Source organism: Streptomyces sp. NPDC046925, assembly GCF_040644915.1.
GTDB lineage: Bacteria > Actinomycetota > Actinomycetes > Streptomycetales > Streptomycetaceae > Streptomyces.
In genome coordinates, this window is the sequence record NZ_JBEYWZ010000004.1 from 553,330 (window position 1) to 608,362 (window position 55,033).

At 69.6% G+C, this 55,033-nt stretch carries 56 protein-coding genes, 2 pseudogenes and 1 riboswitch (2 of these 59 running past the window's edge); of the genes and pseudogenes, 40 read left to right on the forward strand and 18 right to left on the reverse strand.

Translation table 11 applies throughout. The annotated features are described in order from the left end of the window. The 3 genes from ABZ906_RS20990 to ABZ906_RS21000 form a co-directional block, all read left to right on the forward strand. Positions 1–235, forward strand: the 3' portion of a protein-coding gene (locus tag ABZ906_RS20990) for an ATP-binding protein (protein WP_361191871.1). 224 nt of this gene lie to the left of the window's left edge; the window shows 235 of its 459 coding nt (coding positions 225–459); its start codon lies off the left edge, out of view; its stop codon occupies positions 233–235. 202 nt (positions 236–437) lie between these two features. Beyond that, positions 438–818: a hypothetical protein gene (locus ABZ906_RS20995; RefSeq protein ID WP_361384585.1), complete on the forward strand. Its 381-nt coding sequence runs from the start codon at positions 438–440 to the stop codon at positions 816–818. Positions 819–1,715: 897 nt separating this feature from the next. Continuing rightward, complete coding sequence (locus tag ABZ906_RS21000; RefSeq protein WP_361191865.1) at positions 1,716–2,504, forward strand: hypothetical protein; 789 nt, start codon at positions 1,716–1,718, stop codon at positions 2,502–2,504. 85 nt (positions 2,505–2,589) lie between these two features. Here ABZ906_RS21000 and ABZ906_RS21005 read toward each other — a convergent pair whose 3' ends face one another. Next, positions 2,590–4,026 carry a hypothetical protein gene (locus ABZ906_RS21005; RefSeq protein ID WP_361384588.1) on the reverse strand — a complete coding sequence of 479 codons (1,437 nt, stop codon included), beginning with the start codon at positions 4,024–4,026 and terminating at the stop codon, positions 2,590–2,592. 153 nt (positions 4,027–4,179) lie between these two features. On the opposite strand from ABZ906_RS21005, the gene ABZ906_RS21010 reads away from it, so the two are divergent. Together ABZ906_RS21010 and ABZ906_RS21015 are read left to right on the forward strand one after the other, a co-directional pair. Continuing rightward, a complete protein-coding gene (locus tag ABZ906_RS21010) occupies positions 4,180–4,575 on the forward strand; it encodes a hypothetical protein (protein ID WP_361384591.1) in 396 nt (131 codons plus the stop codon). Positions 4,576–4,745: 170 nt separating this feature from the next. Beyond that, positions 4,746–5,330 (forward strand): hypothetical protein, encoded by a 585-nt coding sequence (locus tag ABZ906_RS21015; RefSeq protein WP_361384594.1) that lies wholly within the window; start codon positions 4,746–4,748, stop codon positions 5,328–5,330. Positions 5,331–5,351: 21 nt separating this feature from the next. Here ABZ906_RS21015 and ABZ906_RS21020 read toward each other — a convergent pair. Beyond that, a pseudogene (locus tag ABZ906_RS21020) lies at positions 5,352–5,477 on the reverse strand (IS5/IS1182 family transposase); the annotation flags it as partial. A gap of 137 nt (positions 5,478–5,614) precedes the next feature. Here ABZ906_RS21020 and ABZ906_RS21025 point away from each other — a divergent pair. The 5 genes from ABZ906_RS21025 (at position 5,615) to ABZ906_RS21045 (ending at position 8,895) form a co-directional block, all read left to right on the forward strand. Further along, a complete protein-coding gene (locus ABZ906_RS21025; RefSeq protein WP_361384597.1) occupies positions 5,615–6,256 on the forward strand; it encodes a hypothetical protein in 642 nt (213 codons plus the stop codon). A gap of 222 nt (positions 6,257–6,478) precedes the next feature. After that, complete coding sequence (locus ABZ906_RS21030; RefSeq protein ID WP_361384600.1) at positions 6,479–6,751, forward strand: hypothetical protein; 273 nt, start codon at positions 6,479–6,481, stop codon at positions 6,749–6,751. A 39-nt stretch (positions 6,752–6,790) separates the two neighbouring features. Continuing rightward, the gene (locus ABZ906_RS21035) at positions 6,791–7,306 is read left to right on the forward strand and encodes a sigma-70 family RNA polymerase sigma factor (RefSeq protein ID WP_361384603.1); all 516 of its coding nucleotides are present in this window, start codon (positions 6,791–6,793) and stop codon (positions 7,304–7,306) included. Beyond that, positions 7,303–8,082 (forward strand): IclR family transcriptional regulator C-terminal domain-containing protein, encoded by a 780-nt coding sequence (locus tag ABZ906_RS21040; protein WP_361384606.1) that lies wholly within the window; start codon positions 7,303–7,305, stop codon positions 8,080–8,082. The genes ABZ906_RS21035 and ABZ906_RS21040 overlap by 4 nt, the downstream gene beginning before the upstream one ends. A 351-nt stretch (positions 8,083–8,433) precedes the next feature. After that, on the forward strand, positions 8,434–8,895 hold the full coding sequence (locus ABZ906_RS21045) for a hypothetical protein (RefSeq protein ID WP_361191842.1): 462 nt from the start codon (positions 8,434–8,436) through the stop codon (positions 8,893–8,895). A gap of 106 nt (positions 8,896–9,001) precedes the next feature. On the opposite strand, the gene ABZ906_RS21050 is transcribed toward ABZ906_RS21045, so the two are convergent. Together ABZ906_RS21050 and ABZ906_RS21055 are read right to left on the reverse strand one after the other, a co-directional pair. Continuing rightward, the gene (locus ABZ906_RS21050) at positions 9,002–12,295 is read right to left on the reverse strand and encodes a WD40 repeat domain-containing protein (RefSeq protein WP_361384609.1); all 3,294 of its coding nucleotides are present in this window, start codon (positions 12,293–12,295) and stop codon (positions 9,002–9,004) included. A gap of 574 nt (positions 12,296–12,869) precedes the next feature. After that, positions 12,870–13,190: a VOC family protein gene (locus ABZ906_RS21055; RefSeq protein WP_361191840.1), complete on the reverse strand. Its 321-nt coding sequence runs from the start codon at positions 13,188–13,190 to the stop codon at positions 12,870–12,872. Positions 13,191–13,509: 319 nt separating this feature from the next. On the opposite strand from ABZ906_RS21055, the gene ABZ906_RS21060 reads away from it, so the two are divergent. Both ABZ906_RS21060 and ABZ906_RS21065 read left to right on the forward strand, forming a co-directional pair. Next, the gene (locus ABZ906_RS21060; RefSeq protein WP_361384612.1) at positions 13,510–14,115 is read left to right on the forward strand and encodes a dihydrofolate reductase family protein; all 606 of its coding nucleotides are present in this window, start codon (positions 13,510–13,512) and stop codon (positions 14,113–14,115) included. 399 nt (positions 14,116–14,514) lie between these two features. Then, the gene (locus ABZ906_RS21065; protein ID WP_361384615.1) at positions 14,515–14,727 is read left to right on the forward strand and encodes a hypothetical protein; all 213 of its coding nucleotides are present in this window, start codon (positions 14,515–14,517) and stop codon (positions 14,725–14,727) included. 224 nt (positions 14,728–14,951) lie between these two features. On the opposite strand, the gene ABZ906_RS21070 is transcribed toward ABZ906_RS21065, so the two are convergent. After that, the gene (locus tag ABZ906_RS21070; RefSeq protein ID WP_361384617.1) at positions 14,952–16,001 is read right to left on the reverse strand and encodes an amidohydrolase family protein; all 1,050 of its coding nucleotides are present in this window, start codon (positions 15,999–16,001) and stop codon (positions 14,952–14,954) included. Between the two features lie 408 nt (positions 16,002–16,409). Then, complete coding sequence (locus ABZ906_RS21075; protein ID WP_361384620.1) at positions 16,410–17,042, reverse strand: TetR/AcrR family transcriptional regulator; 633 nt, start codon at positions 17,040–17,042, stop codon at positions 16,410–16,412. A 135-nt stretch (positions 17,043–17,177) separates the two neighbouring features. Here ABZ906_RS21075 and ABZ906_RS21080 point away from each other — a divergent pair, with 135 nt between their 5' ends. Genes ABZ906_RS21080 through ABZ906_RS21090 form a run of 3 tightly spaced genes read left to right on the forward strand, consistent with a single transcriptional unit; the run spans position 17,178 to position 20,684 of the window. Continuing rightward, positions 17,178–18,785: a bifunctional 3-(3-hydroxy-phenyl)propionate/3-hydroxycinnamic acid hydroxylase gene (locus ABZ906_RS21080; RefSeq protein ID WP_361384623.1), complete on the forward strand. Its 1,608-nt coding sequence runs from the start codon at positions 17,178–17,180 to the stop codon at positions 18,783–18,785. A 13-nt stretch (positions 18,786–18,798) separates the two neighbouring features. Further along, positions 18,799–19,671, forward strand: a complete 873-nt coding sequence (locus ABZ906_RS21085; RefSeq protein WP_361384626.1) for an alpha/beta fold hydrolase — start codon at positions 18,799–18,801, stop codon at positions 19,669–19,671. After that, positions 19,668–20,684, forward strand: a complete 1,017-nt coding sequence (locus ABZ906_RS21090) for a VOC family protein (protein WP_361384629.1) — start codon at positions 19,668–19,670, stop codon at positions 20,682–20,684. Before ABZ906_RS21085 ends, ABZ906_RS21090 begins: the two co-directional genes overlap by 4 nt. An 80-nt stretch (positions 20,685–20,764) precedes the next feature. Here the strand turns inward: ABZ906_RS21090 and ABZ906_RS21095 are convergent, their stop codons facing one another. Further along, positions 20,765–21,928 (reverse strand): amidohydrolase family protein, encoded by a 1,164-nt coding sequence (locus ABZ906_RS21095; protein ID WP_361384632.1) that lies wholly within the window; start codon positions 21,926–21,928, stop codon positions 20,765–20,767. A 221-nt stretch (positions 21,929–22,149) separates the two neighbouring features. Further along, complete coding sequence (locus ABZ906_RS21100) at positions 22,150–22,896, reverse strand: IclR family transcriptional regulator (protein WP_361384877.1); 747 nt, start codon at positions 22,894–22,896, stop codon at positions 22,150–22,152. A gap of 183 nt (positions 22,897–23,079) precedes the next feature. Between ABZ906_RS21100 and mhpD the strand changes: the two genes are divergently transcribed. The 9 genes from mhpD to ABZ906_RS21145 all read left to right on the forward strand — a co-directional run bounded on the left by mhpD (position 23,080) and on the right by ABZ906_RS21145 (position 30,933). Next, positions 23,080–23,901 (forward strand): 2-keto-4-pentenoate hydratase, encoded by an 822-nt coding sequence (mhpD, locus tag ABZ906_RS21105; RefSeq protein ID WP_361384635.1) that lies wholly within the window; start codon positions 23,080–23,082, stop codon positions 23,899–23,901. Then, positions 23,898–24,845 (forward strand): acetaldehyde dehydrogenase (acetylating), encoded by a 948-nt coding sequence (locus ABZ906_RS21110; protein WP_361384638.1) that lies wholly within the window; start codon positions 23,898–23,900, stop codon positions 24,843–24,845. Before mhpD ends, ABZ906_RS21110 begins: the two co-directional genes overlap by 4 nt. Beyond that, complete coding sequence (gene dmpG / locus ABZ906_RS21115; protein ID WP_361384641.1) at positions 24,842–25,855, forward strand: 4-hydroxy-2-oxovalerate aldolase; 1,014 nt, start codon at positions 24,842–24,844, stop codon at positions 25,853–25,855. The genes ABZ906_RS21110 and dmpG overlap by 4 nt, the downstream gene beginning before the upstream one ends. A 320-nt stretch (positions 25,856–26,175) precedes the next feature. After that, positions 26,176–27,477: a hypothetical protein gene (locus tag ABZ906_RS21120; RefSeq protein ID WP_361384644.1), complete on the forward strand. Its 1,302-nt coding sequence runs from the start codon at positions 26,176–26,178 to the stop codon at positions 27,475–27,477. Continuing rightward, positions 27,474–28,292, forward strand: a complete 819-nt coding sequence (locus ABZ906_RS21125; protein WP_361384647.1) for an endonuclease/exonuclease/phosphatase family protein — start codon at positions 27,474–27,476, stop codon at positions 28,290–28,292. The genes ABZ906_RS21120 and ABZ906_RS21125 overlap by 4 nt, the downstream gene beginning before the upstream one ends. Positions 28,293–28,310: 18 nt before the next feature. After that, positions 28,311–29,084 (forward strand): hypothetical protein, encoded by a 774-nt coding sequence (locus tag ABZ906_RS21130; protein ID WP_361384650.1) that lies wholly within the window; start codon positions 28,311–28,313, stop codon positions 29,082–29,084. 278 nt (positions 29,085–29,362) lie between these two features. Beyond that, complete coding sequence (locus ABZ906_RS21135; protein WP_361384653.1) at positions 29,363–30,103, forward strand: class I SAM-dependent methyltransferase; 741 nt, start codon at positions 29,363–29,365, stop codon at positions 30,101–30,103. Between the two features lie 117 nt (positions 30,104–30,220). Then, positions 30,221–30,712, forward strand: a complete 492-nt coding sequence (locus ABZ906_RS21140; RefSeq protein WP_361191798.1) for a DUF2975 domain-containing protein — start codon at positions 30,221–30,223, stop codon at positions 30,710–30,712. Next, the gene (locus ABZ906_RS21145; RefSeq protein WP_361191795.1) at positions 30,712–30,933 is read left to right on the forward strand and encodes a helix-turn-helix transcriptional regulator; all 222 of its coding nucleotides are present in this window, start codon (positions 30,712–30,714) and stop codon (positions 30,931–30,933) included. The genes ABZ906_RS21140 and ABZ906_RS21145 overlap by 1 nt, the downstream gene beginning before the upstream one ends. 98 nt (positions 30,934–31,031) lie before the next feature. Here ABZ906_RS21145 and ABZ906_RS21150 read toward each other — a convergent pair whose 3' ends face one another. Then, on the reverse strand, positions 31,032–31,247 hold the full coding sequence (locus tag ABZ906_RS21150; RefSeq protein ID WP_361384656.1) for a hypothetical protein: 216 nt from the start codon (positions 31,245–31,247) through the stop codon (positions 31,032–31,034). A 418-nt stretch (positions 31,248–31,665) separates the two neighbouring features. Here ABZ906_RS21150 and ABZ906_RS21155 point away from each other — a divergent pair, with 418 nt between their 5' ends. From ABZ906_RS21155 to ABZ906_RS21165, 3 genes are all read left to right on the forward strand, one after another. Beyond that, positions 31,666–32,574 (forward strand): zinc-binding dehydrogenase, encoded by a 909-nt coding sequence (locus tag ABZ906_RS21155; RefSeq protein WP_361384659.1) that lies wholly within the window; start codon positions 31,666–31,668, stop codon positions 32,572–32,574. A 23-nt stretch (positions 32,575–32,597) separates the two neighbouring features. Beyond that, the gene (locus tag ABZ906_RS21160) at positions 32,598–33,575 is read left to right on the forward strand and encodes an AraC family transcriptional regulator (protein ID WP_361384662.1); all 978 of its coding nucleotides are present in this window, start codon (positions 32,598–32,600) and stop codon (positions 33,573–33,575) included. A 642-nt stretch (positions 33,576–34,217) separates the two neighbouring features. Further along, positions 34,218–34,598: an ASCH domain-containing protein gene (locus tag ABZ906_RS21165; protein WP_361384665.1), complete on the forward strand. Its 381-nt coding sequence runs from the start codon at positions 34,218–34,220 to the stop codon at positions 34,596–34,598. 450 nt (positions 34,599–35,048) lie between these two features. Here ABZ906_RS21165 and ABZ906_RS21170 read toward each other — a convergent pair whose 3' ends face one another. The 6 genes from ABZ906_RS21170 to ABZ906_RS21195 form a co-directional block, all read right to left on the reverse strand. Beyond that, on the reverse strand, positions 35,049–36,452 hold the full coding sequence (locus ABZ906_RS21170; protein ID WP_361384668.1) for a cytosine permease: 1,404 nt from the start codon (positions 36,450–36,452) through the stop codon (positions 35,049–35,051). Then, positions 36,449–37,138 (reverse strand): thiaminase II, encoded by a 690-nt coding sequence (tenA, locus tag ABZ906_RS21175; RefSeq protein WP_361384671.1) that lies wholly within the window; start codon positions 37,136–37,138, stop codon positions 36,449–36,451. Before tenA ends, ABZ906_RS21170 begins: the two co-directional genes overlap by 4 nt. Before the next feature lie 5 nt (positions 37,139–37,143). After that, positions 37,144–37,995, reverse strand: coding sequence for a bifunctional hydroxymethylpyrimidine kinase/phosphomethylpyrimidine kinase (gene thiD / locus ABZ906_RS21180; protein WP_361384674.1), 852 nt, complete (start codon positions 37,993–37,995; stop codon positions 37,144–37,146). Further along, positions 37,992–38,630, reverse strand: a complete 639-nt coding sequence (gene thiE / locus ABZ906_RS21185; protein WP_361384677.1) for a thiamine phosphate synthase — start codon at positions 38,628–38,630, stop codon at positions 37,992–37,994. Before thiE ends, thiD begins: the two co-directional genes overlap by 4 nt. 238 nt (positions 38,631–38,868) lie before the next feature. Then, positions 38,869–39,702 (reverse strand): hydroxyethylthiazole kinase, encoded by an 834-nt coding sequence (gene thiM / locus ABZ906_RS21190; RefSeq protein WP_361384680.1) that lies wholly within the window; start codon positions 39,700–39,702, stop codon positions 38,869–38,871. Continuing rightward, positions 39,696–39,821: riboswitch (TPP riboswitch) on the reverse strand. (Overlaps the previous gene by 7 nt.) 352 nt (positions 39,822–40,173) lie before the next feature. Beyond that, positions 40,174–40,647 (reverse strand): ArsI/CadI family heavy metal resistance metalloenzyme, encoded by a 474-nt coding sequence (locus ABZ906_RS21195; RefSeq protein ID WP_361384683.1) that lies wholly within the window; start codon positions 40,645–40,647, stop codon positions 40,174–40,176. A gap of 79 nt (positions 40,648–40,726) precedes the next feature. On the opposite strand from ABZ906_RS21195, the gene ABZ906_RS21200 reads away from it, so the two are divergent. The 8 genes and pseudogenes from ABZ906_RS21200 (at position 40,727) to ABZ906_RS21235 (ending at position 46,431) form a co-directional block, all read left to right on the forward strand. After that, positions 40,727–41,134 carry a metalloregulator ArsR/SmtB family transcription factor gene (locus tag ABZ906_RS21200; protein ID WP_361384686.1) on the forward strand — a complete coding sequence of 136 codons (408 nt, stop codon included), beginning with the start codon at positions 40,727–40,729 and terminating at the stop codon, positions 41,132–41,134. After that, positions 41,131–42,228: an ACR3 family arsenite efflux transporter gene (gene arsB, locus ABZ906_RS21205; protein ID WP_361384689.1), complete on the forward strand. Its 1,098-nt coding sequence runs from the start codon at positions 41,131–41,133 to the stop codon at positions 42,226–42,228. Before ABZ906_RS21200 ends, arsB begins: the two co-directional genes overlap by 4 nt. Beyond that, positions 42,221–42,643, forward strand: a complete 423-nt coding sequence (locus tag ABZ906_RS21210) for an arsenate reductase ArsC (protein WP_361384692.1) — start codon at positions 42,221–42,223, stop codon at positions 42,641–42,643. Before arsB ends, ABZ906_RS21210 begins: the two co-directional genes overlap by 8 nt. Positions 42,644–42,716: 73 nt before the next feature. Beyond that, positions 42,717–43,037: pseudogene (locus ABZ906_RS21215) on the forward strand (N-acetyltransferase family protein); the annotation flags it as partial. A 311-nt stretch (positions 43,038–43,348) separates the two neighbouring features. Beyond that, positions 43,349–43,711 (forward strand): MarR family transcriptional regulator, encoded by a 363-nt coding sequence (locus tag ABZ906_RS21220; protein ID WP_361192026.1) that lies wholly within the window; start codon positions 43,349–43,351, stop codon positions 43,709–43,711. Continuing rightward, the gene (locus ABZ906_RS21225; protein ID WP_361384695.1) at positions 43,708–45,141 is read left to right on the forward strand and encodes an MFS transporter; all 1,434 of its coding nucleotides are present in this window, start codon (positions 43,708–43,710) and stop codon (positions 45,139–45,141) included. The genes ABZ906_RS21220 and ABZ906_RS21225 overlap by 4 nt, the downstream gene beginning before the upstream one ends. Positions 45,142–45,173: 32 nt before the next feature. After that, positions 45,174–45,467, forward strand: coding sequence for a DUF1330 domain-containing protein (locus ABZ906_RS21230; RefSeq protein ID WP_361384698.1), 294 nt, complete (start codon positions 45,174–45,176; stop codon positions 45,465–45,467). A 238-nt stretch (positions 45,468–45,705) separates the two neighbouring features. Next, positions 45,706–46,431, forward strand: a complete 726-nt coding sequence (locus ABZ906_RS21235) for a dienelactone hydrolase family protein (protein ID WP_361384701.1) — start codon at positions 45,706–45,708, stop codon at positions 46,429–46,431. 200 nt (positions 46,432–46,631) lie between these two features. On the opposite strand, the gene ABZ906_RS21240 is transcribed toward ABZ906_RS21235, so the two are convergent. Further along, complete coding sequence (locus tag ABZ906_RS21240) at positions 46,632–47,522, reverse strand: glycoside hydrolase family 19 protein (RefSeq protein WP_361191747.1); 891 nt, start codon at positions 47,520–47,522, stop codon at positions 46,632–46,634. A gap of 329 nt (positions 47,523–47,851) precedes the next feature. On the opposite strand from ABZ906_RS21240, the gene ABZ906_RS21245 reads away from it, so the two are divergent. Then, positions 47,852–48,664: a polysaccharide deacetylase family protein gene (locus ABZ906_RS21245; protein ID WP_361384704.1), complete on the forward strand. Its 813-nt coding sequence runs from the start codon at positions 47,852–47,854 to the stop codon at positions 48,662–48,664. Between the two features lie 68 nt (positions 48,665–48,732). Here the strand turns inward: ABZ906_RS21245 and ABZ906_RS21250 are convergent, their stop codons facing one another. Continuing rightward, positions 48,733–49,404, reverse strand: a complete 672-nt coding sequence (locus ABZ906_RS21250) for a hypothetical protein (RefSeq protein WP_361384707.1) — start codon at positions 49,402–49,404, stop codon at positions 48,733–48,735. Between the two features lie 184 nt (positions 49,405–49,588). Here ABZ906_RS21250 and ABZ906_RS21255 point away from each other — a divergent pair, with 184 nt between their 5' ends. From ABZ906_RS21255 to ABZ906_RS21265, 3 genes are all read left to right on the forward strand, one after another. Next, positions 49,589–50,011 carry a DUF1622 domain-containing protein gene (locus ABZ906_RS21255; protein ID WP_361384710.1) on the forward strand — a complete coding sequence of 141 codons (423 nt, stop codon included), beginning with the start codon at positions 49,589–49,591 and terminating at the stop codon, positions 50,009–50,011. Positions 50,012–50,099: 88 nt separating this feature from the next. Then, positions 50,100–51,110 (forward strand): aldo/keto reductase, encoded by a 1,011-nt coding sequence (locus ABZ906_RS21260; protein ID WP_361384713.1) that lies wholly within the window; start codon positions 50,100–50,102, stop codon positions 51,108–51,110. Positions 51,111–51,924: 814 nt separating this feature from the next. Beyond that, a complete protein-coding gene (locus ABZ906_RS21265; RefSeq protein ID WP_361384716.1) occupies positions 51,925–53,199 on the forward strand; it encodes a protein kinase in 1,275 nt (424 codons plus the stop codon). Between the two features lie 184 nt (positions 53,200–53,383). Here ABZ906_RS21265 and ABZ906_RS21270 read toward each other — a convergent pair whose 3' ends face one another. Next, positions 53,384–54,613 carry a hypothetical protein gene (locus ABZ906_RS21270; RefSeq protein WP_361384719.1) on the reverse strand — a complete coding sequence of 410 codons (1,230 nt, stop codon included), beginning with the start codon at positions 54,611–54,613 and terminating at the stop codon, positions 53,384–53,386. Positions 54,614–54,950: 337 nt separating this feature from the next. Between ABZ906_RS21270 and ABZ906_RS21275 the strand changes: the two genes are divergently transcribed. After that, positions 54,951–55,033 carry the start of a hypothetical protein gene (locus ABZ906_RS21275; RefSeq protein WP_361384722.1) on the forward strand. Its footprint extends 442 nt past the window's final position, so only the first 83 of its 525 coding nucleotides appear in the window; the start codon lies at positions 54,951–54,953; its stop codon lies off the right edge, out of view.

The window sequence follows — 55,033 nt, forward strand, 5'->3', positions numbered from 1 at the left end:
CAGCGTCCACGTCCTGTGCGGCATCACGCTGACCGACAACCGGCAGCGTCTGCGCATCGAACTCCACGACGAGGGCAGCGCCCCGGCCGGCCTGCCCGTGCGGGTCGCCGGGGCCGACGAGGAGAGCGGGCGGGGTCTGCTTCTCGTCCAGCAACTCGCGGACCGGTGGGGCTCGGCACGCTCGACGCGGGGCGCAGGCAAGGTCGTCTGGGCAGAGATGACGGCCCGCCCCTGATGGTGCGGCATCGGCCGGGCGTCGACGGTGGCCCCCTCCGCAAGGAACAGCGGTTCTCTCTCGGCCGTTTGCGGCTGCCGTGGCGTACGGACCCGGTTTCTCGTCCGACCGGCGGAAGGCGCAGGCGGTACCGCCCAGTCCGCTACGTGCCCTTCGCAGGCCCGCGACTTTCTTCTTCTCGCTTGACCGACAGAAGGCGCCCATGAATCCCCAAGATCCACCTGCTTCTTCCGTGGTCTTGTACGTATGCGCCGACCGACCCCGGACAGAGCCCCGGGCTGCCACGCAGCGCGCGCAGACCGAAGGTCACGCCTTCGCCCGGGAGCGCGGACTGACGATCACCGAGGTCGTCACCGACACGTACGGCGAACCCGACCCGGCCCGGCGCGGAGGCTGGCGGCGGGTGAGGCAGCTGGTACAGACAGGGGGCGTCACCGCGGTACTCGTCCGCTGGCCCAGCGCCATCGCCCCGGAGTCCGCGGACGAACTCCGGCACCGCGAAATCGCCTGGCTCAACGACCACGGCGTGCATCTCCGTTACACCTGGGCACCTTTGATGTCGCTGAGCGGTGAAATGCGCTAGCGCCCGGCACCGCAGCCGGTAAGCAGTGGAACGTAGTACCCCGTGTATCAACCTTCGTAGTTCGGACTCAACAGGTCCGGGCACCCTGCGCACGGTGGGAACCTCTGGTTGCACATCGTGACTAGCAGGCGCCAGGGGCACACATGCAGGGATCTCGGATGGCGGCGGTCGGCGCTGCGCTCGTCTTGACGACGATGACGGGTCTGGGCATTACTGCGTGTCACGTCTCGGCGGAGCCGCCTGGCGGAGCCCCGACAGGCGCCGCCACAGTACAGGGGAGCGATGCACCGGGAGAGGCAACTCCCGTCCAGGGCGCTCGGGATGGCTTTCCTGGCGGGCAGCGCGAGCCAGGCGTGCCAGGTGCCGGCAGAGGTGAAGCGGGAAGCCCGTCAGGCAGACCGCGGGGCCACCCCTCCGACGGGCAGGAAGACGATGATGTCCAAACGCCTCTCGGGCCAACTGCTGACAACGACGGCAATGAGGGCAACGGCGAGAATGGTGATCACGGCATCCCGCCCCTGGAGCCGGAGCCGCAGGACCCCGGCTCCTTCGATACCACCGGCCCTGGTCTCGTCGGAGATCCGCCGTCGTCTGCGCCCCCCGACCCTTGCGGGCTGAAGCCGCCGCCCGGCGTCACATGTTCGGCACCGCCGGATGGCCGGCACCGCAACAGCCCCGATAGCTAGCAGAGTGGGCGCCCTCCGTAACGGCCGGCGGCTCGCCGGCTCTCCTGCCTCGTCGCATGAGCCGAACCGGCTGCTGCGGCACCGCCGGGCTGGTCGCTCCACGACGACCGAGGCTCGCATCCGATCTGCCCGCGTTCGCTCTGCGTCAGAGCCTGCTCCAGCAGAAGACAGCGGCCCCAACCTGGAACTCTTCAACTCCGCTGTCGGGACCGTGGCGTTCATCGGCGTGCTGATGTTGTACACGGGCTACATCTACACCAACGCATACTTCGGTTACTTTCATCTGGACAACTTCGCCATGGGATTCAGCCCCGACGAACTGGTGATCCGCAGCCTCCGACTCGCCACAATGCCTGTCTTCGAGATCCTGACGGTAGCGCTATTGCTGCCGGCCTTTCCGCGGCTCTTGCGTTATCTGCGGGTTCCCGGCCGATATGTGGACAAGGCGGCGGAGTTGGGGCGCATAGCGGCGAAATGTCATTATGCATTCGTTGCCGCCGGAGCGCTGTTGATGGTGCTGTGGCCTTGGATCCAGCCGTTCGCGTGGGTCGCCCCGCTACTCGTGGCGACCGGGGTTGTGCTGGGGCGCGTTCCCTCGGCGGTTCCTTCAGGACAACCGCGCGAACCGGTCTGGAGGTTCGCAGCGTCCCTCATGATCGCCGGCCTCTGCCTGGTCTGGGTAGCGGCCCTGGTGGCCGGGGACCTGGGTCGCGAGGACGCTCGCCGAGACACACAACAGTTGGTTCAGCGAGTCAGCGTGATTCTGCTGAGTGCTGAACAGTTGAGCTTTGCCCCGCCAGGGCCTCGTGTCACAGACCTGGGAAAAGGCACACACTTCCGCTATCGATACACCAATCTTCGCCTGCTGATCGAGCGCGACCACCGGTACTACCTGCTGCCTACCGGATGGGGGCGGGAGAGCTCGACGTATGTCATCAAGGACAGCGACGACGTACGTATTGAAATCAGGTCCGGAACCTCTTTCTCCGCGAATGGTTAGTGGCTTGCCATCGGAAGCATCGAACCAGCCAAACGCCGGCAGCCCCCCATCTGCGGGGGCGTACCCGGTCGAGAGGGTCGCCCGGCTATTGGGCGTAGAGGAAGTGCTGGCCGCCCTGGGTGGCCGGTTGCACGGTTACTCGCCCGGTGAGTCCGCCGCCGTTCAGGGACAGCGTGGTGCCGGCCAGCTGGGCGCCGTCCTTGCCGATGATGAGTGGGATGGCGAAGTAGCCTTTGCCGTCCTGCTCGAGCTCGCCGGTGGTGACGCCTTCGGCCCGTACGCGGCCGCTGTCCGTCTTGAACGTGACCTTGGCGTCGGGGGTGATGGTGATGGGGAGTTCCTTGGTGGTGTAGAAGCCCTTGCCGCCCATGGAACCGGACACGGAGTCGACGGGCAGCATCAGCACGCTGTGTCCGGGGTCTTGCACGCTTTTGACGAACGGGTCGATGGACTTCGACAGCTCCTGGTTGGTCGACTCCACGCTCTTGGTGATGCCGTCGCGCACCTGGTCCGGCGTGCGCTGGGGGCCGGCGGGTTTGACGCCCTTGAGCAGTTCGGCCAGGGGAGTCGTCGCTTCGGTGGTGAGCTTCTGCTTGAAGTCCTTGCCCTGCGCGTCCGCGTTCAGTAGGGCGACAGTGCCGATCGCGTAGGGCTCGACTCCCTTGGACGCGATCGTCATCGGCTTGAGCGTCTGCGCGAGGCGGGCTCGGACCTGTCCGGCGTCGGTGGGCTTGTCGACCTGTGTCATGGCCAGCGTGTACTGCTCGAAGTATTTGGCCGTGCCTTCCAGCAGATCGGTGGCTTCCTGCCCCTTGGCGTCGTCGGCGTGGTCGGTGCGCCACTTCGCGTCCCACCACGCGGCCTCGGAGAGGTGGCGAGCGACCTGGTCGGGATGCTGCAGTCCTTCGAGGAGCGTGTTGTAGACCATGGCGCGGTCGATGCGCGGACCGGCCTGCAAGGGATACAGCTCCGTGCGGTCTGCGTCCGTCTGCTTGTCGAGGGTCTGGAGAGACTTCCATTCCCGTGGCTTGTTCTGGACGTAGGGGTGGAACTGCTCATGGCTGGCCAGCGCGAATGTGTAGCCGGGCTGTGGGGCTGTCAGACCGGTGGGGTCCTTCTTCTGGCTCGCGCCCCGGTCCTTGGGTACGTGGATGATCAGCGACGGTTTGCCGTCGAAGGTGACCACGTCGAAGGCGTCCTCGGCCGGAATCTCGATCTTGGCTTGCGCCAGGTCCTCGGCCGGTACCTTCTTGCGGCCGGCGCGGTCCAGCACGTACGTGGTCGAGCCGTCGCTGAGCAGCAGGTTGTGGCCGGAAAAGTCGGCGCCTGGCCATACAGATCGGGTGTGCGGCCAGGCCACGGCCATGTCGTGCTGCACGCTCTGCATCATGTCGTCGAATGAGGCCGGCGTGTCCGAGGCCCTGTCGGTGCGCACGGCGGCCTCGGTCGCCGTACAGGCCGAGACCGTCACAGCAGTCAGCGCCAGAGCGAGGACGGGGCGTGTCCTGCGGGAGCAGTGCATGGCGGCGGGTCCCAACGTCGACGGCGATACCACTTCACGCTCGGACCAAGGCCACCGGCCTGCCTGCGCGGTCATCCCCACGAGCTATCGGATTGGCCCACCCGGCGGACCCTGCGCTCGTGGCATCGGCGCACCGCGTCCACGATGCAAGGTATGGCTACAGCACGCACCACCTCGAGGGGCACCGCGGCCTGCGCGATCACCGCCATCACCGCCGCCGTCGTGCTGGTCGGATGCGGATCCGAAGACCTGGTCGGCGGCAGCGTGGCCCGCACCGGCGCCTCCCAGGCCGGAAAACTTGCTTTCAGGGAGGCGGGGCACCCCATCAAGGGCAAGCTGACCTGCTCCAGTGACGACCAGTCCGACTCCAAAATGGTCATCACCTGCAAGGGCACCACCGAGAAAGGCAAGCCCGCAAAGATGACCGCTGACTTGGGGACGGACTCCAAAGTCGTCAGCGGCGACAAACCCCGGATCCGGGGCGCTTCCGTCACTGGGACCGTCGACGGCGAACAGGTCTTCAAGAAGGACTGCATCGGCCAGTGCTGAACACGGGTGCGCAGCACGTACATCACGCCAGCCAGTGCCACTCTGTTGGGAACGTGTATCCGGCCGGGGGGATGGCGCCGCTCGGAGCAGGCGGCAGAAGCTCTCAACTGGCTTGCCACGCACGTGAGTGTGGGTGGCCTTGAAGGAGGGTTCTGCCGCATGATCATGCCATGACGAGTTCCGCCACCTTCCGAGACCAGACCAACTGGTCCAATGGCTACTACGAGCTGGCCATAGAGGTTGGGTCGTGCGACGACGCCCGGATTCAGGCTGTTCTGAGTGCCCTGTGGTCCGCTGCAGACGTCCACGGGTGCTTCGGTCGGACGGACCGCGAACCTGACGAACAGGATGCCGTGCCGTGCACGGTTGGCTCACTGGCCGAGTTCGGCCATCTCCACGGTCAGGTCCGCCTGCCCACAGGTCAATTGGTCGTGTGTGGTTGCGTGGCGATCCGAGGCGGCGACGAAAGTAGCGACTGGCTGGACTTGTACGTGCCCGTCGGTGCGCTGGACAAGGCGGGTCTTGCCTACGGGGACGGTCAGCCGTTCTTCAGGTCTGACGTGATGGACGAATGGCTGGCTGCCGTCGGGACCGAAACCTTCAAGAGCGCCTCTTTCAGCCTGGGGGTCGTTGGATTCGAGGTCTCTGGTTGCACCGACGCTTCGACGTTGGCGGGGCAGTTGCCGCGGACGCGTGATATCGGATACCTGCTTCCACAAGGCGACGCCCTGCGCTATGGCGCCGCCAACACCTGAGCCCTGCTGCTCCCTTCACCAGGGAACGAGGGACTGGCTGTCGTGCAGGTTGGCCCCGGAAATCTTGACGGAGACGGCCAGACCCGACCGTTTCGCGACCGGGTGGATCTTCCAGCCGTGCTTGCCCCGGTCGACAGGATTCGGACCTTCAGGGCCCACCTTTTCAGGGCGCGCATGTTCACCGAGGCGATCGCGGTGGGCGAGGACGGGATCCGCCGAAATCGTCCCGTCAGGCTCCTTGCGGGAGGAGACTGCCGCTCACACTTGTGAGACCCAGGGGGGCCATGACCGACAGCCCGCAGCGCCCGCAGCGCCCGCCGCGCCCGGATCGACCGGATGAGGAACTCGCGCGCTTCCACAATGGCGACACCCTCGACAACATTCCGCTCGTCCGCTCTCCGTCCCCGCCGGAGCCTCCGCGGCAGGGGTGGCTCGTCCTGCTGGCGCTCGCCGTCGCGGCAGTAGGTGCGCTGGCCGGAGTGGGGATCGTCTCCCTCGCCGGCGGCGACGATCCAGCCGGGAAGGAGCAAGCAGCAGCGCCGCCCGCGAGGACCAGCGCGCCGCCGAGCACGTACTCTGCACCGAGCGACCCAGCACCATCGCCCACGGTGCAGACAGCTGGGGTGGAGCAGGTACGGATCATCCAGACGCCACAGACGGGCGGTGATCCCTCGTCGGACTACTGCCTCGTCTACACCGGATCATTTTCCGGCCCGGTACGGGAGGCGATCCTCCTCATGGGGGCACCGGCCTACCAGTGTTCGGAGCTGCTGCCCTTCGATCCCAGCGGGGAGACGTCGGCGTTCACGGTGGACGTGCCGGATTGTGTGGCACCTGCCCGGCCGGCGGTGGTGACGTTCGCGGAGCCCGGGGGCTGGGAGGGCGAGGTGCAGTACACATGTCTGACCGAACACAACGGCGCGTAGCTCGGCCGCCGGCTGGCAGACATGACGAAGGTGTCCGCCGTGCCGGCTGCGCGAAGAGGATGAGCACGCCCTCATCGATCAACCGTATTGGCGCGGGGCCGGACCCTTCTCGGAAATCTGCGCATCGCACTCAACACAACGGCCCCGGCGTCCCTTATGTCATGAGGATCGACAAGCCGCCTGCCGGCAGCGTGCCAGGAGGCAGGAAAGAGGGAGGACGCGTTGAGTGACACTGTTGCTGTCGCTGGGCCCATCGCCATCATGGGGCTCTCGGTGCTCATCCGGCTGGGGAGGGGGCGGGGACGGATCGGACCGTGGGAGGTGCTGCGGGAACTGGCCCGCGGGCGTTCAGCCGCCGCGGCGGAGCGTGAATGCCGGGCCACCGCCGTCGAGGTCCTCGACCGCTTGGCGGCAGGCGGCAGCCTGGACATGGTCGACGACCGCGGACACCGGCGCACTTTCCGTGTGTCCCCCCGCAGTGAGGTAAGTCCGTGACCTTGGCGCACCTGAACCGTTCGGCACAGTGAAGACCGCATGCCCCAAGGGCCGCCCGGATTCGAGGAGTTCTTCAAGTGCTACCACCCCACGGTCTGCCGATACCTGCTCTGGCGTGAGGCGGAGCAGAGCGTTCTGGAAGACGCTGCCCAGCTCACGATGCTCGCCGCCTACCGCTACTGGGAGCGCGTGGGCGGGATGAAAGATCCCCGGGGCTGGCTGTTCAAGGTTGCGGGGCAGCGCCTGGAGGACGCCCGGCAGGCACGCCGCCGTCAGGGGCTGCTTCTGGACGCCGCGACGTTACGGGACCGGATCGCCGCGCAGGACGAGGTCGCCGCCTGCGATCTGCGCCTTGACATCATCCACGCGGTCCGCAAACTCCCCGCACGCCAGCAGGAAGCTCTTGTCATGCGGCTGCAGTTCGGCATGGAGTACGAGGAAATCGCACAAGCGATGGAAGCGGCCCCTGTGACGGCCCGCTCTCATGTCCACGCGGGCAGAAAGACCCTCAGGGCGATACTGGGGGACGCCGACGGGGAAGGAGACCGTGGATGACTGTCGAAAGGCGTCTTCGGGCCGCTGTCGAGGCGGTCGACGAGCTGTGGTCAGGCGAGGACGAAACCGCAGAACGGTACCGGCGCTTCCACACGTCGCTGCAGCCCGGCCCACTGCCAGATGAGGTCAGCACGTCCATCCGCAGGCTGCTCGAGGGACTGCGCGAGGAGGTAGGGGCCTCGTTGTACTTCGCGGTCTACGAAGAGGGCGAGGTACGGGTGGTCGCCGAGGCGGATGGGCCGACCACTCCGCGCGTGGTCGAGTGGGTGGAGTTCGGCAAGTCGGCCCACGCCCACTCGTTTGGCAAGTGTCTGCTCGCCCAGCTTGACCAGGACACCCTTCGCCACCATCTGATGCGCCACAGAATGGCGCGGCTGACCTCGCGCACCCTCACCAGCGAGCGCGTCCTTCTCGACAAGCTGCGCACGCTTTACGCGCCGGGGTCGACTTTCCTGGACCTGCAGGAGTACGCCGTGGGTTGGGTTTCCGTCGCAGTGCCCGTCGGTGCCGCCGGTCGCAGGGGAGCTGTGGCCGCCTATCTGCCGGTGGAGATGGCCCACCGCGTCAGAACTGTGGGGGATTCCCTCCGCCGCCTGGCCTGCCCGGCACTCGACCTCGCTCTCACGGGAAGGGCCAACATCCTGCCGGAGGATTCTCCACCGGGAGCTCAACTGCCGCTGGCCGGCGACCGCACGGCCGCGGAGGTGCGTTCCCGGGTGGGCAGGGGTGATGACCGAGGGGCTCTGAGCGGGCCGATCCGCTCGAGGTGGCGGTGAGCGATAGCGTGCAGGGCGACGCGTTGGTGTCGCCGCGATGGCGGTGAGGACAAGGAAGTGTGTTCCGGCTTTCGCTCGTAGCGGCGTTGACGGCGGCGACAGCCGGACAGCCAGGACACTGGGTGGGCCGCCGCGGGATGTCCGCCGAAGGCGATTCCCTCTCCGCACGGCCTTCCGTCGAACCGGGCGTGACGGTTTCCGGTCGTCTGTGCAGGCAGCCGGCGGCCCCGCAAAAAGGAACCGAACTCGGACTTTGTCACAGCAGCGCAACCACCCCGCACGTGCGCGTAGTTGCTCTGAATCGCCGGATAAGGTTCCCCGGAATCACTGGCAGATCAAGAGGGGGATTTCATGGGGCTCAAGCGTGTGGGCCGATTGGCCACTACCGGCGCGTTGGTCGCTTCGGCGCTCGGTGCGTCGATCGTCTTCACTCCGTCCTCGGCATCCGCGGCAAGCGAATGGCAGTGCTACGGCACCCAGGTCAAGCGCTGCGCCACCGTCTGGTGGGACGAGGCCAAGGACACCTACAGGGCGCGGGCGAAGATCACCGACGTCGCCGGGGGCGGCAGCTACCAGGTCAAGGTCACCAACGTGAAGCTGCGCCGCTTCAACGGCGACAAGTGGGTGACGGTGCGCACCGCGGCGGACACCGACGGCTGGCACGGCACCGAGGACGTGGCCGCTACGAAAGCCATCGACCCGTGCGTGTCGAAGCAGAGTTTCGACGTCGTGGCGACGTTCAGCTGGAAGGGCAGGTCCTCCGGCGAGAAGACCTGGAGCCCCGACATGAGTTGGTCCCTTCTCTGCGCCTGACCCGCCGCACGCGTCCGTCCCGCACCCTCCGGTGCGGGACGACGTGTGACACCGGCCGATGGGGACCGGGATGTCCTGCCGGTAGTAGGACAGCGGCAGGGAGGATCTAGCGGGGGAGGGGTTGATCGAGGCGTTCAAGCCGGTCGAGGAGGCGGGAGTTGAGTGCGATGGCCATGATCCCGCGTGGTCCGGCGGCCAGGACCCGACGGCCGGGCAGGAAGCGGGTGTGCCACAGTACCGACCCGATCCGCAGGTGGTGCTCCTGATGGGTCTGTGGCGACCACAGGGCCACTGAGCAGGTGTGTCCTGCGGTGGCGACCAGTGGTTTCCCGGCGATCCGGGTCATGTGGACGTCGATCAGCTCCATCTGATGGCCGTGTTCGAGCTGAGCGTCGGACACCAGCGTTCCATCCTCGGTGTTCCAGATCAGCACATGGGAGTAGGACCCGACGGCGACGGCGACCGGGAGGTCTTGCGAGCGCCCGAACGCCACAGCCGTGATGTGCAGGAGGTGGTCGGCATCCGGATGCGGGGTGAGCGGCAGGTCCAGGTGGTGCGTCTCATCGGTGGTCACGTTCCACAGCCGTGCCTCGCGGGGCTGGTAGGTCCAGGTGATGAATCTGAGGGTGCCTTGCGGTGCTTCGGGCAGGGCGGCTACACGGAAGGCGTCGGCATGGCAGTCGAGCGGTGGCCGCAGCGGCTCACCGGTGGTGAGGTCGACGAAGTGCAGCCGGCCGCTTGACGTGGGGGCCAGCAGGATGGGCTGCGCGTGATGCGATACGGACACCTGGCGCAACTCGGTCAGTGCGGTGGGCAGTTCGCGTACTGGCCGGGCATCGGGAAACCGCCGCAGTGTGCAGTGACCCCGACTGTTCAGGGTGATGAAGGAGGACGGATCGCTCGGCAGCGCCAGGGTCCTGCGCCACTCCTCCTCGGTCGCAGGCAGCTCGGCGAGCACGTTGCCGTTGTCCGCATCAAAGATGACGGTGGCGCCGTCCGCTCTGACGGATGCGACACAATCGCGATGTGCGGCATCGACCCCTGTGGCGATGCTGCGGTAGCTGTGGGCGGGGCCTGCCGGGTCGGCTGTCCGGTGGTCCCAGACGCGTACGCAACCGTCGCGTCCCCCCGTGACGAGCACGGTGACACCGTTCAGTTCGCTCCGTGCGAGCGACTCGATTCCGCCGTCGTGAGCGGCCAGCTGCCGAATCTCTCCACGAACATCATGAGTGAAGAGGTTGCCGTTCCAGTCGCCCCAACTCCACGCATCACGACGCCGGCCGGGGGAGCCGGTGAAGAGCGTGACGAACACACCGGCGTCCCCGCGATGCGGTTCGCCCGCAATCTCTGCGCGGACCGGGTCCCAGGCGAGCACATGGCCTGTCTGGGCTCCGAGAAGAATCAGGGGCTCGCCCTCGCGTTCCGTGATCGACGCGGCCCAGACGCGCGCACCCGGCCCCCAGCCCGGCAACAGGAGGGCGGGACGCAGTGGCTCATTGAGCGGGGTGGCATCGTTGAGCCTCCATGTGGCCGTCTCGCCGTCCGGTCTGCTGACCACGGCAAGGCAGTGTCCGCCGGCGTTGTCCACCTGGAGGATGCGGTCTTCCTCGCCGATGACGACGCGCGGCCATGCGAAGCGGTGCCCGTCCTGCGCGGACAGGACCTCGATCGCGCGCCCGTGGCTGACCGTGGCCACGGCGGTCCGGTCCTCGGCACGGACCAACCAGATGCCGTAGGGCGCACGATCGCGGGCGAGGACCTGTTGTGGGTGCGTCGCGTCCGGTGTCGTGCGCAGCAGGCGTCCGTCCTCGTGGAGGGTCACGACGGCAATGCCGTCGCCCTGTCCGTAGGCAGCCATGCCGATGACGGGCGATTCCGGCTCGGGCACGCCTGCCGCCATCGGTTCGCCGTTCGCGAGGTACCAGGCCCGGACGCCCCACGCGCTCGCCGAGACCACCACGGCTCCGCGCGGGGTTTCGACGGTGGCCAAGGCGACGACGTAGTCCTCGTGGTGGCCGAGTGTGCGGCTCTCGGAGAGGGCGTCCCAGTGTGCCCAGAGCACCGACCAGGGACGGTCGGGAGCGGTGGCCGCCAGCGCTCCTGCCAGTTGCTCGTCGCCGGCCATCCGGGCCGCCATTTCGAGGTAGCAGATGCGCTCGTCCTCCGGTGCCACGAGCAGTTGCTGGCCCACCCGCTGGATGAGCCGTGCTGCTTGCCGGCCGGACTCGGTGCGTGCCGTGGGCAGGGCGGCGAGCAGGCGCGCCGGATCCGTGTGGGCCAGGAAGCCCGCATCGCCCAGGAGCCGGTCCAATACCTGTCCTTCGCCCGCGTGGTGAGGGAGGTGAAGGCGTGTATAGCTGTCGGCGTTCGCCCAGTCCGGGGCGTCGGTGGACGCGGACGACAGTTGAGCGAGAAGGACGGCCGTCAGCCCGCGCTGGATCGCGATCGGTGAACGCTGGCGAGCGCTGAGCTGACGCAGGTGTTCGCCAAGAGCCTCGTGGAAGAGCCGGAACGCGACGAGATCTCCTTGTTCCGACCGCTGGAGCAGATCGACGGCATTGGTGTCGAGGAGTAGCCGGGTGACGTCCTGTTCCGAGTATGCGGCGGTCCCCAGCGTGGTGGCCGCGGCTGCCCAGACGCGCGGGTTGTCGAACCCGTCGCCCCTGGACCAGGCCAGTGCCATCAGCAGGTCGCGCAACCAGGGGCCGCCCGGCTGCATGTCGCGAAGGTAGCGGTCCATCGCGGCACCGACCGTGGTGGGAAACGTCTGTGTCCACCCGGGGCTGCCGGTGTCGACGGGCTCGCTCGAAGCCATCAGGGACAGGGCCGTGAGCTGTGCCACCAGGAAGCTGGATCCGGCACGGGCGGCCACGGCGGCAGCGACCGTCGCCGCACGTCCGGGGTGAGTCCGGTAGGGCGTGCGGACCTGCGGGTCCGGCTCGGCAAGCAACGTGCGACGGACGTATTCGGCGAGGTCGTGCTGATCCCGGTAGCGCTCGGCGTCCAGGTCGAGCACGAGCGCCGCGGCCCCGAACAGGCGCAGCAGGCCGTCATCGCCGCCTCGGCGTGTGCCCACCAGCAGACGGATGCCCGTCCGTTCCGCCGCTGCCGCCAGCGGTTCGAGCAGATCGACGACGAGCCGGTAGGGGTCGGCGGCCTCGTCCACCCCGTCGACGACCACCACGGCGGACCGAGGCGGGCAAGCTTCGCGCAGATGCGCGAGGAGTCCGCCGGACGTCACCTCGTCGATGGCCAGCGCCTGAGAGATCGCGGCGGCCGCTTCGTCCACGGTACGGCCGCGCACGTGTACGGCGAAGCTGATGGCTCCGACGGGCGGCAGGGTGTCTTCCGGTGCGGTGGCCAGCAGCGCGGCGCGCAGCTCGGCGTCGGCCAGGCTCACCAGCCTCCCGAGAACCGCTGACTTGCCGGACCCCGGAGCGCCGGTCACGACACGAGACCGTGCAACGTCCGGGCCCTCGCCGCGGATCCAGCACACGAGTTCGCCCAGCACCTGAATGCGTCCGCTGAAATAGGAGCCGTCGCGCACGATCGACGGCAGAATGCCCCGTCCTCTGGGATGGAAGTGACTGCGCAGCTGCTCCGCTCGCCGTGCGTCCGCGGAATCAGACGCCCGGGCCCGCGATCGCTCATGCTGTGCCCGACTCGCTGCCCGGTCTCGTAGTTGGTCGACGGCCGGCGGGACCGCGAATCCGCACACGACGAGCAAGGACGTGAGAACGATCATGAGGGGAGTGACGTGATCAGAGGTGAGGACGCCCAGTAGCGCTCCGATCGATACGCCCAGGCCCGGCAGGATGTAGATCAGGAGTCGCTCGGTCAGTGGCCGTCGGCTGTCACTTCGGCGGTGTGGATCCACGGCTTCATTCGTATAGGCAGCCGTGTCCCGTTGTCGGCACAATCCGCGAAGTCATCGGCGAACGCGGCTCGCCGTCCCAGTGGCCGCCCCAGGGGGCTCACTGGGTGGGCGCCTCGGCCAGCGAGAGACTGTTCCCGTCGGGATCCAGCACGACGACGTGGCGTACGCCATTGCTGTAGGTCTCGACCGGTTCGTGGTCGATCCCGTGTGCGGCGAGTCGGGCCAGGATGTCGTCGAGGTCGTGCACGCCGAGCGTGATCATGGCTCCGCCCACTCGCTCGGCGCGTACGTCCCGGTCGTCAACGACGACCCACGCGTTCTCACCGACCCGCCACAGGTGCTCCTCGCCGATGATCTCGTCTGCCGGGCGCCCGAAGAACACCGCGAACCACTCCAGTGCTTTGGTCCGGTCACTCACACACATGACGCTGTACAGGTCCACTCGGATCGCTCCTCAAAGTCGTTTCGGAACAAGGACCACTCCTGTGACAGAAACTCATCGGAGGAGGTAGCGCTGTTCTCGCCGGTGCGGTTGAGGCCAGGCGCCGTTGGCGCCCTTGATCCCAATCTCGCATGCCGCCAGGGAAGTTGAGTTCATTTGCCCGACCTCGCGGGGCCGGCTCGGTGGGCGTGGATGGGGATTCTCGCTGGGGATTTTCGCTGCTCCACGGCCCGGCCGATGAGTTTGTGGCCCTCGGCCGGTCCAAGCTCGTGACAGCCTAAGAAGGGACACCGCCATGTCGGAGCTTCTCGTTGACTTCATCACTTCTCTCGACGGCTACGCATCGGGGGAGGGGTGGCCCGGGTTCTGGGGCCTGGAGGGCCCGGAGTACCTCGCGTGGCTCGGCGAGCAGCCCGAGGTCACCTACCTGATGGGAGCGAACACCTACCGCCTGATGTCGGGCTTCGCCGCGGGTGAGGTTCCCGATGGCCAGGAGGAGTTCAGGCCCGAGGAGGAGGCGTCCGTCGACGAGCTCACGCAGGCGTCCAAGGTGGTGTTCTCCTCCTCGCTCGAGGAGCCGCTGAAGTGGGCGAATTCCAGGCTCGTCCGCGATGACGCCGTCGAGGCGGTCCGCGCCATGAAGTCGAGTGGTTCGGGGCTTCTCAGTACGATCGGCAGCCTGAGCCTGTGCCGGTCTTTGCTGCGAGCCGGACTCGTCGATCGCTTCCGGGTCGTGATGTTCCCGGTGATCACCGGGGCCACAGGCGCAGAACGCATCTACGACGGCTATCCGGACGTTGCCCTGGAGATGACCGAGCACCGTACGTTCGACGGCCGCATCCAGCTGGTCGAGTACAAGCCCCGCGTGCTGGAGCACCCGCCGCTGGGCGTCCCTGCGTGACGTCGTCCCGTCCGCTGGTGTGGACGGCCGCCAGGCCGGGGCCGGCAGGCGCGGAGCAGGACCTGGTAGAGGGCGGACGACCATGGGTGCGCACTGAATGAGGACCTGTAGCGGCCGGGGCCATGCTCTGCAGCGAAACAACCGATGGGGGCAGGTTCTCGCGCCCGGCCGGCCGCCGCCGCTGTTCGGAGCGACTCGGCGGCGGCCGCGCCTCGCTTCCTGCCGCGTTGCCGACGGCCGGGTACCCGTGGTTGCCGGTCTGAAGCCGGCTCGGTACATGGGTGCTCTCGACAGTGCGGCGAGCCCCCGCGCAAGGTCTGGGCACGGGGGCTTTGAGGTGCTGGTGCCCCGGTATCGAGTGCAGATGCGTCGCCTGTGCGTTCGAGGGACGCTGAAGGTATGCCCACCGCACCGATAGTCGTGTATCCGCCGTCGCGAACAGGGGGTCGGCGGGTGACGGCGCGCGGGCAGATCCTCGGCCTTGCGCACTCGGATGCCGACGTCATCGAGTTCTTGCGCCGAGCTGGTCTGCCGGACGCGGAGGGGCTGCTCGATGACGGGGCTTGGGTGGAGTGGCGGGGCGGCCGCGCGCACCGCTACGAAGCCGCGTAGACCAGCGGGCCCTGGGCCGGCGGCAGCCATGGACGATGTGCACAGGCATGGACGATGTACACGGGTGGGGCAGTGCGAACAAGCAGAGCGGGGCGGTCTGCCGTTCCGAGACGTTGTCCGGCGCCAGGGCAGCAAGGGCGCGACGACCTCGCGTTTCGCCGTGCTCCGAGTGCGGCCGTCGGGCAAGCATGCGCGTCGCACCGCCTGGGAACGGGCCGAACGCCCTAGTCGGTGCCCGGCTGGACGAGTTTGAAGAAGAAGCGCGCTGCGGCATGCTGGGCTGCCCTGCGCACCCGGAGGGTAACCGGGCGGGCGGGGGCCGGAGATGGAGAACCGGTGGCCAGGCGCGGGAAGAGCGCCTCGGCATTGGCGCGGTTGATGGACCGGAGCGGCCCGGGGGGCGCGAAGGCGTCGAGGCCGGTGGCGAAGTACTGGCCCGCGGGAGTTGGGGCGAAGGGCCAGTCGCTTCCGAACAGCACGTGGCCGGGCTGGGCGAAGGCGAGCAGGGTGGGCAGTGCGGCAGGGCTGGATGACAGGGCCGTGTCGAAGTAGAAGGCCCGGAAGTCGTCGAGTACGTCCAGCGGGCTGCGCTTGGTGTCGTTCGCGATGGTCACGGCCATGCGGTGGGAGGAGTAGGGCACGAAGCCGCCCGCGTGGCTGAGGATGAACCGTATGTTGCGGAACCGGCGGATGATGCCGTTGCGCACCAGCAGGTAGGCGGCGCGCGTGGTGTCCAGCAGGAAGTCGGCTGCGAACGGTGGGATGCCCTCGACCGCGGGGGCGGGCAGCTCGGCGGGATGGACGAACACCACGGCCCCTCGCTCGTCCAGGGCGCGCCACAGCGGTTCCTGCCCCGCTGCCCCCAGGTAGGACCCCTCGTTGTTGGCGAGCAGCGTGACACCGTCGGCCTGCAATTCGTCCAGGGCGCGCACCGCCTCCCCGGTGGCGGCCGGCACATCGGGCATGGGCAGGGTGGCAAAGCTGCCGAACCGTCCGGGGTGCTCGGCGCACAGCTCCGCTACGTGATCGTTGAGGCGGCGTGCCAGGGCGGTTGCCTGACCGGACTCGCGCAGGAAGCCGACCCCGGGCGTGGAGACGGACAGGATCGCGGTCCGCGTCCCCAGCAGGTCCATCACGTCCAGCGCCGTGTCAGGGCTCCAGGCGGGCAGGGCCCGGCCGCCGGCTTCGCCGATGCCTTCCGCGGCGAGCGCCTCGCGGTAGAACGCGGGCACGATGTGCTGGTGTACGTCGATACGTTGGGGAGAGCGGCTCATGACGCGGCCTTCCTGCGGGAGAAGATGCGGCGGTGACGGTGCCACGGGGTGTGGACGCCGGGCCCGGTGCGGGCTCGGCTCAAAGCGCAGTCTGAGAGCGGGGCTGGCGACCGCGGCGGCGCAGCACATTGCGGGTGCGCCCCGGCGGCGGGCGGCACATGGCCGTTCGCCCGGCAGGGCAGCTCCGGGCGCCGGGGGCAGTAGTGGGCGCGGGCGCCCGGGCCGGCCCGCCGGGCATGCTCGGGGCGCTGATCCCGCGGTGGCCGTCGTGACGGCGCCGCGGATACGCCCGCACGCCTTCCCGGCCCGTCGCGGGGCGGTCCCGTGGCCGGCGGGCGGTGCGGCCGGGCCGGTGGTCCGCTTCGTACGGCAGGCCGCTTGCTTGGCGGGCCCGCGCGCAGGCTGAGGTCACGGCTCGCTGCTTTCCGTGAGGCGAGCGGCCGCCTCGAACACCAGCCGTGCGTGCAGTTCGAACAGGGCCACCAGGTCGACGGCGTCCTTGTTGATCTCTCGTTGTACGAACAAGCCGTCGGCGCCCGCGATCGCGTAGGTCGCGAGGTTCTCGAGGGCCGCCTCGTCGAGATCGGGGAAGAGGGTCCGGGCTGTTTCGGCGATCTTTGTGCGGGCCGTCTCGCGGACCTGCAGGAAGACGGTGCGTCCCCGCGGCTCGGTGGGCCGTCGTTCCAGGGCGAGCATGAGCCCCAGGCGCAGGAAGTCGGGCGCGTCCACCAGTGATTTGGCCACGGTTCCTGCCATGGCCACGACGCGCTGCAGCGGGGTGCCCGTGTCCTCGCCCGGCAGGACGAGGGCTGTCAGCCAGGTGTCGAAACTGCGCTCGATCACTGCGGCGATGAGGTCGTCCTTGTCCTTGAAGTGCCAGTAGATGGAACTGGCGGGCAGCCCGCACTTGGCGCTGACCGCCGCGATCGACGTGCCCTCGTAACCGCGCTCGCCCGCGATCTCAACAGTGGCATCAAGGATGCGCTGGCGGGATTCGACTCCGTTCGCGCGCTTCCTGCGGGTCGGCTGGGGCTTGGTCATGGGTGCTTCCTCCCTGGAACGGCTGCCCTTGACCGTATCCGTCGCTCTGCTTACCGTAGCAGTCATTCCAATTGGAGTGAACGCTACAGCAATGCGATGTGGCGGAAGCGGCGACACCACCAGCGAGGTGCCCAGGTGAAAGACGACGACGGACCGCAAAGCAGACCCGCAGACGACGCCTATGACGTGGCAGTGATCGGGTACGGGCCCACCGGGGTGACAGCGGCCAACCTGCTGGGCGCCGCGGGGTTGAAGGTCGTGGTGATCGAGCGCGACGCGCAGATCTTCACCCGCGCCCGGGCCATCTCCACCGACGAGGAGGTGGTGCGTATATGGCAGCGCGTCGGCCTGGCCGAACGGCTGAAGCAGGACATGCTGACCGAGCGCCCCGTCGACTTCGTGGACGCGTCCGGGCGCCCCTTCCTCAGCGCCCGGCCGACCCCGCGCGGGCACGGACACCCGCCCCAGATGTTCATCTACCAGCCGGCGCTCGAGCAGGTGCTGCGCGAAGGCGTCGACCGGTACCCGAACGTCGAGATCCTCCTGGAGCACGAGTGCCTGCGGGTCCGCCAGGACTCGGCCGGAGTCGAACTGACCCTGGCGGGCACACACGACGACTCCGTCCAGAGGCTGCGCGCGTCCTACGTCATCGCCGCCGACGGCGGCTCCAGCCTCACCCGCGCCCAGCTGAACATCGGATACGAGGGGCGCACGTACGAGGACCGCTGGGTCGTCATCGACACCAAGATGCTCAAGCCCTGGCCCGACCACGACAAACTGCGCTTCCACTGCGACCCGGCCCGCCCGGCCGTGGACTGCCCCACGCCTCTGGGTCACCACCGCTACGAGTTCCCGCTGCTGCCCGGCGACGACGAGGAGCACCTGGTCACCGAGGACGCCGTGTACCAGCTGATCTCCCGGTACGGGATCGGCCGCGACAGCATCGAGGTCCTGCGGGCCACCGTCTACAGCCACCACGTCCGATTCGCCGCACGGTTCCGTGTCGGCCGGGTCTTCCTCGCCGGCGATGCCGCGCACGCCATGCCGCCCTGGATCGGCCAGGGCATGGCCGCCGGTGTCCGGGACGTGGCCAACCTCTGCTGGAAGCTGGACGCCGTACTCCGCGGCGAGCTGCCCGGCAGCGTGCTCGACAGCTACGAGACCGAACGCAAACCGCACGTCATGGAAGTCACCAAACGGGCCGTATTCGTCGGACGCATGATCACCGAGCGCCGTCCGGCCCTCACCCGGGTGCGCGACCGCACCCTGCGCGTACTCGACCGCGTGCCCGGCTTCGCCAACTGGATGCAGGACTCCCGGTGGATCCCCGTGGCCCACTACGACGCAGGCCTCCAGGCCACACCGCGCGCCAAGGCCACCGGCCACCAGATCCCCCAGCCCCGGGTCCTGGACCCCGGCGGCAACCGCGTGCGCCTGGACGACGCACTGGCCGGCCGGTGGCTGCTGCTGCACGCCCGCACGGCCACCCCGCAACCCGCCTGGGACCGCCTCGGCGTGCCGTCGATCACCCTCACCCCGGCCGGCAGCCGACCGGCCGAAGGCACCCTCGTCGACACCGATGACGTGCTGCTGGCGTGGATGGGCGAACACCGCGCGGCCACGCTCGCGCTGCGGCCCGACGCCTACGTCTACGCGGCCGCCACGACGGGCCTGCTTCCGCCACCACCCCGGGACTTCGCACCCCGCACCGCTGCCCGCCCGGCCGCGTCCACCACCCCGTGAGGACACCGACACCATGACGAGCACCACCGCCCTGCCCACGATGCACGAGACGACCTACGACATCGGCGGAAGGAAGATCTTCGCCGCGGAGACCGGAGAAGGCCCGCCCGTGCTGCTCCTGCACGGCGGCGGCCCGGGCGCCTCCGGCGTCTCCAACTACGCCCGCAACATCGCGGCGCTGGCCCGGGCCCACCGGGTCATCGTGCCCGACCTGCCCGGCTACGGCCGCAGCACCAAGGGCATCGACGGCGCCGACCCCTTCGGACACCTCGCCGACGGCATCCGCGGCCTGCTCGACCAACTCGGCCTCGACAAGGCCCATCTGGTCGGCAACTCCTACGGCGGGGCCTGCGCGCTGCGCCTGGCCCTGGACACACCCGAGCGGGTCGACCGCATGGTCCTGATGGGTCCCGGCGGCATCGGCACCACCCGCGCCCTGCCCACCCCCGGCCTGAACAGCCTGCTCAACTACTACAGCGGCAACGGCCCCTCCCGGCTCAAGCTGGAGAAATTCATCCGCCACTACCTCGTCTTCAACGCGGCCGACGTGCCGGACGCCGCCATCGACGAGCGCTACCAGGCCAGCATCGACCCCGACGTGATCGCCGCACCGCCGCTGCGCCGCCCCTCCGGCCCGAACGCCCTGCGCACGCTGGTCAAGATGGACTTCACCCGGGATCGCCGCCTGCGCCGGCTGCCGGTGCCCACCCTCGTGCTGTGGGGCGCCCGGGACAAGGTCAACCGGCCCTCCGGCGGCCGCATGCTCGCCGAGCAGATGCCCGACTGCGACCTCTACGTGGTGGCCAACACCGGCCACTGGGTCCAGTTCGAACGCGCCGAACTGTTCAACCGTCTCTGCTCCGACTTCCTGGCAGGTCACCGATGAGCACCCAGACCATCGCCCCGTCCGTCTTCGGCGCCGTCCACCTCGGCTACCTCGTCATCGAGACCAACCGCTTCGCCGACTGGCGGCGCTTTGGCACCGACGCCATCGGCATGCACCACGAGGACGTCTCCCGCGACCTGATGCGCTTCCGGCTCGATGACCAGGAATGCCGCTTCCTGCTGCGGAAAGGCCCCGCCGAAGACGTGATCGCCATCGGCTGGCACATCGCGGACCACACCTCCTTCGAACAGATCGAAGCCCGCATCCGCGCCCACGGCGTGCCCCTGACGCGCGGCACCGACGAGGAAGCGGCCCTGCGCGGCGTGGAGCGCCTGCTGCGCTTCCCCGGCCCCAAAGGCATCGCCCAGGAGATCTACACCACCCCTGTCAGAGCCGCCGAGCCGCTGCGCATGCTCGCCTCGGGCTTCGTCACGGGCGACTCCGGCATGGGACATGTCGCGCTGACCTCGACCAAGCCGACACGGATCCGCGGCTACTTCAACACCGTCTTCGACGCCCGCCTGACCGACTACATCGACGAGACCATCAGCGGCATCAAACTCAAGATCCGCTTCCTGCGCGTCAACGAACGCCACCACTCCATCGCGGTGGCCGCCACCCGCGGCCTGCCCATCGACCCCATCCGCACCCGGGTGCAGCACCTCAACATCCAGGCCGCCACTCTCGACGACGTCGCCCGGAGCTACCAGCGGGTGCACGAACTCGGCTTCGACATGGCCCTGTCCGTCGGCCAGCACACCAACGACAAGGAACTGTCGTACTACGCCCGCACTCCCTCGGGCTTCGAATGGGAAGTGGGCTGGAACCCGATCGTCATCGACGAGAACACCTGGGAACCCACCACGCACCAGGGCATCAGCGTCTGGGGCCACCTTCCCGTCGGCCAGACCATCGTCGACAAGCTCGACCAATTCCGCGCCGGCGCCCGCTCGCTGGCGCGCTCCGAGGACACCGTGGCGAAGCTGAGCGGCAACGGCATCCCGGACGCCTGACGCCACGTCACACCGGTGGGCCGCGACCGTGCAACGCCGGTCGCGGCCCACCGGATCAACCGGGCATGCCCGGCAGAGGGCTACCTCGTGCCGGCCCCGATCCGTGCGGCCAGCGCCGGGAACTGGGCCAGCGCATTGCCCCGCTCGACGGCCAGACGCTCGCGGGAGTCGAATGTGTCGTCCAGCTGAGGCGCGGGATCCCCGGCCCCGGGGAACAGCACGCTGGTGAACGGCCAGTCGGTGGCGAACAGAATGTGCTCGGTGCCCGCCAGCTCCTGCACCGACTTCATCGCCTGAGGCGCCGGCGAGAGCGCCGTGTCGTAGAACAGGCCGCGGAAGTGCGGGCTGCTTTCCGCGGCGCTGGAGGAGCCGAACTGCTGGGCGATTGCGGGAGTCAGAGTCAGCAGACTGGTGCGGTAGGAGATGTAGGGCAGCGTGCCGCCGGCATGGGCCGCCAGCCAGCGGATGCGCGCATGCCGCGTGTACACGCCCTTGTAGAGCATGTTGACCAGCGCCCGCGTGGTGTCGAACGTGAACTCGTAGAGAAACGGCGGCAGCCCCAGATCGGGGTAGGCCGAGGGCGTCACCGGGTGGATGAACACCATGGCCCGCAGCTCGTCGAGCGTGCGCAGCAACGGCTCGAAGACCGGATCGCCCAGGTAGGTTCCGCCGTAGCTGCTGAACAGGCCCACGCCGTCCAGCCCCAGCTCGCGCACCGCCCGTCGTGCTTCCGCCGCCGCGGCGCGGACGTCCTTCGCGGTCACCTTGCGGCCCAGCGGCAGGACGGCGAAGCCGCCGAAGCGTCCCTTGCGGTAGGCGGATCCGTGCACGAGCTCACGGCTCATGTAGGTGTTCAGGCGCTGTGCCATGGCCAGTTGCTCGGCGGGGGAGTCCAGGTAGGTGACCCCCGGTTCGGAGACGGAGACCACCTGTGTCTCGATGCCGTAGCGGTCCATGAAGTCCACCGCGAGGGCCGGGCTCCACGCCGGCACCGGCACCCCGGCGATCTCGGTGATGCCGTGTGCGGCAAGGGACTGCCGGTAGAAGTCCGGGATCAGATGGCAGTGCACGTCGATGCGGTCCCGGCTCCGCCGCGAAGACGCCTTCGCCGTCGGGCTGGGCGATGTGGCGCGGGCCGGTGCCGCCTCGAGCGCCGCGGTGGTGACGGCGAGCGGCAGGGCGGCTTTGAGGAGCCCCCGTCGCCTCAGGCCTTGAGCGTCGTCTTCGGTTTCGGTACCGGTCATGGGGCACACCTCACTGTGGGCAGCGGGACACAGACGTGAACCGTCAGCGGGCCCGGCGTCGGTGCCGAGCGGACATGCCGGACCGGCGGGTCTGCGTCGCTGCGGACACACCCGTTCATGTAGCGTTCACTACGGAATTCTGTAGCGGTCGATACAGTAAGAGGGGTGGGTGCCGGGGTCAATGAGTCGGACGCGGCGAGATTGCGGCCCGCAGGACCTGGTCAGTGCCGGTTGCCCTCAGCCGTGTCCCGGCCCGAACGCAGCACGCGGGACAGCCCCAGCGCGGCCGTCCGCACGGCCGGGGCCAGTTGGGCGGGCCGGAACCGGGCCCGCGGTACCGCCACGGACAGCGCCGCCACCGCGGTGGGACCGTCGAAGACCGGTGAGGCGATGCAGCTGACGCCGACTGCCGCCTCGTGCTCCTCGTAGGCGAGGCCGGACACCTGGATCTGCTCGATCGCGGTACGCAGCCGCGCGGGGTCGGTCACCGAATGGGGCGTCAGCCGGGGCAGCGGCCCGGCCAGCACCTCCTCGGTCAACTCCTCGCCGGAGAAGGCCAGCAGGGCCTTGCCGACCCCCGTGCAGCTCAGCGGCAGCCGGCCGCCGATGCGGGACGGCAGCGCCAGCGCATCGTGGCCGTGGATCCGCTCCACGTAGACCACCTCGTGCCCTTCGCGCACGCCGAGATGCACTGTCTCGTGGGTCGCCTCGAAGAGGTCCTGCAGGAAGGGGAGCGCCGTCTCGCGCAGATCGTGACGGCGCGGCACCAGCGAGCCCAGCTCGAAGAGCTTGCCGCCCAGGCGGTAGACCTCGCCCTGGCGCTCCAGCAGCCCCAGGCGCACCAGATCCCCGCAGAGGCGGAAGGCGGTCGTCTTGGCCAGCCCTGCCCGGGACGCGATTTCTGTCAGACGGAACGATCCGCCGTCCGGGCGGAAAACGTCCAGGACAAGGACCGCCTTGTCCAGCATGTTGCCCTGCTCGCTGTTCCGTGTCATGGAACATACTTTGCCGCACTGCGGTCCCTCGCTCTATACCTGCCTCTGCCGGAAGCGGGCCGACAGCGCCCCGGAACCGGATCGCACCGCTCAGCCGCCCGGAGGTAACCCCATGCCCCTTTCGCACCACCGCCCCACGGCGCCCGGGAGGCGGGCATGAGCCAGTCGAAGTCCTCCGGCGCCGTGGCCAAGGCGGCAGCAGCCCTCCAGGAGGCCGCCCGCACCGGGGTGCCCTGCCCGCCGGTGCGCGCCCTGCTGCCCGAGGCGGACATTCAAGCCGCCTATGCCGTGCAGCAACTCCACGTCGAGCGCGCCGTCGATACCGGCCGGCGTCTGGTCGGCCGCAAGATCGGCCTGACCTCGCCCGCCGTCCAGCGGCAACTGGGCGTCGACCAGCCCGACTTCGGCGCCCTGTTCGCCGACATGGCGGTCGCGCAGGGACAGCCGATCGAGGCCGGGCGGCTGCTGCAGCCCAAGGTCGAGGCCGAAGTCGCCCTGGTCCTCGACGCCGATCTGCCGCACACCGCGCCGACCGTTGCCGATCTGCTGCGCGCCACGGCCTTCGCCCTGCCCGCACTGGAGATCGTCGACAGCCGCATCGCCGACTGGGACATCACCATCGTCGACACCGTCGCCGACAACGCCTCCTGCGGCCTGTACGTGCTCGGCGGCACCCCCGTCCCCCTGGACCGGGTCGACCTGCACACCGTGAAGATGACCCTCACCAAGAACGGCGAGACGGTCTCCGAGGGCACCGGCGCCGACTGCCTGGGCAGCCCCCTCACCGCCGCCCTCTGGCTCGCCTCCACCCTCGCAGGCCTGGGCGACCCGCTGCGGGCCGGCGACATCGTCCTGACCGGTGCGCTGGGCCCGATGGTGCCCGCCGCCGCGGGCGACGAGTTCACGGCCCGCATCGAGGGGCTCGGCACGGTGGCCACCACGTTCGCTTCCGCCCGTACGCAAGGAGCCGGCGCATGACCACGAAGGCTGCCGTCATCGGATCCGGCAACATCGGCACCGACCTGATGATCAAGATTCTGCGGCTCTCCGAGTCCCTGGAGATAGCCGCCATGGCGGGCATCGACCCCGCCTCCGACGGACTGGCCAGGGCCCGCCGGCTGAAGGTCGCCACCACCCACGACGGCGTGGACGGCCTGGTGGAGCTGGACGAGTTCGCCGACATCGAGATCGTCTTCGACGCCACCTCCGCCGGGGCCCACCGCCGCCACGACGAGATCCTGCGCGCCCTGGGCCGCACCGTCGTCGACCTCACCCCGGCCGCCCTGGGCCCCTACGTCGTCCCGCCGGTCAACGGGGACGACCACCTCGACGCTTCCAACGTCAACATGGTCACCTGCGGCGGCCAGGCCACCATCCCCGTCGTCGCCGCCATCGCCGCGGTCACTCCGGTGCACTACGGCGAGATCGTCGCCTCCCTCTCCTCGCGCTCCGCGGGCCCCGGCACACGGGCCAACATCGACGAGTTCACCGAGACCACCTCATCGGCCATCGAGAAGGTGGGCGGAGCCTCCCGCGGCAAGGCCATCATCATCCTCAACCCCGCCGAACCCCCGCTGATCATGCGCGACACCGTGCACTGCCTGGTCGGCGACTGCGACGACACCGCAGTGGCCGCATCGGTCGAGGACATGGCCGCCCGCGTGCAGACCTACGTCCCCGGCTACCGCCTCAAACAGCAGGTCCAGTTCGACCGCGTCGCCGCCGACGACCCCCTCCGCTCGCTGCTGCCTGACTCCTCGCGCACCGGCGACGCCGCGAAGGTGTCGGTGTTCCTGGAAGTGGAGGGCGCCGCCCACTACCTGCCCGCCTACGCGGGCAACCTCGACATCATGACCTCGGCCGCCCTGCGCACCGCCGAGCGCATGGCCGCCCACCGCGCCCCGGAGGTGGCAGCGCGATGACTTCCCTGTACATCCAGGACGTGACCTTGCGGGACGGCATGCACGCCGTGCGCCACCGCTACACCCTCGACCAGGCCCGCACCATCGCCACCGCCCTCGACAGCGCCGGAGTCACCGCGATAGAAATCGCCCACGGCGACGGCCTCTCCGGCTCCAGCGTCACCTACGGGGTCGGCGCCCACACGGACTGGGAGTGGATCGAAGCGGTCGTCGGCGCGGTCGAGCACGCCGTGCCCACCACGCTCCTGCTGCCGGGCATCGGCACCCTGCACGACCTCAAACAGGCCCGGGCCCTCGGCATCCGCTCGGTCCGCATCGCCACCCACTGCACCGAGGCGGACATCTCCGCCCAGCACATCGACGCCGCCCGCAGCCTGGGCATGGACGTAGCCGGCTTCCTGATGATGTCCCACATGGCCGAGCCCGCCGAACTCGCCCGGCAGGCCAAGCTGATGGAGTCCTACGGCGCCCAGACCGTCTACGTCACCGATTCCGGCGGGCGCCTCACCATGGACGGCGTGCGCGACCGCCTGCGTGCCTACCGCGATGCCCTGTCACCCAACACCGAGCTGGGCATCCACGCACACCACAACCTGGGCCTGGGTGTCGCCAACTCGGTTGTGGCCGTGGAGAACGGCGTCACCCGCGTCGACGCCTCCCTCGCCGGCCAGGGCGCGGGCGCCGGCAACTGCCCGCTCGAAGCGTTCGTGGCGGTCGCCGACCTGATGGACTGGCAGCACGGCTGCGACCTGTTCCCGCTGATGGACGCCGCCGACGACGTGGTCCGCCCGCTGCAGGACCGCGACGTACGGGTGGACCGCGAGACCCTGACCCTCGGCTACGCCGGCGTGTACTCCAGCTTCCTGCGCCACGCGGAAGCCGCGGCTGCCCGCTACGGCCTGGACACCCGCGCGATCCTGGTCGAGGCCGGACGGCGCAAGATGGTCGGCGGCCAGGAAGACATGATCACCGACATCGCCCTCGACCTCGCGGCCGACCCGGCCGCCTGACGACCGCCGTAGGCAGACCGCCCTGATCTGCCTACGGCACCCCTCGCGCGGCACAGCCCCGGCGCCGCCACACTCCGGGGGCACCTCAGCCCTGCGAGCGCACCGCTGTCCGATCTATTCACGGGCGGGCAGCTGCTCCACCGATTCCCCCTCTCCTCGCACAGGGGGAGAGGGGGAATCGGTGGAGCAGCGCAGGCGGTACGGAGTGGTGGAGGGCGGGATCGGGGCGGGGATCACGCAGCACCCATGAACGTAGCGGGGCATCCCGGCTATCCTGCCGCCTACCGGCTCGCGCGCGGCCGGTCGGGGGAGGCGACGTGATGACGCACCACACCCGCACGGGCGCCACCGCCCCCGACCCCTCGCCCCACGCCGCGCCCGGGGCTGTCCAGCGGCTCACCGACGCGCTCCTCGCCCTGGGGCCGTTCGCCGCGGCGCTCGTCGCCTACAAGGCGCTGCTCGACTACGCGCTGCCGGAGGACTGGTTCAGCCTCTCCGTGCTCCGGTACCTGTTCGCCGGACTCTGCGCGCTGTGCCTGGGGTTCGCGCTGCGGCTTGCGGCGCAGTGGCGGACGGACCGCTCCGCCGGACAGGAACCGCCCGCACCGCTCCTGCCTCCGGCGGAGGTCTCCGTGCGACGCCTGGTCGACGACTCGGCGCACAGCGTGCTGGCCGAGTTTCGCGTGCTGTCACACCGCGGCGAGGACCTGGCCGGGTGGTCGCAGTACCTGGACGATCACCACATACCTCCCACCGCGATCGGTACCTCATACGGGCTGCGCATGCTCTCGGCATGCGACCTGCGCGAGCCGCGCGTGCGCAGGCGCCGGGTGCTCGACTCGCTGCTCGCACTGCAGAAAGCCGGCGGCGGCTGGGCGGCCAGTACGCAGCGGGACCGCGGCCGGCCCGAGGTCACCGCGTGGGTGCTGGCCGCGATGGTGCGCAGCGGCCTCGACGACGCGACACGGGCGCAACTGACCGGCGTGCTGGAGGACATGCTCGATCCCGCCGAGGACCCGCTCGGCATGGACTGCACCACAGTGCTCACGATCGTCGTGGCTGCCCTGGCCGAGATCGCGCCGGAGTCCGCCGGGCTCCTGCGTCTCGTCCACCGGCTGGCCGACGCAGCCCGACCCGGCGCGGCGGCGATAGGTGGCGCCACGGCCTGCTGGGGAGAGAGCGTGCACGCGATCGAGCCGTCCGCCGCGCACACGGCGCGTGCCGTCTTGGCCCTGCACCGCGCGGCCGGAGCGCTGCCGGACGGGGAGCCCTTCGCCCGCGCGGCCGGCGCCGGACTCAGATGGCTGTGCGGGACAGACCTCGACCTGCGACTCACGGATGAACAAGTGCGCCGGCCCATGGCGGACGGAACCGTGGACGCCTTGCTGGTCGGCCACTTCACCCCGGCATGGGTGACGAGAGCGCTGCTGCTGCCCGGCGCGCCCGAGGCACCCGAACTGCTGGCCACGACCGCGCGATCAACCCTCGACTGCTTCAAGGATGGCACCTGGCGATGGCACGACGGCAGGCAACCGATCTGGCTGGCCTACCAAGGGACGGTGACGATGCGGGAGTACGCACTGCGGGCCACGCCACGCCCCCAGCGGACAGGGGCCCTGTGAACACGCGGCGCCGCACCCTCACGGTCGTCAGCTGGAACCTGCACGAGGGGGTCGACGGTTCGAGCGGCGCCTTTGCGAACGGGGCGGGCCCCGCGAACCCGCGTGCGACCGAGGAGGTGCTCGCCATGATCGGCGAACGGAACGTGGACGTGGCCGCGTTCCAGGAGGTGGGTTTCGACCGGCACGGACACGCGGAACTGCTCGCGGAGCTGGCGCGGCGGACCCCGCTGCGGCACCTGGCGGCGCATCCGCTGCACGCTTCCTCGTTCACACCGGGCCGCCGCAGCGGCGTCGCCGTGGCCAGCCGCTTCCCGCTGCGGAATACGGAACGGCACGTGCTGCCCAACCCCGGGCTGCGCGTCGTCCTGGACGGTCAGGAGATCCACAGCCACGACAAGGGCCACGTACGCGTCACCGTCGATCTGGGCGAGGCCGAGATCGATGTTGTGTCGCTGCACTCGTTCCCCTTCTACCTGTTCCGGCGTGACGCGGCGGAGCCGGAGTTCAAGGAGATCTGGCGCGCGCTCGCCGACGAGCTGGACCGGCCCGGCGGGCCGCGGCGACTCCTGGTGTGCGGCGACTTCAACGCGAACGCCTCGGACCTTCTGCTCGACACCTTGGACGTCCCACTGGCCAGCACCTTCGAGGGACGGCCCACCCAGCGGGGCCGCAGCGTGGACGACGTCCTGCATTCCCCCGACCTGGTCCTCACCGAGTCGGTGACCGTCGACAACTACTCGGATCACCTGGCCTGTGTGGCCGTCTTCCAACTCCCCTACGAGGAAGCGCATTCGGGCTCTGGTGGTGGTCCCTGAGGGAGGCGGGTGGACAGGGTGGGAGAACATCTGGCGCGGGCACGCGAACACCTGGAGGCGACGCTGGGCGGCGATGTCCCAGAAGCGCGGCGGCTCGACGTGGGGCGCGCCGCGGTGGCCGAACTGGCGGACGAGACAACCCTGCTGGGCATGCTCACCGAACTCGCGACCGGCACGGAGACCACTGCCGCCTGCGCGCGCCGCTCGTACCGCGACACTCTGGGCTGCCAATGGCGACTGCTGCTCGTCGACGGCGGATACCCCTACACCCTGCGGCTGCACGCGTGGCGGGCGGCCGGGCCGGACGAGAGACTGGACATCCACAACCACCGTTCCGCGCTGGCCTCCGCGGTGGTGCGCGGTGAGCTGCGCTCCGAACTGTATGTGTCCGAGGGGCCGGGGGAGGGCTCCGCGGACGACGGGGGCGTCACGGTCACCGCGTACCGGGAACAGCTGTCCGCGGACGGCGCCGACTGGCTGCTCGTGCACCGGGGCCCGACTCGCCTGCGGCTCGTGCACACGGTCGGCTACGTCGCGGGCGCGTCGTATGCGTTGGGCCCCCTCGCGCTGCACCGCGCCTGGTGCGATCCGGGCAGCGAGGCCCTGACGCTGTTCTTGGAGACGGGAGCCGAACGCCGCCCGCACACGGACGTGTACAGCACCGCCGCCCGGCACCCGACCGCGGTGCACAAGGCCGCCCTGACGGAGCGGGAATTCCGCTCGGTCCTGACGGCCCTGGCGGCGTCCCTCACGAACACCGCCTCGACTGGGGGCGGACTCGACGCGTGGTGAACGGGCGGGTGGGAGAAGGTCCGCCGCGAAGGGGCGGCAAACCCGGCACCCTCCGATATGGGGAGGGCATCTTCAACGACCGCCCTCCCCGCACGCGGGGAGGGACCCGCCATGATCACTCGAATTCCCGATGGCGGGAACTGCTTCCCGCACCCGCAAAGGCCAGCCCTCGCGCTGCCCTTTCGGGGGCGGCGGGTCATAGGCCGGGGCCGGGCCGAGGGCCGGTCGGTGCCCTGACCGTGTTGACCGTCCCCGGCGGGCAAAGCTGGAGTCGGCCCGTGGACAGCATCCCCGCCAACCGGCGGCTCTGGAACAAGATCAGCAACGCCTATCAGCACGAGCACGACCCGCAGATCGGCGCCGCACCCCGGCTGTGGGGCATGTACTCCATCCCCGACGCGCACCTGCAGGCCCTGGGCGACGTCACCGGCAATCGCGTCCTGGAACTGGGCTGCGGCGCCGGCCAGTGGTCCCGGGCACTGGCCGCAGAGGGCGCCGCCGTCGTCGGGCTAGACCTGTCCGAAGCCCAACTTGCCGCAGCGGCCCACGCAATGGGAGAAGCCCGCTACCCGCTGGTGCAAGGAGCCGCCGAACAACTCCCCTTCGCCGACGGCAGCTTCGACTTGGTGTTCTGCGACTTCGGCGGGCTCAGCTGGGCGCCCCCGCACCTGGCCGTCCCGCAGGCCGCGCGCGTCCTGCGTCGTGGTGGGCGCCTGGTCTTCAACGTTGCCAGTCCATGGTTCGAGGCGTGCTACGACGAAGCCGCCAGCCGCGTGACCACGGTGCTGCAGCAGAACTACTTCGGGCTGCACACCATCGCCGAAGGTGACGGCGCGAGCAGCTATCAGCTCACCTACGGCGACTGGGTCAGGGTCCTGCGCGGCGCCGGCCTCATCATCGACGACCTCATCGAGCCGCGGCCCGAACCCGCGACACCCAACGGCTACAACGCAACCGATCCGACCGACTGGGCCCACCGCTGGCCGGCGGAACTGCTCTGGGTCACCCACAAACCGTAATCGTCGCCGCGCCGGGGCGAGGAGGCACCGCTGCCTGCCGCAGTGAAACGGTCCAGCACCTTGCCTAACCTATCGAGAATCGATAGATTCTCATCGTAATTCGATGGAAGGTGGGTCATGGGACAACTGGCAGTGCGTGCGCTTCGCGCCGTGCTCGTGATGGTGCTGGTCGGCACCGTTTTCGTACAGGCAGGCATGCTATGGGTGTTGATCAGCGGGAGCGACCCGGAGGACGGATCGCTCCCGCTCACCCCGCTGCGCGTGATCGTGATTCTGGGCATGGTGACGGGGCAGGTCACCCTGGTCAGCGTGTGGCGGCTGGTGACGATGGTGCGACGCGGGACCGTGTTCTCCCATGCCACCTTCCGGTACGTGGACACCGTCATCGGCGCGATCGTGGCGGCGTCCCTCCTGTGGTTCGCTGTCACGGCCCTCAACGCGCCGGGCCAGCGGGCCGACCCGGGCGTCACCGTCATCATGGGCGGTATCGGCCTGGCCATCCTCGGGGTCGCGCTCATCGTGTACGTGCTGCGGATGCTGCTCACTCAGGCCGTTGCGCGCGATGTCGAAGCCGCCCAGATGCAGGCCGAGTTGGACACGGTGATCTGATGCCGATCGTCGTCGACATCGACGTGATGCTGGCCAAGCGAAAGATGTCCGTGGGCGACCTCGCGGACCGCGTAGGGATCACACCCGCCAACCTGGCGGTACTCAAGAACGGCCGCGCCAAGGCGGTGCGCTTTGCGACGCTCGCCGCGCTGTGTGAGGTACTGGAGTGCCAGCCGGGTGACCTGCTGCGCTGGGAAGCGGAGAATCCCGCGGGCGGATGACGCGGCACGAAGCCGACCGGAAGGGCCGGGTGCCGCCGCCCTGACGCCGGGCGGTTCCGCGAGGTCTGTATCCCGCGGGGCCGGGTCTTCACCGCCGGCTACATCACGATCGTGTAGGGGGGCCTGGGATGCTCAGTAGTCGCGCGAACCCGGCCGCACGGGGCGCGGCAGCGGAGCTGCACCTCTTCCAGGACGTCGCTCGACTCCAGCTCCCGCTCGCCCAGCCAGGCAAGTTGGTCATGGGCGTCGGCGGCGAGGAGGGCCATCCAGAGCAGCGTCCAGGTACGGAGGTTCGCGTCACCCGGGCGGTCCATACGTGCATGATCGCGCCTCTTCCCGTAACGGTGTGCCCCTCATGGCGACGCACCTCACCTCGGGGCTGCTGCAGTTGGGTCGGGAATCCACAGGTTCGCTTACGCCGGCGGCCTGTTCGACGGCAAGCGCGTCCTTGACGACAGCGCGCTGGTCAATGGAGTTGCAGCGTCTCGACCGTCTGGGAAGAGCGGACAGAGGCTTCGCCCGTCACGGCGTCATTCGCCGAATGCGTGCGGAGCTCGACATCGCACGCGAGCCGCACTGACACAGATCGTCAACTGATCGGTTCTTACGGGGCTGGTCGGTGTGCCGGCCCTGCGCAATGGTTTCAACGAGGCGGCAGTGCGGCATTCGCGCCCTGCCGTCCGCTGCCGCGCCGAGTGTTCAGGCGCATCCACGAGCGAAGGAATCACACCCATGCGCGCCCTTGTGGTCGATCATGGCAAGGCCGGCCCGGTCCGGTTCGCCGATGTCGATGAGCCCGTGCCGTCCAGCGGAGAGGCGTTGGTCGAGATACGGCACATCGGTCTCAACTTCGGGGAGCTGAACTACGTGGAGCAGTGGCCCGCCGGCGCTGTGCACGGTCACGACGCGGCCGGCGTCGTAGTGCGCGCCGCATCCGACGGTTCGGGGCCACCCGAAGGTACGCGCGTCGCGCTGGGCATGTCTGCCCACGCATGGGCGGAGCGGGTGGCCGTCAGTCCCGCCTCGCTCGGTACCGTCCCCGAGAGCGTGGATCTGGCCGACGGCGCCGCGCCGGGGATCGCGGGAGTCACCGCACTGCGGGTGCTGCGCAAGCGTTCCCTGCTGGCGCGCAACGTCCTGGTCACCGGCGCCAGCGGGGGCGTGGGGCACTTCGCCGTCCAGCTGGCGGCGCTGGCGGGTGCCCGGGTGACGGCACTGGTGGGTTCGCCGGACCGGGCCGCCGGACTCCGCGAGCTCGGGGCCGACGAGGTCCTGACCGACCTGGCCGAGACCGAGGACCGGTTCGACCTCGTCCTGGACACGGTCGGCGGGCCGCTGCTGGCCCGGGCGTGGGATTCCCTCGCCGAGGGCGGCAGCATCCACCTGGTCGGATACTCCTCGGGACAGGACACCACGTTCCCCTCGGGGGCCTTGTTCGGCTTCGGCGAACCCCGCAGCATCAGCACCTACGGCGATATGACGCCGACCAGCGAGGACCTGACGGACCTGCTGGGCCTCATGGCCGCCGGGAGGCTTACGGCACCGGTCGGACTGCGCGGCGACTGGCGGGACGTGGACGACGCCGTCCGGGCCCTGTTCGCGCGGAAGGTGCACGGAAAGATCGTTCTTGACGTGAGCTGAGGCCCCTCGACGAGAATGGAACCATGGACGTACTCGCGGAGGCCTTGCGCGTATCGGGTGCGCGAGGGGCGCTCGGGGTCGTGCTGAAGGCCGGAGGAACCTGGGGCCTGTGGCTGGACTCCTCTCCCGCAGCGGCACTGCACGTAGTGGCCCGCGGCACGATGTGGCTCCACCTCCCGGGCGAGAAACCCCTGGAGGCCCGGGCGGGAGACGCCGTTCTGCTGTCGCCGGATACCGCTCACGGAATAGCCAGCGGGTCCAGTACGACGATGAGCCCCTGTGATCGGAGGGCGACGGACCGGGCCCTCACCGACGGCAGCGCCCTGCACCTGGGCTCGACGCCGGCGCAGACGGAAGTGCTCGTCCTGCGCTATGAGCAGGACCCGGAGGTGAGCACGCCGGTGCTCACCTCCCTCACCCGGCCGATGCACGTCACGAGCCGGGAGAACACACAGCTCAGGAAGACCGTCGAGCTTCTCACGGAGGAGCTCGCGCAGCCGCAGATCGGCACCACGGCCGCCGTCAACAGCATCGTCGACCTTCTGCTCATCCAGTTCGTACGCGTCTGGCTGGCCCGCCACCCGGACAAGCAGCCCGGCTCATGGCTGGAAGCGATGCGTGATCCGGTCGTGCGCGACGCCCTGGCCTGTGTCCATGCCCGACCCGAACACCCCTGGACCACCGAGTCCCTGGCGGCCGCGACGGCGGTCTCCCGGACGACGCTGTCCCGGCACTTCCGCTCCGCCCTCGGACAGACGCCGGGTGCGTACGTGACGCAGTGGCGCATGGACCTGGCGTCCGTCCGGCTCCGTGACACCGACGAGCCGGTCGAATCGATCTCCGGCGCGGTCGGCTACGCCTCTCCGCACGCTTTCAGCCGTGCCTTCCGACGCGCCCGGGGCGTGCCCCCGGGCGAGTACCGTTCTGGACTGCGCAAGCGGTCGCAGGCAGGCGATCACCGACAAGACCCGAGCGCAGGTGCGCCCCGGGCGGGCGCGTAAGCGCGGGCGGCGGCTTGCCCGTGGCTCCGAGACCCTCACTGCCAGCTCGACGTGGGAGCGGAAGACAACTGCGTCAAGCGAAAGCTGACGCTGTTCCACGGTGATGGCGGCGGGTATCTCGGGTTCGGAAGCACGCTTCTGAGTGGCAAAGGTGATTAGGCATTGATGGCAGGCGGCAGCGCGCGCGACAGGGTCTTCAGCGACGGCCACATCGGGCTGGTAGTGACGGTCCTTGCTCTGGTCGTCGTCGCTGTCGCCGCGGGTCCTGGGCGGGCTTTGCTCGTTGCGGGGTGTTTCACGGCCTGGTTCGTCGTGGCGTTAGTCGTCGTCTATTTCAGGGGCGGGCGAGGAAGACAGGCATGGGGGCGCGCTTACGTCGCGACCTTCTGGTGGGGCGACTACATCACTCCCTGATGAAGTTCCAAGACAAGCTGAGAGCCCTTCGGGCTCCCTTGCGTTCATGGCCGGGGCTGCGGAAGCACCGTTGGTGTCCGGCAGACAGACCATGTTGACCGGAGGTGGGCTGGCGGCTGGGATACCTTGTGGCGGGGCGGCCATCCGCTGTGATCAGCTGAGCCTTCGGTGAGATGGAAATGCTGAGCAGAGTGAGGCGATGAGACGGTGTGGCCGAGGTTGAACGGTATGCGTGCTCTGGAACTGGGGACGCCGGGTCCGATGCGCGCGGAGTTGAACGCGCTGGTGCTGGCGGGCCACAAGGTTGCCACCACCGGCCTGTTGGCAGAATACGGTGCGGAGACCGAGGGCCTGGAGTACGCCAGTGAGCGGCTGGCGCTGCTCGGCAACGATGGCCAGGCCGTCGCCACGGTTGAAATCACCGGGGTCGAGATCAAGCCGTTCGGCGAGGTCACATGGGAACACGCCCGCGCCGAGGGGGAGGGCGACACCTCGCTGGAGGAGTGGCGTAACGGTCACCGCGCCTTTTGGGAAGCCTCGAACTCCCCGGTCGACGAAGCCACGCTGGTTGTCTGCCTGGCGTTCAAGGTCGTTTCCTCGTCCGGATGAGACGGGCACGGCAGCGCTTCTCCGGCAGTCCTGCCCATTGCCCCGCCGACCAACTGGTCGGGCACGTTGGGCCGTACCTGCCGAATGCGCTCTTGGAGTACCTGGTATTGCCGGGCATCTAGGGGAGAACGTGCACATGAGCGACGCAGAATAGCCGGAGCAGTATGCGCCGACACCGGGCACGGGCCCGGAGACGGCGGGCGACGGACCGGCGCGCTTCAGTATCTTCGACCGCTCCGGCGATCCCCGCCCCCCCGCTACCGGCCAGTGCCCGACGATGCGGAGGGCTGGGCGGCGTCCTACGCGCCCGCGGAGCCGACGGACGTCGACGAGGCGCAATGCAGTGCCGCTGCGTGGCAACTCGGCCCCGCAGGGCGGGTATTGGATCCACTCTGCGACCGGACGGCCCGCCCGTGTCGGCAGGCCGGTCAACACCCGCGGTGCCCGGCACTATCCGGGGAGCGGCTCCTCGGACGGCGTTGCGACGTCTCGGCGCCCGCGGCCCACCGCGAGCGTGGTGAGGGCCGCTACCGCGAAGGAGAGCAGGGAGGCGCTCATCCAGGGCTGGACGGTGAGGCCCACGGCGTCCTGCAACCAGGCCCACATGTCGGACCAGCCGGCGATATTGGTGGGTGCGATCAGCTGGTAGGTGGCGAAGCCCAGGGTCCAGGGCACGAGCATGACCCAGCGGGTGGGGGCCTGTTCGGAGACGTCCCAGGTGCGGTGGCCGCCGAGGACGAAGAAGTCCACGACGAGGACGGCGAACATCGGGATGAAGACCGCGCCGATCAGGTAGAGGAAGCTGGCGTAGCTGTCCATGTTCACCAGGAGTGCCAGGGCGGTGGCCAGGGTGCCGCTGATCAGGCACAGGATGCGGCGGTCGGCCCGGGGGAGCAGGTTCTGGGCGGAGACGGCGGTGGAGTAGACATTGGCGAATGACTGGTCGACCTCGCGCAGCACCAGGACGCCGAAGCAGATCACGCCGACGCTTGTGGCGGTGAAGGGGTCGAAGACCTTGTACGGGTCGGTGCTGTCGAACGCGATCATCGCGAGGGCGGCCACGCCGAGCACCGAGCCCGCGACGCCCGCGAGGGTCTGGCCGACGACCAGGCCGCCGAAGGCCGCCTTCTCGCTGCGGGAGTGGCGCGAGTAGTCGGCCACCAACGGCAGCCAGGAGATCGACACGGCGATCACACTGTCGGCGGCGAACCAGAAGTCCTTCCAGGAGCCGCCCTCCATCGGGATGCCGCGCCCTGCCAGGTCCCAGCCCAGGTAGCAGATGGCCAGGACGACGGCGACGGTGACGTAGCGGCGTATGAGGCGCAGGGCGCCGAGCGGGCGCAGCGTGAGCGCGGTGGTGACCGCGCCCGCGAGGAGCACGTACAGCCAGCCGGGGCCCGGTTCGCCGAAGGCCTGGCGGGCCAGGATCTTCAGGCCGGTGGAGATGACGACCAGCTCGAAGACGGCCCAGCCGACCATCTGCAGCACATTGAGGACGGTGGGCAGATAGGAGGCCTTCGCGCCGAACAGGCCGCGCAGCAGCACCATCGAGGGTGCGCCGGTGCGGGCCCCGGTGATGGCGGCGAGGCCAAGAGCGAGGGTGCCGATCAGGGTGCCGACGACGGACGCGGTGACGGCGGCGGCGAACGACAGGGTCGGACTGCCGGTGCCCAGCGGGTCGAGCACGACCAGCATGCCGCTGAAGCCGAGCAGGCTCACCCCCAGATTGGCCCAGAAGGTGCCCTGGTCCAGGCCGCTCAGGACCTTGGGGGTGGGCTGGTCGAGGGTGAGCGGCGCTTCGTTCGCCGGGGCCTGGGCCGGCGTCGGGGTGGTGGTATCGGTGGTGGTCGTCACTTCGCGGGCTCCGCATCCCGGGCAGGAGCGGCGCCGAACGGCCAGGACTCCACGCGCCAGGCGGCGTCCCAGAACATCCACTCCCAGGTGGAGGCAGTGGTGAAGGCCGTACGCATGCGTGCGCGGGTGGCCGGGTCGGCCTGGTCCGCGAGCCGGTTGACGATCTGGCGGGCGTGTTCGGTGGCGGCTTCGAACTCCTCGTCGGCGTATGTGGCGATCCAGTCGCCGTAGCGATGGGCGGCGAGGTCGCCGGCCTGCTCGAGGAGCCCCCGGCCCACCTCGGCGTAGATCCAGAAGCAGGGCAGGACCGCGGCGGCCAGTTCCGGGTATCCCTGGGTGTGGGCCACGGAGAGCAGGTAGGAGGTGTATCCGGTGCAGGTGGGGGAGGGGGCCCAGGCATCGACGTCGACGACGTTGCTCTGGTGCAGCGAGCTTTCGACGACGACGGCGTCGTGGGCGGACTTCGCGAAGAACGCGATGTCCTGCGGCCGGTCGGCCTTCGCGGCGGCGCTGGCCAGCGCGCGGGCGTAACCGCGCAGGTATAGGGCGTCCTGGGCCAGGTAGTAGACGAACTTCTCCCGGTCCAGGGTGCCGTCGCCGAGGCCGGTGACGAACGGCAGCTTGTCGATGCCCGCACGTATGTCGGCCGTGTCCGTCCACAGCTCGTCGCAGAAGGTCGTGGTCATGGTGGTCAGCTCCAGTACTGGTGGAAGTGGTGGACGGGGCCGTGGCCGTGGCCGACGTGCAGGGTGTCGGCAGCGCGCAGGGCCCCGGTCAGGTAGTCCTTCGCGGCGCGGACGGCGGTGTTCCAGTCGTCGTGCTGCGGGCGCAGGGCGGCGATGGCGGAGGAGAGGGTGCAGCCGGTGCCATGGGTGTTGCGTGTGTTCACCCGTGGCGCGGACAGCTCGGTGACGCCCGCGCCCAAGGCGCCCGTAGCTGCTGTGGCGTCAGCGGCGTCAATCGCGTCGGCGAGGATGTCGACGGATTGTGCGTCGTGCGTGTGGTGGCCGCCCTTGAGCAGGACACGCCGGGCGCCGGCGCGGAGGAGTGCGCGGGCCTGCTCGACGGCGTCGGCGCGGTTCTTGGCGGCGGCGGTGCCGAGGAGGTCGCCGGCCTCGGGGAGGTTGGGGGTGATGAGGTCGGCGAGAGGCACGAGACGCTCGCGCAGCACGCTCACCGCATCGGCCTCCAGGAGGCGGTGACCGCTGGTCGAGACCATGACGGGGTCCAGGACGACGTACGGGGGACGGTGGCGCTCCAGGGCATCCGCGACGGCTGCGGCGATCGCGGCGTCGGCCAGCATGCCGATCTTGACGGCGTCCACCCGGACATCGGCGAACAGCGTGTCGAGCTGCTCGGTGACGAACGCCGGAGGCACGGCATGGATTCCGGTGACGCCCCGGGTGTTCTGCGCGGTCAGGGCGGTCAGAACTGCTGTTCCGTAGGCCCCGTTGGCGGAGAACGCCTTCAGGTCGGCCTGGATGCCGGCGCCGCCGGAGGGGTCGCTGGCGGCGATGGTGAGGGCGATGGGCGGGCTGGTCACGCGGGGATCTCCTGTCGTGGGATGCGGACGAGGGAACGGGCTGCGGCCTCGGGGTCGGGCTGTCCGCAGACCGCGCTGACGACAGCGATCCCGGCCGCACCGCTTGCCCGGACCGCGGCGGCCCGGGACACGCCGATCCCGCCGATGGCCACGCACGGCAGCGCGCTGGCCCGGACGATCTCGGCCAGGCCGCCCAGACCGAGCGGGGCGTCCGCGTCCGGCTTGGTGGACTGCTCGAACACCGGACCGACACCGAGGTGGTCGACGGCATCCGGTACGTGCGCCAGCTGTTCGGGACGGCTGACGGACAGGCCGATGTAGGCACGGGGTCCGAGCCGGCGCCGGGCGCTCATGGGGGAGAGGTCCCGCTGCCCCAGGTGGACGCCGTCCGCGCCCAACCGGACCGCCACATCCAGACGATCATTGACGATCAAGGGGACACCGGTGCCCGCGAGTTCGGCCTGGATCGTCCGCCCGAGCGCGCACAGCGTGCGGGCGTCCGCGTCCGGATCGCGCAACTGGACAGCGGTCACACCGCCCTTGACGGCGGCGGCCACGGTGGCCGCGACACCGCGCTCGCCGCAGAGCCGGGTGTCGGTGACGAGATACAGGGACAGGTCAAGCGGTGGTCGCATGGGTTGCTCCTTGGGGTTACCCGGCCGGGGAAGGGCGCGGGAAACGCATCGGGAGGTGCAGGGAAAGGCAGGGCCCTGACGCGCAGGAACCGTGAGCTGTCCGCAGGGATACGGGTGTGTGTCCGCAGGAACTATCAGACGGCGGGTGGGGGGGGCGGACCCCAGGACGGGCGGAGGCTGTTCAGCAGGTGGCGTCCGGGCCGGCCGCTCACCGTAGAACCGCTCAACACCCCTGCGCTCAGCGCAGGTTGAGATCCCGGGCGAGCCGGTCCGGGCTGAGCTCGTACAGCGCATCGATCAGCGCGACCGCGAACGTGCCGGGTCCCGCCGAGCCAGTGGCGGCGATCTCCGCGGCCACGGCGAGCAGACCCGACGCGGCAGTGGCGGCCAGCAGCGCGTCGCCGGTGACGGCCGTGCAGGCAGCCACCAGGGCGCCCAGTGAGCAGCCGGTTCCTGTCACCCGTTGCAGCAGCGGGTGCCCGTTGGCCACACGCACCACGCGCGTCCCGTCGGTCAGGACGTCCTCCGGGCCGCTCACGGCGACCGCGCAGCCGTAGCGCCGGCCCAGCGCGATGGCCGCGTCCAGCGCCGCCTCGGGGGCATCCGTACTGTCCACGCCGCGCCCGCCCGTGCCGCCGCTGTCCAGCGCCAGGATCTCGGAAGCATTGCCGCGAATGACCGCCGGAGGTGCGCTCTCCAGGAGTTCGCGCGCGAGGTCGGTGCGGCAGGGCAGCGGACCGACCGCCACCGGGTCGAGCACCCACGGGCGTCCGGCCCCGGCCGCTTCCTTGACCGCGACGCGCATCGCCTCGGCCGTCACGGACGTGACCGTACCCAGGTTGACCAGGACGCCCCCGGCCACCCGGGCCAGTGCTCCGGCCTCCTGCGCGCTGTGCACCATCGCGGGGGCGGCCCCCGCCGCGAGCAGCACGTTCGCGGTGAACTGCGACACCACGACGTTGGTCAGGCAGTGCACAAGGGGCGCGGAGCTCCGCACAGACGCGATCACGTCCGCCACGGCAGCACGGGAAACAGCAGGGCCGTTATGGGCAGGTATGGAGGCAGCGTCCATCGTCAGCACCCTTCCTACGCCGGCATTACCCGGTCCAGGTTCATGCGGTCGGCGGCAAGGGGAGCAAGTCCCGTCCGCCCTCTCAGCCCGGCTACTCCCGAGCTCCCGCGGTGGTCACCACGCAATGTACATCCCTGGGGGACGGGAGTGCGCACTTGGGGCGCACTCGGGTCCTCACGTCCCGACGCGCCCGGGCCCGGACTCCGCGTTCAGGCGCGCGATCTCCGCCGGGCGCCCAGCCCTCCGCGGCTGCGACAGTGCGCGCCGCCTTTCCACGCGCTGCCGTGTGCGCAGACGGTCACTGGCCACATGCGTAGTGCATGATCGTGAACGCGTGGCGCGTGCGAGCCGCGAGGGGCGAGTTCGAGGTCCTGCCGGACGAAGTCCGTTTCGACGCAGGGCTGTTGACGGATGGTCGGGGTGAATGGCTGCGCGGTGCCCCGCGAGACACCGCAGAGTCGGTGCGCTGGGCTAGCCGCCGCAGGCGCAGTTGGTCGCGGCCGGAACTTGCCCGGAGAGCTCGCTGGCGCAGCATGTGTCACCGCTCGCGCCGGCCCGGGCGCTCTTGCCGAGGGTGTCGGCGTCGGCCTTGACCACGTAGACCTCCCAGGGCTCCTGGCCGGGGCCGTGGACCCAGACCTTGTCCTGGAGGGCGTAGCAGCAGGAGGTGTCGTTCTCCTCGAAGGTCGCCAGTCCCGCGTCCTTGAGGCGGTCGGTGGCCGCGGTGACCTGGGCGGTGGACTCGACCTCGACGCCGAGGTGGTCAAGGCGGGTGTCCTGCCCCGGCTCGCCCTCGATGAGGACGAGCTTGAGCGGGGGCTCGGTGAGGGCGAAGTTGGCGTATCCCTCACGCCGCTTGGCCGGTTCGGTGCCGAACAGCTTCGCGTAGAAGGTGATCGACGCTTCGAGGTCGCTGACGCGCAGGGCGAGCTGAGCACGGGACATGGCGGCACTCCCATTCGCTTGTATCGATGTCTGTCGATGCAACATTGCGCCCTGGATCGAAGGGTGTCAACATAGAAGAATGTCGAATCAAGAGCTTGTGGTGTTGGGGCAGACCAGTGGGGCCGACGCGTGCTGCCCGGGGCTGCTGACCACCCCGCTGGACGAGGAACAGGCGGCCGACCTGGCGAAAGTCTTCAAGGCGCTCGGCGATCCGGTGCGCCTGCGGCTGCTGTCGATGATCGCTTCGCAGGCGGGCGGAGAGGTCTGCGTGTGCGACCTGACCCCGGCCTTCGACCTGTCGCAGCCGACCATCTCGCATCACCTCAAGCTGCTGCGGCAGGCCGGTCTGATCGACTGCGAGCGGCGCGGCACATGGGTCTACTACTGGCTGCTGCCGGAGATGACCGACCGCCTCGCGGGCATCCTGACCCGCCCCGCCGGCACGCCGCTGCCCGACCGCGGCGAGACGGCCGGTACTGCCTCGTGAGCGCTGCCGCACCTGAACAGGGCGTGGCAGGGCGGCTGTCGTTCCTGGACCGCTATCTGGCCGTGTGGATCCTCGCCGCGATGGCCGCCGGCCTCGGCCTGGGCCGCCTGGTCCCGGGGCTGGGAGACGCGCTGGCCGCCGTGACGGTAAGCGGGGTGTCCCTGCCGATCGCGCTGGGCCTGCTCGTGATGATGTATCCGGTGCTCGCCAAGGTCCGTTACGACCGGCTCGACACCGTGACCCGGGACCGGCGTCTGCTGCTGCCTTCGCTGCTGCTGAACTGGATCATCGGCCCGGCCCTGATGTTCGCCCTGGCCTGGCTGTTCCTGCCGGACCTGCCCGAGTACCGCACCGGCCTGATCATCGTCGGCCTGGCCCGCTGCATCGCCATGGTCATCATCTGGAACGACCTCGCCTGCGGACACCGGGAAGCGGCTGCCGTCCTCGTCGCGCTCAACTCGGTGTTCCAGGTGATCGCGTTCTCCGCGCTCGGCTGGTTCTACCTCCAGGTGCTGCCCGGCTGGCTCGGCCTGGAACAGACCGGACTCGACGTACCCGTCTGGGAGATCGCCCGCAGCGTCCTGATCTTCCTCGGCATCCCGCTCGCGGCCGGATACCTGACCCGCCGCATCGGCGAGAAGACCAGGGGCCGCGCCTGGTACGAGGCGAAACTGCTCCCGCGCATCGGCCCGTTCGCCCTGTACGGGCTGCTGTTCACCATCGTCATCCTCTTCGCCCTCCAGGGCGACGCCATCACCAGTCAGCCGCTGGACGTGGTCCGCATCGCGCTGCCGCTGCTGGTCTACTTCGCTCTCATGTGGGCCGGATCCATGGCGCTGGGCAAGGCCGTCGGCCTCGACTACCCGCGTACCACCACGCTCGCCTTCACCGCCGCGGGTAACAACTTCGAGCTGGCCATCGCCGTGGCCATCGCCACCTTCGGCGCCTCCTCGGGGCAGGCCCTGGCCGGCGTCGTCGGCCCGCTCATCGAAGTGCCCGTCCTGATCGGCCTGGTCTACGTGGCCTTGTACGCGCGCCGCTACTTCACCGCCCCAACCGCCGCCGCACCGCAGGAAGAGCCCACCCATGCCTGACACCCCTCAGCAACCGTCGGTGCTGTTCGTCTGCGTCCACAACGCCGGGCGCTCACAGATGGCGGCCGCCTTCCTCACCCACCTCGCCGGGAATCGCGTCCGGGTCCGGTCCGCCGGATCCGCCCCGGCCGACACGGTCAACCCGGCCGTGGTCGAGGCCCTCGGCGAGGTCGGCATCGACATCTCCGCCCAGGTGCCCAAGGTCCTCACCGTGGAAGCCGTCCAGGCCTCCGACGTCGTGATCACCATGGGCTGCGGCGACACCTGCCCCGTCTTCCCGGGCAAGCGCTACCTCGACTGGCAACTGCCCGACCCGGCAGGCCAAGGCGTCGACGCCGTCCGCCCCATCCGCGACGAGATCGAACAACGCATCCGCGCCCTGATCGACGACATCGCACCGACGGCCCGCGCATGACCGGCATAGACCGTTAGGACGTCGTCGGCATGATCGGGCCGCAGCGGTTCGATGCGAACGTCCCGGGTGCGACGGCGCCGTGCTCGGCTGGACCGCCGCATCCGCGGTCTCCGACCGGTGTACGTATGCCGGGGTGGTCGAGCACTCCGTGTACGTCCACCCCAACGCCCGTGGCCGGGGCATCGCCGCCGCCCTGCTCGCGGCTCCCATCACCTCGACGGAGACGGCGGGCATCTGGACGATCCAACCCGGCATTTTCCCCGAGAACACCGCCAGCCTCGCCCTCCACCGCAAGCTCTGCTTCCGCGAGACAGGCACCCGCGAACGCATCGGCCAGCATCACGGAACCTGGAGAGACGTCGTCATGATCGAACGACGAAGCCCCGCGCTCTGACCCGGCAGGTGCCTGGCCGACGCGGCGAGCGGAAAGCAGTACGTCGATGCCGCCGCCGGAGCCGAGACCCACGCACGTCTGTCGTTTTCGGCGTCCGGGGTGGAGCTGAAGTTGTCGTCGGCCTCGCGATGGCCGAGGGTCCGCAGCAGGCGGTGCCGCCCGCGCCAGTCCGCCATTTACATAAGCTGTGAATATAAAAAGGCTATGCTTCTCGAATGAGTCGTCAAAACACCGCTCCCGACGCGTCCGCCGCCATCGGGGCAGCCCTCTACGGTCTGGCCACCAGAGCCGCGCGACGCCTGCCCAGGGACATGAGCCTGACGTCCGCCGCCACGCTGGCCACCCTGGATCGGACCGGCCCGCGGCGCATCACCGACCTGGCCGCGGTCGAGGGCGTCACCCAGCCCGCGATGACCACCCTGGTCCGGGTGATGGAGGAGTCCGGCCTGGTCGAGCGGCGCGGCGATGCGTCCGACAAACGGGTCACGCTGGTGTGCCTGACCGAGGCCGGCGCCTCCTATGTCCGGACGCGGCACCAGGCGGGCGTCGACGCGTTCGAGCAGTTGATCGGCGAGCTCACCGGCGACGAGGTCGAGGCGCTGACGGCTGCCCTCCCCGCGCTGAAGCATCTGGCAGAACTCGAAAGCCAGGACCGCGAAGGGCCGAAGCAGTGACCGGACAGCCGGTAGGCGGAGCCGAGGTGAACGAGTTACCGGTGGCGCGTTCCGAGCCGCGGCTGCTGGTCCCCGCCCTGATGTTCATCGCTCTGGTCGTGGCCGCGGTCGCCAGCCTCGGGACGCCACTCATCACCAGCGTGGCGACCACGTTCCACGTCTCGCTCGACAGCGCGCAGTGGACACTGACCGTCGCGCTGCTCAGCGGCGCCATCGCCACGCCGGTCCTGGGCCGGCTCGGTGCAGGCCCGCACCGCCGTGCCACGATCCTCGTCACGCTGGCGGTCGTCGTCGCCGGCAGCGCGCTCACCGTGCTGCCGCTGCCGTTCGCGTGGCTGCTGGCCGGCCGGGCGGCCCAGGGCGTCGGGCTCGGCCTGACGGCGCTGATGATGGGCGTGGCCCGGGACCACCTCCCCGAGGAGCGCAGCGCGGCCGTGATCGCCCTGGTCTCGGTGGTCTCGATCATCGGGGCCGGCGTCGGCTACCCGCTGGCCGCACTGCTCGCCGAACTCGGCGGGGTACGGGCCGCCTACGCCCTCGGTTTGGTCGCCACCGCCGCCGCCCTGCTGATCGCGTGGCGCTTGATGCCCCAAGCCCCCGAAGGCCGCTTGGCCCGCGTGGACGTGGCAGGCGCGGTCGTCCTGGCCGCTGCGCTGCTCCTGGTGCTGTTCCTCGCCGGCGAACGGAACCTGTGGAGCCGGCACCTCGCCGTGGCGGCGGGCCTCGCCGTCGTCGCGGTGCTGCTGCTCGGCGTCTGGGCCGTCATCGAACTGCGCAGCGCGACGCCCCTGGTCGATGTGCGGGCGATGCGGCACCCGGCGGTCGCCGGGGCGAACCTCGCCATGTTCGTCGGCGGGATCGGCATGTACCTCCTGCTCACACTCGTCACCCGGTACGCGCAGACGCCGCACGGCGCCGGCTACGGCTTCGGTCTGACGACCTTCGTCGCCGGGCTTGTCCTCGTCCCGTTCTCGGTGCTTGGGTTCGTCGCCGGCAAGCTCACGCCGCGGGTACGGACGCGGATCGCTGATCCCCTGCTCCTGGCCGGCAGCGCCGTCGTGGTCGGCGGCGGGTTTGCCCTGTTCGCGGCTGCCCGGTCGGATCTGGCCGAACTGTTCGTGGCGATGGGCGTGCTGGGCTTCGGCGTCGGCGGCTTCTCGGCCGCGATGCCCGGCGTCATCCTGGCCGTCACGCCCAAGAGCGAGACGTCGAGCGCCATGAGCTTCAACTACGTTGTCCGCAGCGTCGGTTACTCCCTGGGTAGCGCCATCGGCGGCCTGATCTTGGCCGCGGGCACCGGCCCCGGCCGCCTCTTCCCCGACGACCGTGCCTACACCACCGCGGCGCTGGTCGGCATCGGCGCCATGGCGATCACGACGCTGACAAGCCTCGCGCTCGCCCGCCGACGCCCGTCCGAGACCAACCGTTAAATCGATCCACTCATCCCAACACTGGAGGTTCCATGCCCAAGGGCTACTGGGTCAGCGTCTACCGCACCATCTCCGACCCCGAAAAGGTGGCTGTCTACAACAAGCTGGCCGCTCCTGCCGTCAAGGCCGGGGGCGGCCGGACCATCGTCCGTGGCGGTCGGGTCGTCGCGTATGACGCCGGAATCGCCGAGCGCACCGTCCTGGTCGAGTTCGACAGCTTCGAACAGGCCGTCGCGGCGCGCGAGAGTGCGGCCTACCAGGAGGCGCTGGCCGCCCTCTCCGACGGCGTCGAGCGCGACTTCCGTATCGTCGAAGGCCTCGACTGACCAAGGCCGGTCGGGCCGTCACCGAAGATCCACCACCTTGATCTCCGCTGGTACGGCTACTGGTACGGCTACTGGCGTGGCGTGGCGTGGCGGGGTTCGTGGGTGCTCGTGCTGGTCGTGGGCGGCTGTCTTCCGTCTTGATCGTCTGTCAGCGGTCGAGGTCGAGGTCCGTCCGTGCTGTTCTGCCAACGGCAGACTCCGGCCCGACCGTGCCCGACGATCACTACCGTCCAGTCCCATGACGACGATTACCACGCGCACGGTCGAGTACCCGGCCGACGGACTGACGATGATCGGACACCTTGCACTCCCGGCCGGTACCGGCCGTCGGCCCGCGGTGCTTCTTGGACCAGAGGGCACGGGGCTCAGCGACGTCGAGCGCCACCGGGCCGACGCCCTTGCCGAACTGGGCTACGTCGCGCTGGCCTTCGACCTCCACGGCGGACGTTATCTGGGCGACCCCGAGGAAATGCTGGCCCGTTGCCTGCCGCTGCTCGACGACCCCGACCGGATGCGGGGCATCGGCCACGCGGCGCTCGATGTGCTGCGCGCCGAACCCCGCACCGACCCTGACCGGATCGCCGCCGTCGGCTACGGCACCGGCGGCGCGATCGCGCTGGAACTCGGGCGTGACGGCGTCGACTTGCGCGCGATCGGGACCGTCAACGGGCTGATCACCGGCCGACCGGACGAGGCGGCGCGCATCCGCTGCCCGGTGTGGGCCGGGGTCGGGTCGGAAGACCCGATCATGGCGCCCGCGCAACGGGAGGCATTCACGGCCGAGATGCAGGCCGCGGGCGTCGACTGGCGCCTTGTGGTCTACGGCGGCGCCTTGCACGCCTTCCACCACCCGACGGTCGGCCACACCGTGCTCCCCGGCGTCGGATACCACCCACGCCATGCGCAGCGAGCGTGGCACGACGTCGTCGACCTGCTCTCCGAGTGCCTGCGCGTGACGGCGTGATCTGGCCGGTCCGAACTCGGGCACCCTTCGATTGTGCTGAGGAAGGCCAGCGACTCAGGTGACGGGTGGCTCATCCTGCATCCGGTGCTCCGTTCCGGTTGCTGCCACCGGGGCAGGGCGGGGCGGGGCGCGACGCGCGACGGCCGGGCGGACCTGATACGGGATCAGGGCCGCCCGGCCGTCGCGCGCGGGGAAGAAGGTCAACAGCTCAGGTTGGAGCCCGGCGTGGTGCCGAGGATCTGGGTGAACTGCTTGTAGCGGTCGACCCGGCTCTGGACCTGACCGGGGTTGCCGCCGTTGCATTCCAGGCTGCCGTTGATGGCGCGGATGGTCTCACCGAAACCGCGACTGTTGACCATGGCGTTGTGCGGCGTCATGGTGCCCGGACCCGACTGCGTGTTCCAGTACCAAAGACCGGTCTTCCAGGCGACCGCCGGGTCGCGCTCCACCAGGTAGGGGTTGCGCAGGAGGTCGATGCCGAGTGCGTCGCCCGCCGCCTTGTAGTTGAAGTTCCAGCTGAGCTGGATGGGACCGCGGCCATAGTACGCGGCCTGTCCCGCGGGGCAGCCGTAGGGCTGGTTGGCGTCGCAGTAGTGCGGGTAGTTGGCCTGGTTCTGCTCGACGATGTGGACCAGACCGCCGGTCTCGTGGTGGACGTTGGCGAGGAACGCCGCTGCCTCCTGGCGCTTGATGGTGTCGCTGCCGGTGTTGGCGAAGGCCGGGTACGCCTTGAGTGCGTCGGTCAGGCCCTTGTAGGTGTAGAACGAGTTCCGGCCCGGGAACATCTGGTTGAACTGCGCCTCGCTGACCACGAATCCCGACGGGTTGGGGTTGCCCGGGTCGGTGCCACCGCCGCAGGTGCCCGCGTCCGCCCAGACGTCGGCGCGGCCCGGCGTTTCGTTCTGGGTCCACCACTTGGCGGTCCAGTTGTGCCCGTTGTACGAGGCGGTGTTGCCGCCCGTGTAGACGGAGGAGGAGTTCCAGGGGGTCGCGCATGCGGCGGCGGACGCCGTGGCGGCGGCCGGGCCAAGGACGATCATCGCGCAGAGCGTACCTATCGCTGCTGCGAAACTGATGAGACGTTTGATCACGCGGCATCTCCTATCGGGCGGGCCGGAGGCGGGCTCCCCGCTGCCATGGGGGTGTCGGTGACTCAAGCGAAATGGTCTGGACCTGTCAAGGTCTGGACCAATTTTGGTGTACGGCTGACTTGAATTCGCCGCGCGCCGCCGCCTGCAGGGAACACATCACGGCGCACCACGGCGCACGGGGAAACCGCTGTCGCGCCCCAAACCGGCACGCGGCGCTCGGTGCGGCAGCGTCCGTCCGGGACGGCGTCCGCGGTCGACTTGCCACGGGGCCGTCATGGGCGGAACGGCACAGGCTCAAGGGCGGAGCCCGACCGGCCGAAGGTCAAAGCATGCCCTCCCGCTCCGTGATCACGTACCGCCGCTCTCTCGCCCGGCGCCTGCTTTGGGCAGGTCCCGTGTGCGCCGTCCTGCTGTGGGCTCTCGCGCAGGAGCCCATGGCCCAGCGGACCGAGGCCGTCGCGGTGCATCCTGCGGCGAGCGCCGACGGCCAGGGACTGCGGGCGCTGTTCGGTTCGGAGAACAGGGTGATCCGTACGCAAGAACGGGTAGTCGCCGTGACGTTCAACGCGGCCTGGAACGACGCCGGCCTGGACGACATCCTTGGCGAGCTCGCCCGCCGTCGCGCACCGGCTACGTTCTTCCTGACGGGCGAATTCGCCCACAGGAACCCCTCCGTGGTGAAAAGGATTGCGGCAGCCGGACACGGACTGGGCAACCACTCCTTCAGCCACCCCCACTTCAAGGCCCTGGCCGAGGCCGGACGACAGCAGGAAGTGGTGGCGGCGGACCGTGCCCTTCGTGCGGCCGGGGCAGCAGGCCGTGCGGTGACGCCGTTCTTCCGCTTCCCCTACAGCGAGACTAGTCCCGCTCATATCAGGCGGATCAACGCCCTCGGCTATGCGGACATCGAGTTCACCGCCGACACCAACGGATGGAAGGGGACCGAGGGCGGCATGACGGTGGACCGCGCAGTGGACAGGGCACTGGCTGCCCTGCGTCCGGGAGCGATCCTGCAGATGCACCTCGGGGCGTCACAGGGCCGCACCGAGGTGATCGATGCCCGGGCCCTGCCCCGGATCCTCAAGGCGCTCACCGCCCGCGGCTACCGAGTCATCGACCTGCGGACCCTGCTCACCCTCTGACCCACGGGACACCACCGGCACCAATCTCCTGCGCATCACTTCGATCGTGGTCCCTGCCCCGGGGGCTGCTACCCGTCGGCCTCGCCGGACGGTGACATCACAACACCGTCGGTGCTGACGCTTGTGCGCTCACCGTAGACCTGCACATGCCGCCCGGTCGGCTCCATGTCCGCTTCGTCGACGTTCTCTGACTCCTCCTGGCCCTCGACGAGTACGGAGTAGTGCCACGTTCGCCGGGCGGGATCAGTGTCGTATTCGTACTCCGGGGGGCCGACAGTCACCTCCGCGCCAGCCAGACCGAGCCGACGGGTCTCGGCGGAGTCACGGACGAGTACGACGTCCCCCGTTTCGAAACGGGGAGCGGCAGCCGCTTCCATCTCGCCGGCCAGGGCGCCGTAGACCGCGGGGTGCAGGAACACCCCGCCATTGACCGGCCGTTCCCACTCGTCGTTCCAGGTCGCGTCGTTGTTCCGGGTGAAGCCGAGAGCGTGCATGCAGTCGGGCGCGGATCCGTCTGGCGTGAGGTCGATCTCGAAGTGCAACATCTCCGGGGTGCGGTGGAACGGCCCGCGAGCATGCACGACCACCGTGCCGTGAGGCGCGAGTGCGGTGCGAAGGTGTTCAGTAAGTTCCGCCTCTTCCTGAGGGGTGGCTTCGGCCCACAGGGCCAGCCAGACGAGTCGATAGGGGGCCAGGGGTACCGGCTTCCCTTCGTCGCTAGACGGGTCATCAGGAGTCATGGGACTGGTCTACCTCATGGCACCCAGCACTCGTCGCCCGGCATCCCCCTACATGGTCCAGTCGCGGACGGCGGTACGAGCAGAGCAGGCGGCTTCACGCCTTTCCGAAACCATGCTCCGCCGCACCGGTATGGCCGTGGTACGAAGGGGCGTCGTCGGCTGCGTCCGGGGGAGTGGCGCCTGTATGAGCCCGTTAGCGGAAGTGCTGTCCCAGTCGGCCCTGCACGATGTGATCGGCCTGCTGGTCAAGGTGGTCGAGGCCACGGGCGCGCTGATCATCTTCGCCGGGACCGTGCGGGCGTTCGTGCAGTTCGTCCGGGCGGGGGCGCGCGGTCGCGGGAAGGTCGCGGAGTTCACCCGGATCAGGCTGGGGCTGGGGCAGTTCCTCGTTCTGGGCCTGGAGTTCCAGCTCGCCGGTGACGTGCTGCGCACGGCGGTCGCGCCGAGTTTCGCCGAGATCGGCCAGATGGCAGCCATCGCCGCCGTCCGCACCGCGCTGAACTACTTCCTCGGACGGGAGATCGCCCAGGAGCGGGCCGAGATCGAGAAAGGCGGGACGGCGGCCCCGTCTGCCGGTGCGGACTCCCCGCCGCATCGCGCGTCGTAGACGTCAGGACGTGCCCGTCAGCGGGAGTCCCCGGAGCAGTTCGAAGCGTATTGCGCTAGAGCGCACTCCACCTTCTACGTTCGGACGCATGCGATACGTCAAACTCGGAATGACCGGACTGGAAGTCTCCGCCATCACCCTCGGCTGCATGAGCTTCGGCGAGCCGGACCGGGGCGGCGAGCCCTGGTCGCTGGGGGCGGACGCCAGCCGGGACATCATCAAGCAGGCCCTCGAAAGCGGCGTCAACTTCCTCGACACGGCCAACGGATACAGCGCCGGAAGCAGCGAAGAGATCGTCGGCCAGGCGGTCAAGGACTTCACCCGGCGCGAGGAGGTCGTTCTTGCCACCAAGGTCTGGATGCGGATGCGCCCTGGCCCGAACGGCGCCGGGCTGTCCCGCAAGGCGATCTTCGCCGAGCTCGACGCCTCCCTGAAGCGACTGGGGACCGACTACATCGACCTATACCAGATTCACCGCTGGGACTACGACACCCCGATCGAGGAGACCCTCGAGGCGCTGCACGACGCGGTCAAATCAGGGAAGGTCCGCTACATCGGAGCCTCTTCCATGTATGCCTGGCAGTTCGCCAAGGCCCTGTATTTGGCTGACCTGAACGGCTGGACCCGGTTCGTGTCGATGCAGGACCACTACAACCTCATCCACCGGGAAGCGGAGCGGGAGATGCTTCCGCTCTGCGCCGACCAGGGCATCGGCGTGATCCCGTGGAGCCCGTTGGCGCGGGGCAGGCTGACGCGGGTCCGGGACACCGCCACCGCGCGTGCCGGGACCGACCCGGGCGGCACGATCCTGTACCGCGACGAGGACCAGGCAGTGGCCGAGCGCGTCCACGAGATCGCGGGCAAGCGGGGTCTGTCCCCGGCTCAGGTCGCCCTGGCCTGGGTCATGCGCAACCCGGCGGTGACCTCGCCCATCGTCGGGGTCACCAAGCCGGCCCAGCTGGCCGACGCGCTTGCCGCGGTGGACGTCGAACTCGACGACGAGGAGGCCGCCTACTTGGAGGAGCCCTACCAGCCGCACGAGGCCGCCTACCTGGAGGAGTCCTTCTACAAGCGGCAGCCTGTGGCGGGCTCTCGGTAGTCCGGGCTGCCGCCGGGCCTGGCCTTCGACGAGTCCGTGGCCCCGGCCTTAACAAGTGGTATAAGCATGTGAGTTGACGCTCGCGGGACTTCTGTGTTGTTCGGTCCGGGGAATGATCGATTGCACCGCATCGGGCGCGGGCGTGGTGACCGCGGCGCACAGGCCGATCCGCGCCGGGGCTGCGCGCCCCGGAGAAGGCTACGAGACGCCGCATCACTAGTGCTCCGAGCGGACTGCGGTGGGCCAGACGGTGAGTTGGTCACGTGTGTGGGTGACGGTCCGGCCCGGAAGGAATTCCTGTAGTGCCGCGATTTCGTCGCCCTCGAAGTATCCAGTCGCTGTGATCACACCGGTGCGGTGAAGCGTTACCCGTGCAGTTCCCGGCGGCCAGATCAGGATCACTTCTCCGTCACGGGTCACCTGGCGTGCCGGTGCTGTGGCGCGTACATGTTGCAGGTCGCCGTCGTCGAAGGGGCCCTCTAATCGGATGAGGCCTGCGCGGCGGATGAGTCTGCGCGTACGGGCGGGCCACCGTCCCTCGCGGGCGGGTTGCTCAGTGTCGTCAGTGTCGACCAAGGGATTGCGAATGGGAATATCGCTGCATCGTCTGGACATGCGTCTCCCCGGATCGTCGTAGGTGTAGGTTGATTGGCTGCACCCTGGAGGCAGATCGAAAGAGTATGCGTTTACTTTGGCAAACTCAAGTGGTCGGGTGGGGAACGGGGTGCAGGATTCGGCCGAGTTGGATCCCGGCTGTCCCGGCCGGTGACACGCGCATGACCGGGCAACGGGCGTAGGGGAGTTGGGGGAGCGCATGAGTGGGAGCACGCTGTTCGCGGGGCGGTATGCGCTGGTCGATGAGCTGGGACGGGGCGCGTTCGGGATCGTCTACCGCGCCTGGGACATCCGTGAGCAGCGCTACGTCGCGGCCAAGATGCTGCAGCAGTCCCGGGCCCATAATCTGCTCCGGTTCGTCCGTGAGGGCGCCACGCGCATCGAACACCCGCATGTCGTGGCGCCGTCCGGCTGGGCCGCAGCCGACGACAGGGTATTGATCGCCATGGACCTCGTGGGTGGCGGCACGCTGGCGAGTCTGGTCGGTGACTACGGTCCGCTGCCGCCTCGCTATGTGCTCACGCTCGTCGACCAGGTCCTCGCCGGACTCGAAGCCGTCCACGCGCAGCGGATCGTGCACCGGGACATCAAACCGGGCAACCTCTTGCTGGAGGCCACCGGGCTGAAACAACCGCATGTACGCATCGGCGACTTCGGTCTCGCGCACCAGGCCGGCCACATCCGCATCACGCACGTCGACCAGATCATCGGCACCCCAGGCTATATCGCCCCCGAACAGTACGACGGTGCCGAGCCGGACCCGCAGTTCGACCTCTTCGCGGTGGGCGTGGTCGCCCTCCACCTGCTCCGGGGAGAAGACCTGGACGTCCCCGCTCTCATGCAGGCCTTCGACGATGACGGCGTGCTGCCTGCCGCCCCCGAGGAGGTTCCCGATCCGTGGTGGCAGGTGCTTGCCCGGCTGCTCCACCCGGATCCGCGGCAGCGGTTCGACAGCGCGGCCCAGGCGCGCGAGGCCCTGGCCGCGATCACACCGTGGCTGCCCGAGCCGGACAGCGACAGCGCGATCGAGGTATTCGACCAACTCCCGCCGCTGCCCGACGGCTTCGGCCCAACCGGCCCAACCGGCCCAACCGGCCCGATCGCCACGGAGCCCGCACGGCCTTCCGTGTCGACGCCGAAGCCCACCGCCCACACCGTGCAACTCCGCCGGCCCGCACCCGAAGCGATCACCCCGCCGTCTGAGACCGAGCCTGCGCCTGCGCCGGCCTCCGCCTTTACGCCGCAGCCGACTGCCCACACCATGCAACTCCGCCGGCGCGCACCCGCGCCGATCGCCTCGCTGCCCAAGCCCGTCCCTGCCCCGGCCCATCCGCCGACCGCCGCAACCACTCCACCCCTCGCGCCCGACGCGGGCGAAGCGCCCCGCCCCGTCACCGTGCCACCCGGAACGGGCATGATCGCCCTGCTCGGTCTGCTCTTGATCGGGCTGGGCATCTGGGCCTGGCTGGCTTGAACTGGGCTTGCGGCGCAGCAGGCCTGAGGGGCCACCCGGCGCCACGGGACGCACGGGCGGATCGGTCCTACGCGCCGAGCCCGTCCGGCCCGAGCCAGACCAGCCGAAAGCGGCGGCCGCACCCTGCTCAGGGACGTGCACGCCAAGTCCGCGAACGAGTGCGCAGCCCGGCGGGCGCAGATGGCTACGCCGTCGGGCGCCGCGCACGCAGCACACGGCTGGCAGCGACGACGAGGAGCAGCACACCGGCGGTGAACGAGCCGATCGCCAGCATCTTCCTCCCACCCCCGTCGGCCGTCTCGGCTGGCGCGGGGCGTTGACTCCTCTGCGCGGGAGGCTGCGCACCGGGGACCTGGAAGACGCCTGGGTCGCCGGCGTAGACAGGCCGTTTGCGGGCCGACCCCTCGACGCCGAGGCGTACGGTCAGCCGCAGCGGCTTCCTGCCCCACGTGGCGGCGAGCTCGGGGGAGGCGGTCACCTGCACGAAGTACCAGCCGGGAAACCGCATCGCTGCCGTTTTGCGACCCTGGTCGGTCCTGTTCTCGTACGCCACGGCCGGCAGCGCGTTCAGGTCGGCGGTGGCCGGCTCGCCGTGGTAGCTCGTCGAGGTGCCTTCCACCTTCATCCGCGCTGGGTTGTAGACCGTGACCGACAATCCGTTCGCCACATACGGCCCCTCTTTCTGCCCGGCAAGCTCTGCGGCAACCGACAGCCGCTGCCCCCAGTCGACCGGGACACGGTAGAACCGCGACTGGCCCGGGGTGATCTCACCGGTCGCGGCGTCACCGCGTACCCGTGCCGCGACCGCGAACCCTGCCCCGCCCTCCACGGCAGCCGGGGTGCCGTCGGGCGCGGGGGTACGGGGGCGCCGCGCCGCGGGGTTGTCGGCTCGCGACTTCTTCAGCGGAGGCTCGGCATCGACACGCAGATCCAGCCCCCACGGGGCACTCCCGGCGCGCTGACGGTAGCGGGAGACAGCCACGTAATAGGTGCCGGCCTGCTGGCACTTCGCCTCCGCCGCATCTTTGGCCGGTGCGATCATGCGGCTTGTGGAGGCGGCGAGCGGCTGCGCGGATCCGATCGCGAAGCCCGCACCCTGACGATCACAGCGGTGGCCGTCGGCGTCGATGAGCGTGACCCGCAGCGAGTTCGTCGCTGTGCGCTTGGTTGTCGGGCCGGGGATGCCCACCACCGACACGTACGTGTGTGATGTCGCGTCGAGCGCGATGCGGAAGTAGACCGGTTCGCTGCCCGGGAGCGTGCTGCGATACGGCTTCCCTTTGGCCAGCTCGTGGGCGCTGAGCAGGCTGGAGCTCCCACGGACGCTCTGCGCGTCGGGGTCGTAGCCGTAGGCGTCCGGCTTCGGGGCCGCGTGCGCCTGCGGAATCAACAACGTGCCGACAAGGAGCACCACGCCCACGAGCACCCGTAACCAGGCTCTGTTTCGTGTCCCCACCAGGCCCCTCCCGACCACGGTAGTGCAGGGTGCCCTGCTCCGCCGCGCCCTCAACTCGACGACTTCGACGGTTCGTTCACGTCAGCTTTATCCTGCCGCCTGCGGCGCCTGAGTGTCCGGCCATTGCGGTGAGTGGTCGCGAACTGGCCGGTCAAGCGGTTCTCCAGCGCGTTGGTACGCCGCCCTCTGATGTCGTGGCAGGGGACGTCGACACCTACGTCGAAAGAGCGATGGCCACCGTCGCCGTAAGGCAGGAAAGTGAGCGGCAACAGTGCTGCGTCCGGAAGTTGCTGCCATGAACGCTGCCGAGATCATCACAGCGCTCTGCGCGTCCACGCTCGGGTCAGTGGTCGGAGCGATGATCGCCTTCTATTCCCA

What these genes read in the sequence shown, in the direction of transcription:
- ABZ906_RS20995 (WP_361384585.1), top strand. Translation starts at nt 438, where the DNA reads ATGAATCCCCAAGATCCACCTGCTTCTTCCGTGGTCTTGTACGTATGC.
- ABZ906_RS21005 (WP_361384588.1), bottom strand. Translation starts at nt 4,026, where the DNA reads ATGCACTGCTCCCGCAGGACACGCCCCGTCCTCGCTCTGGCGCTGACT.
- ABZ906_RS21010 (WP_361384591.1), top strand. Translation starts at nt 4,180, where the DNA reads ATGGCTACAGCACGCACCACCTCGAGGGGCACCGCGGCCTGCGCGATC.
- ABZ906_RS21015 (WP_361384594.1), top strand. Translation starts at nt 4,746, where the DNA reads ATGACGAGTTCCGCCACCTTCCGAGACCAGACCAACTGGTCCAATGGC.
- ABZ906_RS21025 (WP_361384597.1), top strand. Translation starts at nt 5,615, where the DNA reads ATGACCGACAGCCCGCAGCGCCCGCAGCGCCCGCCGCGCCCGGATCGA.
- ABZ906_RS21035 (WP_361384603.1), top strand. Translation starts at nt 6,791, where the DNA reads ATGCCCCAAGGGCCGCCCGGATTCGAGGAGTTCTTCAAGTGCTACCAC.
- ABZ906_RS21040 (WP_361384606.1), top strand. Translation starts at nt 7,303, where the DNA reads ATGACTGTCGAAAGGCGTCTTCGGGCCGCTGTCGAGGCGGTCGACGAG.
- ABZ906_RS21045 (WP_361191842.1), top strand. Translation starts at nt 8,434, where the DNA reads ATGGGGCTCAAGCGTGTGGGCCGATTGGCCACTACCGGCGCGTTGGTC.
- ABZ906_RS21060 (WP_361384612.1), top strand. Translation starts at nt 13,510, where the DNA reads ATGTCGGAGCTTCTCGTTGACTTCATCACTTCTCTCGACGGCTACGCA.
- ABZ906_RS21065 (WP_361384615.1), top strand. Translation starts at nt 14,515, where the DNA reads ATGCCCACCGCACCGATAGTCGTGTATCCGCCGTCGCGAACAGGGGGT.
- ABZ906_RS21070 (WP_361384617.1), bottom strand. Translation starts at nt 16,001, where the DNA reads ATGAGCCGCTCTCCCCAACGTATCGACGTACACCAGCACATCGTGCCC.
- ABZ906_RS21075 (WP_361384620.1), bottom strand. Translation starts at nt 17,042, where the DNA reads ATGACCAAGCCCCAGCCGACCCGCAGGAAGCGCGCGAACGGAGTCGAA.
- ABZ906_RS21085 (WP_361384626.1), top strand. Translation starts at nt 18,799, where the DNA reads ATGACGAGCACCACCGCCCTGCCCACGATGCACGAGACGACCTACGAC.
- ABZ906_RS21090 (WP_361384629.1), top strand. Translation starts at nt 19,668, where the DNA reads ATGAGCACCCAGACCATCGCCCCGTCCGTCTTCGGCGCCGTCCACCTC.
- ABZ906_RS21095 (WP_361384632.1), bottom strand. Translation starts at nt 21,928, where the DNA reads ATGACCGGTACCGAAACCGAAGACGACGCTCAAGGCCTGAGGCGACGG.
- ABZ906_RS21100 (WP_361384877.1), bottom strand. Translation starts at nt 22,896, where the DNA reads ATGCTGGACAAGGCGGTCCTTGTCCTGGACGTTTTCCGCCCGGACGGC.
- mhpD (WP_361384635.1), top strand. Translation starts at nt 23,080, where the DNA reads ATGAGCCAGTCGAAGTCCTCCGGCGCCGTGGCCAAGGCGGCAGCAGCC.
- ABZ906_RS21110 (WP_361384638.1), top strand. Translation starts at nt 23,898, where the DNA reads ATGACCACGAAGGCTGCCGTCATCGGATCCGGCAACATCGGCACCGAC.
- dmpG (WP_361384641.1), top strand. Translation starts at nt 24,842, where the DNA reads ATGACTTCCCTGTACATCCAGGACGTGACCTTGCGGGACGGCATGCAC.
- ABZ906_RS21120 (WP_361384644.1), top strand. Translation starts at nt 26,176, where the DNA reads ATGACGCACCACACCCGCACGGGCGCCACCGCCCCCGACCCCTCGCCC.
- ABZ906_RS21140 (WP_361191798.1), top strand. Translation starts at nt 30,221, where the DNA reads ATGGGACAACTGGCAGTGCGTGCGCTTCGCGCCGTGCTCGTGATGGTG.
- ABZ906_RS21145 (WP_361191795.1), top strand. Translation starts at nt 30,712, where the DNA reads ATGCCGATCGTCGTCGACATCGACGTGATGCTGGCCAAGCGAAAGATG.
- ABZ906_RS21150 (WP_361384656.1), bottom strand. Translation starts at nt 31,247, where the DNA reads ATGGACCGCCCGGGTGACGCGAACCTCCGTACCTGGACGCTGCTCTGG.
- ABZ906_RS21155 (WP_361384659.1), top strand. Translation starts at nt 31,666, where the DNA reads ATGCGCGCCCTTGTGGTCGATCATGGCAAGGCCGGCCCGGTCCGGTTC.
- ABZ906_RS21160 (WP_361384662.1), top strand. Translation starts at nt 32,598, where the DNA reads ATGGACGTACTCGCGGAGGCCTTGCGCGTATCGGGTGCGCGAGGGGCG.
- ABZ906_RS21165 (WP_361384665.1), top strand. Translation starts at nt 34,218, where the DNA reads ATGCGTGCTCTGGAACTGGGGACGCCGGGTCCGATGCGCGCGGAGTTG.
- tenA (WP_361384671.1), bottom strand. Translation starts at nt 37,138, where the DNA reads ATGACCACGACCTTCTGCGACGAGCTGTGGACGGACACGGCCGACATA.
- thiE (WP_361384677.1), bottom strand. Translation starts at nt 38,630, where the DNA reads ATGCGACCACCGCTTGACCTGTCCCTGTATCTCGTCACCGACACCCGG.
- thiM (WP_361384680.1), bottom strand. Translation starts at nt 39,702, where the DNA reads ATGGACGCTGCCTCCATACCTGCCCATAACGGCCCTGCTGTTTCCCGT.
- ABZ906_RS21195 (WP_361384683.1), bottom strand. Translation starts at nt 40,647, where the DNA reads ATGTCCCGTGCTCAGCTCGCCCTGCGCGTCAGCGACCTCGAAGCGTCG.
- ABZ906_RS21200 (WP_361384686.1), top strand. Translation starts at nt 40,727, where the DNA reads ATGTCGAATCAAGAGCTTGTGGTGTTGGGGCAGACCAGTGGGGCCGAC.
- ABZ906_RS21210 (WP_361384692.1), top strand. Translation starts at nt 42,221, where the DNA reads ATGCCTGACACCCCTCAGCAACCGTCGGTGCTGTTCGTCTGCGTCCAC.
- ABZ906_RS21220 (WP_361192026.1), top strand. Translation starts at nt 43,349, where the DNA reads ATGAGCCTGACGTCCGCCGCCACGCTGGCCACCCTGGATCGGACCGGC.
- ABZ906_RS21230 (WP_361384698.1), top strand. Translation starts at nt 45,174, where the DNA reads ATGCCCAAGGGCTACTGGGTCAGCGTCTACCGCACCATCTCCGACCCC.
- ABZ906_RS21235 (WP_361384701.1), top strand. Translation starts at nt 45,706, where the DNA reads ATGACGACGATTACCACGCGCACGGTCGAGTACCCGGCCGACGGACTG.
- ABZ906_RS21245 (WP_361384704.1), top strand. Translation starts at nt 47,852, where the DNA reads ATGCCCTCCCGCTCCGTGATCACGTACCGCCGCTCTCTCGCCCGGCGC.
- ABZ906_RS21250 (WP_361384707.1), bottom strand. Translation starts at nt 49,404, where the DNA reads ATGACTCCTGATGACCCGTCTAGCGACGAAGGGAAGCCGGTACCCCTG.
- ABZ906_RS21255 (WP_361384710.1), top strand. Translation starts at nt 49,589, where the DNA reads ATGAGCCCGTTAGCGGAAGTGCTGTCCCAGTCGGCCCTGCACGATGTG.
- ABZ906_RS21260 (WP_361384713.1), top strand. Translation starts at nt 50,100, where the DNA reads ATGCGATACGTCAAACTCGGAATGACCGGACTGGAAGTCTCCGCCATC.
- ABZ906_RS21265 (WP_361384716.1), top strand. Translation starts at nt 51,925, where the DNA reads ATGAGTGGGAGCACGCTGTTCGCGGGGCGGTATGCGCTGGTCGATGAG.